The sequence below is a fragment of the Leptolyngbya sp. AS-A5 genome (assembly GCF_039962495.1).
Lineage (GTDB): Bacteria > Cyanobacteriota > Cyanobacteriia > Leptolyngbyales > Leptolyngbyaceae > Leptolyngbya.
This window is the reverse complement of record NZ_JAMPLL010000012.1, coordinates 115,343-157,049: the sequence shown is the minus strand read 5'-3', so window position 1 is coordinate 157,049 and position 41,707 is coordinate 115,343. Positions and strand designations below refer to the sequence as shown.

At 47.5% G+C, this 41,707-nt stretch carries 47 protein-coding genes (1 of these 47 only partly in view); 21 read left to right on the top strand and 26 right to left on the bottom strand.

The features are described 5' to 3' along the window. Positions 1–155: 155 nt before the first annotated feature. Together NC980_RS15520 and NC980_RS15515 are read right to left on the bottom strand one after the other, a co-directional pair. Positions 156–275, bottom strand: a complete 120-nt coding sequence (locus NC980_RS15520; protein ID WP_190379508.1) for a photosystem II protein Y — start codon at positions 273–275, stop codon at positions 156–158. 87 nt (positions 276–362) lie between these two features. Further along, positions 363–917 (bottom strand): gamma carbonic anhydrase family protein, encoded by a 555-nt coding sequence (locus tag NC980_RS15515; RefSeq protein WP_190379523.1) that lies wholly within the window; start codon positions 915–917, stop codon positions 363–365. Between the two features lie 96 nt (positions 918–1,013). Here NC980_RS15515 and NC980_RS15510 point away from each other — a divergent pair, with 96 nt between their 5' ends. The 3 genes from NC980_RS15510 to NC980_RS15500 all read left to right on the top strand — a co-directional run bounded on the left by NC980_RS15510 (position 1,014) and on the right by NC980_RS15500 (position 3,418). Next, entirely contained in the window at positions 1,014–1,523 is a 510-nt protein-coding gene (locus NC980_RS15510; RefSeq protein WP_190379507.1) for a TIGR02652 family protein, read from the top strand. 5 nt (positions 1,524–1,528) lie between these two features. Continuing rightward, positions 1,529–1,942 (top strand): VOC family protein, encoded by a 414-nt coding sequence (locus NC980_RS15505; protein WP_190379506.1) that lies wholly within the window; start codon positions 1,529–1,531, stop codon positions 1,940–1,942. Positions 1,943–2,023: 81 nt separating this feature from the next. Next, on the top strand, positions 2,024–3,418 hold the full coding sequence (locus NC980_RS15500) for an AAA family ATPase (protein ID WP_190379505.1): 1,395 nt from the start codon (positions 2,024–2,026) through the stop codon (positions 3,416–3,418). Here the strand turns inward: NC980_RS15500 and NC980_RS15495 are convergent. Further along, the gene (locus tag NC980_RS15495) at positions 3,390–3,746 is read right to left on the bottom strand and encodes a hypothetical protein (protein ID WP_190379504.1); all 357 of its coding nucleotides are present in this window, start codon (positions 3,744–3,746) and stop codon (positions 3,390–3,392) included. The two genes, NC980_RS15500 and NC980_RS15495, sit on opposite strands and share 29 nt — an antisense overlap. Before the next feature lie 111 nt (positions 3,747–3,857). Between NC980_RS15495 and NC980_RS15490 the strand changes: the two genes are divergently transcribed. The 6 genes from NC980_RS15490 (at position 3,858) to NC980_RS15465 (ending at position 7,882) form a co-directional block, all read left to right on the top strand. Then, complete coding sequence (locus NC980_RS15490) at positions 3,858–5,003, top strand: AI-2E family transporter (RefSeq protein ID WP_242027212.1); 1,146 nt, start codon at positions 3,858–3,860, stop codon at positions 5,001–5,003. A 78-nt stretch (positions 5,004–5,081) separates the two neighbouring features. Next, a complete protein-coding gene (locus tag NC980_RS15485; RefSeq protein WP_190379503.1) occupies positions 5,082–5,333 on the top strand; it encodes a hypothetical protein in 252 nt (83 codons plus the stop codon). A gap of 115 nt (positions 5,334–5,448) precedes the next feature. Continuing rightward, positions 5,449–5,652: an RNA-binding S4 domain-containing protein gene (locus tag NC980_RS15480; protein ID WP_190379502.1), complete on the top strand. Its 204-nt coding sequence runs from the start codon at positions 5,449–5,451 to the stop codon at positions 5,650–5,652. A 42-nt stretch (positions 5,653–5,694) separates the two neighbouring features. Beyond that, on the top strand, positions 5,695–6,474 hold the full coding sequence (locus NC980_RS15475) for an MBL fold metallo-hydrolase (protein ID WP_190379501.1): 780 nt from the start codon (positions 5,695–5,697) through the stop codon (positions 6,472–6,474). 180 nt (positions 6,475–6,654) lie between these two features. Then, positions 6,655–6,933 carry a 4a-hydroxytetrahydrobiopterin dehydratase gene (locus NC980_RS15470; RefSeq protein ID WP_190379500.1) on the top strand — a complete coding sequence of 93 codons (279 nt, stop codon included), beginning with the start codon at positions 6,655–6,657 and terminating at the stop codon, positions 6,931–6,933. Positions 6,934–7,075: 142 nt separating this feature from the next. Then, positions 7,076–7,882 carry a helix-turn-helix domain-containing protein gene (locus tag NC980_RS15465; protein WP_190379499.1) on the top strand — a complete coding sequence of 269 codons (807 nt, stop codon included), beginning with the start codon at positions 7,076–7,078 and terminating at the stop codon, positions 7,880–7,882. Between the two features lie 19 nt (positions 7,883–7,901). Here the strand turns inward: NC980_RS15465 and crtC are convergent, their stop codons facing one another. The 7 genes from crtC to NC980_RS15430 all read right to left on the bottom strand — a co-directional run bounded on the left by crtC (position 7,902) and on the right by NC980_RS15430 (position 14,842). Then, positions 7,902–8,795 (bottom strand): cyanoexosortase C, encoded by an 894-nt coding sequence (crtC, locus tag NC980_RS15460; protein ID WP_190379498.1) that lies wholly within the window; start codon positions 8,793–8,795, stop codon positions 7,902–7,904. Positions 8,796–8,820: 25 nt separating this feature from the next. Then, positions 8,821–9,429, bottom strand: coding sequence for an HpsJ family protein (locus NC980_RS15455; protein ID WP_190379497.1), 609 nt, complete (start codon positions 9,427–9,429; stop codon positions 8,821–8,823). Positions 9,430–9,580: 151 nt separating this feature from the next. Continuing rightward, positions 9,581–12,490, bottom strand: coding sequence for a UPF0182 family protein (locus tag NC980_RS15450; protein WP_190379496.1), 2,910 nt, complete (start codon positions 12,488–12,490; stop codon positions 9,581–9,583). 64 nt (positions 12,491–12,554) lie between these two features. Beyond that, a complete protein-coding gene (locus NC980_RS15445) occupies positions 12,555–13,097 on the bottom strand; it encodes a DciA family protein (protein ID WP_190379495.1) in 543 nt (180 codons plus the stop codon). 3 nt (positions 13,098–13,100) lie between these two features. After that, entirely contained in the window at positions 13,101–14,039 is a 939-nt protein-coding gene (gene cbiB, locus NC980_RS15440) for an adenosylcobinamide-phosphate synthase CbiB (RefSeq protein WP_190379494.1), read from the bottom strand. Between the two features lies 1 nt (position 14,040). Further along, positions 14,041–14,484 (bottom strand): RrF2 family transcriptional regulator, encoded by a 444-nt coding sequence (locus tag NC980_RS15435; RefSeq protein WP_190379522.1) that lies wholly within the window; start codon positions 14,482–14,484, stop codon positions 14,041–14,043. Positions 14,485–14,566: 82 nt separating this feature from the next. After that, positions 14,567–14,842, bottom strand: a complete 276-nt coding sequence (locus NC980_RS15430) for a hypothetical protein (RefSeq protein WP_190379493.1) — start codon at positions 14,840–14,842, stop codon at positions 14,567–14,569. A 227-nt stretch (positions 14,843–15,069) separates the two neighbouring features. On the opposite strand from NC980_RS15430, the gene NC980_RS15425 reads away from it, so the two are divergent. The 3 genes from NC980_RS15425 (at position 15,070) to NC980_RS15415 (ending at position 17,460) form a co-directional block, all read left to right on the top strand. Beyond that, positions 15,070–15,906: a metal-dependent hydrolase gene (locus tag NC980_RS15425; RefSeq protein WP_190379492.1), complete on the top strand. Its 837-nt coding sequence runs from the start codon at positions 15,070–15,072 to the stop codon at positions 15,904–15,906. A 147-nt stretch (positions 15,907–16,053) separates the two neighbouring features. Further along, complete coding sequence (gene crtR / locus NC980_RS15420) at positions 16,054–16,965, top strand: beta-carotene hydroxylase (RefSeq protein ID WP_190379491.1); 912 nt, start codon at positions 16,054–16,056, stop codon at positions 16,963–16,965. Positions 16,966–17,094: 129 nt separating this feature from the next. Next, on the top strand, positions 17,095–17,460 hold the full coding sequence (locus NC980_RS15415) for a phage holin family protein (RefSeq protein WP_190379490.1): 366 nt from the start codon (positions 17,095–17,097) through the stop codon (positions 17,458–17,460). 161 nt (positions 17,461–17,621) lie between these two features. Here NC980_RS15415 and aroH read toward each other — a convergent pair whose 3' ends face one another. After that, entirely contained in the window at positions 17,622–18,017 is a 396-nt protein-coding gene (gene aroH / locus NC980_RS15410; RefSeq protein ID WP_190379489.1) for a chorismate mutase, read from the bottom strand. Between the two features lie 83 nt (positions 18,018–18,100). Further along, the gene (sppA, locus tag NC980_RS15405; RefSeq protein ID WP_190379488.1) at positions 18,101–18,937 is read right to left on the bottom strand and encodes a signal peptide peptidase SppA; all 837 of its coding nucleotides are present in this window, start codon (positions 18,935–18,937) and stop codon (positions 18,101–18,103) included. A gap of 138 nt (positions 18,938–19,075) precedes the next feature. Here sppA and NC980_RS15400 point away from each other — a divergent pair, with 138 nt between their 5' ends. Genes NC980_RS15400 through NC980_RS15385 form a run of 4 tightly spaced genes read left to right on the top strand, consistent with a single transcriptional unit; the run spans position 19,076 to position 23,132 of the window. Beyond that, positions 19,076–20,146: a DMT family transporter gene (locus NC980_RS15400; RefSeq protein ID WP_190379487.1), complete on the top strand. Its 1,071-nt coding sequence runs from the start codon at positions 19,076–19,078 to the stop codon at positions 20,144–20,146. Between the two features lie 53 nt (positions 20,147–20,199). After that, entirely contained in the window at positions 20,200–21,096 is an 897-nt protein-coding gene (locus NC980_RS15395) for a HEAT repeat domain-containing protein (protein ID WP_190379486.1), read from the top strand. A 29-nt stretch (positions 21,097–21,125) separates the two neighbouring features. Further along, on the top strand, positions 21,126–22,211 hold the full coding sequence (locus NC980_RS15390; protein WP_190379485.1) for a glycosyltransferase: 1,086 nt from the start codon (positions 21,126–21,128) through the stop codon (positions 22,209–22,211). 21 nt (positions 22,212–22,232) lie between these two features. Then, the gene (locus NC980_RS15385; protein ID WP_190379484.1) at positions 22,233–23,132 is read left to right on the top strand and encodes an LD-carboxypeptidase; all 900 of its coding nucleotides are present in this window, start codon (positions 22,233–22,235) and stop codon (positions 23,130–23,132) included. On the opposite strand, the gene NC980_RS15380 is transcribed toward NC980_RS15385, so the two are convergent. From NC980_RS15380 to NC980_RS15360, 5 genes are all read right to left on the bottom strand, one after another. Further along, entirely contained in the window at positions 23,117–23,689 is a 573-nt protein-coding gene (locus NC980_RS15380; protein ID WP_190379483.1) for a Uma2 family endonuclease, read from the bottom strand. The genes NC980_RS15385 and NC980_RS15380 overlap by 16 nt on opposite strands. Positions 23,690–23,714: 25 nt before the next feature. Next, positions 23,715–25,517, bottom strand: coding sequence for a M61 family metallopeptidase (locus NC980_RS15375; protein ID WP_190379482.1), 1,803 nt, complete (start codon positions 25,515–25,517; stop codon positions 23,715–23,717). Between the two features lie 62 nt (positions 25,518–25,579). Then, positions 25,580–26,272 (bottom strand): Crp/Fnr family transcriptional regulator, encoded by a 693-nt coding sequence (locus tag NC980_RS15370; protein ID WP_190379481.1) that lies wholly within the window; start codon positions 26,270–26,272, stop codon positions 25,580–25,582. A 62-nt stretch (positions 26,273–26,334) separates the two neighbouring features. Next, complete coding sequence (locus tag NC980_RS15365) at positions 26,335–27,186, bottom strand: inositol monophosphatase family protein (RefSeq protein WP_190379480.1); 852 nt, start codon at positions 27,184–27,186, stop codon at positions 26,335–26,337. A gap of 272 nt (positions 27,187–27,458) precedes the next feature. Next, complete coding sequence (locus NC980_RS15360; protein WP_190379479.1) at positions 27,459–28,538, bottom strand: PIN/TRAM domain-containing protein; 1,080 nt, start codon at positions 28,536–28,538, stop codon at positions 27,459–27,461. Positions 28,539–28,870: 332 nt separating this feature from the next. Between NC980_RS15360 and hemW the strand changes: the two genes are divergently transcribed. Continuing rightward, on the top strand, positions 28,871–30,037 hold the full coding sequence (gene hemW / locus NC980_RS15355; protein ID WP_190379521.1) for a radical SAM family heme chaperone HemW: 1,167 nt from the start codon (positions 28,871–28,873) through the stop codon (positions 30,035–30,037). On the opposite strand, the gene NC980_RS15350 is transcribed toward hemW, so the two are convergent. Further along, complete coding sequence (locus NC980_RS15350) at positions 30,038–30,673, bottom strand: phosphatase PAP2 family protein (protein ID WP_347273248.1); 636 nt, start codon at positions 30,671–30,673, stop codon at positions 30,038–30,040. 322 nt (positions 30,674–30,995) lie between these two features. On the opposite strand from NC980_RS15350, the gene NC980_RS15345 reads away from it, so the two are divergent. Next, positions 30,996–31,508 (top strand): universal stress protein, encoded by a 513-nt coding sequence (locus NC980_RS15345; protein WP_190379477.1) that lies wholly within the window; start codon positions 30,996–30,998, stop codon positions 31,506–31,508. Between the two features lie 72 nt (positions 31,509–31,580). Here the strand turns inward: NC980_RS15345 and NC980_RS15340 are convergent, their stop codons facing one another. Beyond that, complete coding sequence (locus NC980_RS15340; protein ID WP_190379476.1) at positions 31,581–32,417, bottom strand: tetratricopeptide repeat protein; 837 nt, start codon at positions 32,415–32,417, stop codon at positions 31,581–31,583. Positions 32,418–32,535: 118 nt separating this feature from the next. Continuing rightward, positions 32,536–33,276, bottom strand: coding sequence for a DUF2993 domain-containing protein (locus tag NC980_RS15335; protein WP_190379475.1), 741 nt, complete (start codon positions 33,274–33,276; stop codon positions 32,536–32,538). A 157-nt stretch (positions 33,277–33,433) separates the two neighbouring features. Here NC980_RS15335 and NC980_RS15330 point away from each other — a divergent pair, with 157 nt between their 5' ends. Beyond that, positions 33,434–34,078: an acetoacetate decarboxylase family protein gene (locus NC980_RS15330; RefSeq protein WP_190379474.1), complete on the top strand. Its 645-nt coding sequence runs from the start codon at positions 33,434–33,436 to the stop codon at positions 34,076–34,078. Between the two features lie 49 nt (positions 34,079–34,127). On the opposite strand, the gene NC980_RS15325 is transcribed toward NC980_RS15330, so the two are convergent. From NC980_RS15325 to NC980_RS15300, 6 genes are all read right to left on the bottom strand, one after another. Further along, the gene (locus NC980_RS15325) at positions 34,128–34,982 is read right to left on the bottom strand and encodes a Ycf66 family protein (protein ID WP_190379473.1); all 855 of its coding nucleotides are present in this window, start codon (positions 34,980–34,982) and stop codon (positions 34,128–34,130) included. Between the two features lie 82 nt (positions 34,983–35,064). After that, a complete protein-coding gene (locus NC980_RS15320) occupies positions 35,065–35,991 on the bottom strand; it encodes an NAD-dependent epimerase/dehydratase family protein (protein WP_190379472.1) in 927 nt (308 codons plus the stop codon). 74 nt (positions 35,992–36,065) lie between these two features. After that, positions 36,066–36,809, bottom strand: coding sequence for a Uma2 family endonuclease (locus tag NC980_RS15315; protein WP_199298770.1), 744 nt, complete (start codon positions 36,807–36,809; stop codon positions 36,066–36,068). Positions 36,810–36,862: 53 nt separating this feature from the next. Beyond that, positions 36,863–38,221, bottom strand: coding sequence for a tRNA uridine-5-carboxymethylaminomethyl(34) synthesis GTPase MnmE (gene mnmE, locus NC980_RS15310; RefSeq protein ID WP_190379471.1), 1,359 nt, complete (start codon positions 38,219–38,221; stop codon positions 36,863–36,865). Further along, positions 38,218–38,784 (bottom strand): GNAT family N-acetyltransferase, encoded by a 567-nt coding sequence (locus NC980_RS15305; RefSeq protein WP_190379470.1) that lies wholly within the window; start codon positions 38,782–38,784, stop codon positions 38,218–38,220. The genes mnmE and NC980_RS15305 overlap by 4 nt, the downstream gene beginning before the upstream one ends. A 4-nt stretch (positions 38,785–38,788) precedes the next feature. Continuing rightward, positions 38,789–40,210, bottom strand: a complete 1,422-nt coding sequence (locus NC980_RS15300; protein ID WP_190379469.1) for a YdiU family protein — start codon at positions 40,208–40,210, stop codon at positions 38,789–38,791. A 97-nt stretch (positions 40,211–40,307) separates the two neighbouring features. Between NC980_RS15300 and guaD the strand changes: the two genes are divergently transcribed. Both guaD and crtO read left to right on the top strand, forming a co-directional pair. Beyond that, positions 40,308–41,621 (top strand): guanine deaminase, encoded by a 1,314-nt coding sequence (gene guaD / locus NC980_RS15295; RefSeq protein ID WP_190379468.1) that lies wholly within the window; start codon positions 40,308–40,310, stop codon positions 41,619–41,621. An 80-nt stretch (positions 41,622–41,701) separates the two neighbouring features. Further along, on the top strand, positions 41,702–41,707 hold the 5' end (the start) of the coding sequence (gene crtO, locus NC980_RS15290; RefSeq protein WP_190379467.1) for a beta-carotene ketolase CrtO. The gene runs 1,692 nt beyond the window's last position; 6 of the gene's 1,698 nt are visible here — the first part of the coding sequence; the start codon lies at positions 41,702–41,704; its stop codon lies off the right edge, out of view.

Here is a 41,707-nt window from a genome sequence, read left to right as displayed (position 1 = left end):
CACGGTATGAAAAACGGGCAGAGAACTATCTGGCGATGCTGACAATTGCTGCAATTCTAATTTGGCTCAAATAGGGCATTACCTTACATTTAGACTTTGCAGATACGCCCTAGGGTGAGAAAAGTCGGCTCAAGCGTGAAGGCTTAATTTAGCGGTTACTTTGCCAAGAAGCCCTTCACTTGCTGTAATGCGTAAGGAAGAATTCGAGAAACAGCCCAACCCCCTGCCAGAATGATCGGAAATAACACGATTAGGACGCGAAAATCAAAATCCATACCCGCTCTCTCGCTTAATCAGACGTTTCAATAATTTAAATTTGTACCGTATTTCGTGTAGCTTTCAAAGCAGTTTTCTCAGAGGGTTCACATTTGTACACGAAAACCGAGATCCGTTCCTTTGTTCGCGTGAACGAGTGCTAATTTCTCGTAATGTTGAGCGTGTTCGATCAGGTGTTCGACTTCTGAATCTAAAAGTTCACGAATCGGCTTGCCCGGAACGCCAACGACTAACGATCGTGGCGGTACATCCTTAGTCACAACTGATCCCGCTCCAATGATGCTGCCTGCTCCCACTCGTACCCCATCAAGGACGATCGCCCCGATACCAATCAAACAGCCCCGCTCGATATGAGCGCTATGAATCACGGCTCGATGCCCCACCGTGACAAATTTTTCGAGGATCGTCGGATGACCCGGATCACCGTGAAGAATTGCCCCATCTTGAATATTCGTGCTGGCCCCAAGGCAGATTCTTTCTACATCGGCGCGGACGACTGCGTTATACCAAATGCTGACTCCAGCAGCGATTTCGACATTGCCAATTACCGTAGCATTAGGCGCAACGAAGGCAGCGATCGTCAAATCGGGAGGATTCCAATAAGACGGAGAAAAAAGAATTGGGACTTCAGAAGGATTCACGGTGATAATGAGACTAGAAACGCGCAAAGAGAAGACCGTTATAATAATTTCACGATCGCGCTTCACTTTAATGAAATATTCGATTTCCCGCACTTCATGATTAATCCCAGTTTGCAGTACCCGATATTTGGACCCGAAATTCAGTGCCCACACTGTCGGCAAACGATCCCAGCGTTGACTCTGACAGATACCTATTTGTGTCCACGCCACGGCGCGTTTGAGGCGAATCCGAAGACAGGCGAACTCATTCATCTCCAATCAGCGCGACACTGGCGGCTGTGGAATGATGAATGGTATCGCCAACACACCCATCCGGATGGCATTCGATTTGAGATTCATGAGGCGCTCGATCGACTTTATACGCAGGGCTACCGAGCGACTCGCGTGATTATTGCTCAGCGCTATAAGGAACTCATCAGCACGTATTTAGAGCGGAGTACCCCTTGGAGGGGACAATCCGATTCTCCGAAACCGAGACTTTATGGGCTTCCGGTCGAGTTTAGTCCTGATCCAAAAGATGATCCCTGCTGGGATGTAATTAATTTTGATTTAGAGAAGGAACCAGGAGCGCCTGTTCGCTATCCGTATTTTCGATTGTTTGAATAGAGCCAATGCACCACGTTTCGATCCGAACGGCTGATATTTTCAGGGCGATCGCATTCTACGAGCAGCTTGGATTTCAAGTGTGTGAGCGATTCCAAACGGGTTATACCTTAGCATGCTGGATGGAAGGCTTGGGCGGACGGATCGAACTGCTGCAAATTCCTGAACCGAAACCCGTACTCGATGCCTTTCACGATGAGCATTACACCGGATACTATCATCTGTCGTTTGATGTGACGGAATTGACCGATGAATTGCCGCAGTGGATCGAATCGTTGAAAACGAAATTGGGTGAGCAAGATCAAGCGTTAACGGTGTTACTGGAGCCGACACAGCAAATGATCGGCGATCGCGTGTATGAAGTGGCATTCATTGCCGATGCGGACGGATTACCGATCGAATTTCTCAATCGGCTGAAGTAATGAAACTCAGGAAGGCGAATTCAGACTATCTCTAAGAAATTCGATTTGTCTTTCATGCCGAAATTCGGGCAGTAGAGTACCATGCTCTCACCCGGATCGATTTGGTGTGGTATGCGCTCGGAACCCTTTCTCGATAACTGGACATATCTCAAAGTTGAATTTAACTGGCTGGAGCGGTTGTTGTTGACTGCCGTGGCGAAACAGCGCAAGGACGTAAAGACGATCGAGCGGGTATCGCAAACTAAAGCAGATCGCGTTACCAGTCATTGGTGGAAAGGATTGATTAGTTTAGACGAGGCGATCGCGTCGGATTCTCCGGTTGAGCGGCGCAAATCTGCGCCTACTCCAACCTATCAGCAGCAATTAGACGCACGGATTCAGGCAAGTGGGCAGCATGGAATTGGATTGGCGCTGCCGATGTTGTGCGATCGCTTGAATCTGACAACGTTTGAGAAAAATGTAGTTCTAATTGCCCTCGCGCCGGAAGTTCACCGTCGATATGCGCAACTGTATGGCTACTTACAAAGCGGTCATGATGTTGCTGAGCGACCGACGATCGATCTCGTACTCCGCTTGCTTTGTCGAACCGATGCAGAATGGCGGACGGTGAGATCGAGCTTGAGTGATTCCAGCCGATTGATGAGATCGGGCTTGATTGAGGTAGAGGAGAATGATCGATCGTCGTTTTTATCACGATCGATCAAGCTTTCCGATGAAGGCGTTAATTTTTTGCTGAGTGAGCCAGCAGAATTAGCTGAACTAGAAGAGTTAATTGCCGCTCAGATGCCCGCGCTGATCGCAATGACGCGATCAAGAAGATCCGTCAATCTGGTGTTGCCGGAAGCCGTTCAAGCGCAACTGGCGCAAGTGTGCGATCGCATTCGATTTGCACCCCAGCTACAAGCTTGGGGATTTACCGCATCGACAGGCGTGACTGCTTTATTGATCGGTGCTAGTGGAACGGGGAAGACGATCGCGGCTCAATCGATCGCCCAAAAATTAGCCCTGTCACTGACTGAAATTGATCTCGCGATCGTGGATGATTCGATCGAACTGATCGAAGAGTTGATTGATCAGGCACCAGAATTCGTATTGATTAAATCGGCTGAACGGTGGTTAAAGCGATCGGCTCCGATTGCACAGGTGATTCAACTGATTGAGGCTCGTAGCGGTTTAACTTGCTTTAGTGTGCGACATCGACTTGCAATCCCAACCGCACTACGATCGCGCATTCACTTTACGATCGAATTTTCTAAACCCGATGCTGCGGCTCGTGTGCAGCTTTGGAAGCAGGCATTTCCCGAAGTAACGCCGATCTCTGAAATAGACTGGCAAACGTTGGCTAAGAAGCATTCCCTTACTGGGGGAGAAATTCAGAAAATTGCAGAGATTTCGGCGATCGAAGCTCTTTCACAAGATGCCTCAGAAATCGAGCTACATCACGTGCTTAAAGCAATCTCCCGACTTTCCCAATGAGCGGCAGGACGATCGATTTTCGCTGCCACAACCGCACCATCAGAACCAAATTCAGCACAAAGTAACCCGAAGTGAGAAAGCTTGCCGTCAACAATAGCGGCAACTGCGCGGAGTCAGACGTAAAGGCGCTCGCGCCCATCAATCCGTAGAGCAACAGCCAGCCCATCGCAAGCTTCACCACGAATCGACTCAATGCGCGTTCTTGGCGGCTGCTCGATTGTCGATACAGCGTCCAAAGGGCTGGAAAAAATCCAAAAACGGGTAAAAGATAGAAAAATAGCCGCAAATGCCGGACTGCATCGGGTTCTAGGCGATCGAGATCATTCATAAGTCAAAGGGATCACGGCGGAAGGAGGATGAACCGAAACCAAAGCGCGATAATAATAACTAGAGACTGCCCAAAACGATCTCGTGAATTACTGTCGTTAGTTGTTGCATCATGCCTCATCGCAATAAAGTGTGGATTTGGTGGGATTCTTTATCTCCAGTATTAAAAGCGGTTGTGATCGCCTTTTTTGTGCCGCTTGTGGTGTTGAATGCGTGGGCGATCTCGTCTATTTTTGATTATTTTCATTCTTTATTAGTCATTGTCGCTGGCGCATCGTTGCTGACCTTTTTGCTGAATTATCCAGTTAGCTATATGCAGCAGCACGGAGCGACACGAGGACGGTCGGCAATTGTCGTGTTTCTGTTTACGATTTCGGTTTTACTTGCGATCGGGGTGACCCTGGTTCCGTTGGCACTCCAGCAAGCTCAACAGTTGGTGGTTCGATTACCAGATTGGATCGACTCAGGACAAAGACAATTAATCCTGCTCAACGATCAAATCGAAAAAGCTGGATTCCCAGTGAGTCTCGATGTATTGGCAGATCAAATCACGGCTCCATTGAAGAATCAATTGCAGCGATTAGCTGGGGATATTCTTGGGTTAGCGGTAATTACTGTCACCAGTTTGCTCGATGTCGTGTTGACGTTAGTATTGACATTTTATTTGCTGCAACACAGTGATCGTCTGTGGCAAAGTTTAGTTGAATGGTTGCCGCCTCGGATTCGAGATCCATTTAGCGAAACATTGCGCCTGAGCTTCCAGAACTTCTTCTTCAGTCAGTTGATCTCGTCTACCTCGATGGGGTTTGTGCTGACGGTAATCTTTCTGACGTTGCGCGTTCCGTTTGGATTGCTGTTTGGGTTAACGATCGGCACAATGGCGCTGATTCCATTTGGCGGATCGGTCGGAATTGCGTTGGTCTCGCTGCTGGTAGCGTTGCGAGATATTGGGTTGGGCGTTGAGGTGTTGATTGCCTCGTTGATTGTGCAGCAGATCATTGAAAATCTGATCATGCCGCGTGTGCTGGGTAGCTTTACGGGACTGAATCCGGTGTGGGTATTTGTTTCGATTCTGATGGGGGCGCGAGTCGGCGGATTGCTGGGTGTGGTGGTAGCAGTGCCGATCGCGGTTGTGATTAAGAGCATTTTGGTGTCGTTGCGATCGCCTCATCCAACGATTTTAGTGACCACAGATCCGCATCCGCTGACGATCGGACGATCGGACTCGGCGGAACTGACAAAAGCGACCGACAGTTAACGGTGTAATGTGCAATTGCTTGATAGTTCTTTTCGGTGTTCGCCCATACTGAATCTGTCCTGTTTAGGGTGAACTCAGATGCCTAGAACGCCGACCGAATTTTCTGTCCATATCATGATGGAAGGTGGACATCGCGAAGAAGTGCGATTTCCGACAATTCAAGATTTTCAAAAGTGGTACAGTGGCGAACTGATGCCGAAAGCCGCTTCAGAAGATTTTATTAGTGTTCCGATTAAAAACATCCAGGGCGAATACATGGTGGTGCGTCCAGCGCGAGTAGTAAGTTTGCGAGTTGAGCCAGTGTTTGCGGGGAGTGTTGATCGCTATTAAACCTCTAATTTTCAGATCGCGCAGAGTGGCTTAGTCGCTCTGCGCAATTTCGTGATTGCATCCCGATTTTGCAAACCATTCGGTACGATCGAATGACGCAATCAACGATACGAAAATGCAGGACGACACAATTCAAGACGACACAATTAAATTAGATCAATTTCTCAAGTTTCAAGGACTGGCGCAGACGGGTGGACAGGCGAAACTGTTAATTCAGTCGGGAGAAGTGCGGGTAAATGGCAAGATTGAGACCCGACGCGGACGCAAATTAGTCAAAGGAGATCGCGTGACCACGCTGGGAGAAACCATTGAAGTCTAATCTCCCTTAGAATCAAATGGAGTAGCGTTCCGGTCAGCGACAATGTATCTTACTTGGCTTGATAGTAATTCCTGGCTGCTTGAATTAGCCGATCGACGCCTTCTGCTTGATCCGTGGTTGGTCGGCGAATTGACCTTTGGCAATGTTGGATGGTTGTTCAAAGGAACCCGATCGCACGATCGTCCCATTCCCGAAAATCTCGATCTGATTTTGCTGTCTCAAGGCATTGAGGATCACGCCCATCCTGAAACGTTGAAGCGGTTAGATCGATCGATTCCGGTTGTTGCTTCTACAAGTGCGGCAAAAGTTGCACAAGCGATCGGCTTTAAGTCGATTACGACGTTAAAGCCTGGAGAATCGTTTACGCTCAATTCATCGGTGCAAATTCAAGCCACTGTAGGATCGGCATTAGGTCCAGCTACGCAGGAAAACGGCTATTTGCTGACAGAATTACCAACCGGGGTAACAATGTACTATGAGCCGCACGGAAATCATCCTTCAGCATTACCCACTCCGATCGATGTCGTGATCACACCGATGATCGATTTAGCCTTGCCCCTAGTAGGTTCGATTATCAAAGGGACTGAGAGCGCGATCGATCTTGCGAAGCAGGTTAAACCTCAAGTGATGCTCCCGACCGCAGCAGGTGGAGAGATTCAATTTGAAGGCGTTTTGATCTCGCTGCTCAAGGAAATCGGCAATGTTGAGGATTTTCGTGCCAAACTGGCTCAAGCGAATCTCAATACACAGGTGATTGAACCCAAACCGGGCGATCGCATTGAGATTGCTGTCGAGTCGGCGACGATCGCAAATTCGCTCTAAGTATAACGAAATTAACTGCTTCGTTGTGCAATCTGGGAAGCCCCCTAAATCCCTCACGGCTGAGAGACTTCAAACCGAGAAAGGTGCAAGATTCTCAAAGTCTCCCGTTTATGGGGGACTTAGGGGGCAAGAAGCCGCTTAAACTGAAGCGAAAACCCCAAACTTCATAAAGGTGTGACTATGCCCCCACTTTCCAGACAACAACTCGAAACCGAACTCAAACAGCTTGAGGGTTGGACAATTCAAAACGGCAAACTGCATCGCGAATTCAAATTTCCCTCGTTTGTCGAAGCTTTCGGATTCATGTCAAGCTTGGCACTCGTTTCCGAAGCGCTTGGACATCATCCAGAATGGTTCAACGTTTACAATCGCGTCACGATCGACCTCACCACCCACGACGCTGGCGGGATTACCTCGAAAGATATAGAGTGGGCGCGTCGAGCCAATCAATTGGAATAGATTCAGCCGAATGTCCAGATTTTTTACGTTAGTCCGGAAGAGCGAAATAATCGTGCGTAAAGGGTTCCTACGTAACCTAGAGAACATCGTCTGAACCTTGTACAGAGACGATCGCAATTCTTGATTTTGGCGAGGACTGGAAATGTTAGCGCAAGATTTAAAAATCACCAGCATCGTAGGAACAGGTGAGGAGTCCTCCGAAGGATTCCGCGCTTTGCTTTCTCAAATTGAATCCGAACTTTGCCGCAGCGAAGTCTTTCGTCGCGCGGTAGCAAGTTTGGAAGAAAGCCTTCCTGAAGGCGCATCCGCACAATTTTGTCTCAAAGCCGTTGGACGAGAAGCGATTCGATTAGCGCTGCGGGAAATGATGCCCCAAGCCGCCCCAAAACCTGCTGAACCTGTTCACTGCAAGAAGCCCCTATCCGAGTCGGAGCAGCATCGCCAGGCAGGTTTAGCTCGATTAGGCGCACAAATTCGCACTGCCCGCCAAGTCCGAGCAATGTCGATCGCGGAGTTGCACAGCAAAACGCTGGTTCCGGTACATCAACTGCAGGCGATCGAAGCGGGTCACGGAGCGCACTTGCCCGAAGATATCTACCTGCGGGGATTCATACACCGCATTGCCAAAGCGCTCGATCTCAATAGTGATCAGCTTCTCGAATTGCTGCCTGAGATCGATCCTGTCAAAGCTGTCCTGCCGACTTGGTATCATCCCCCGCAAAAGAGCGCGATCGAGATTGGTGGAATGGCGCTAAAACCTGTGCATCTCTATCTCGGTTATGCCGCAATGTTGAGCGGCGGGTTTGTTTGGCTCTCGCACCAATCGACTCCTAGCCCATCAATGAAGAGCTTGAATTCGCCTCAAGTTGAACCTGCTTCCAAAGCTGAAGCTCAACCGACTGCAAAAATAAGTGCAAAGATGCAAGTTGCTGCACCCGAACGGCTCTAGAAAATTCTGAAGGCATTGATTAACCAGTGCCTTCACGCTTCAAATTCAAAATTGGCTGAATTGCATAATAGTAAATCGTAAATAACATTCCAGAAAAAACCTGCCCGCCGATCGACCCATGCCAGAACTCAAACGCAGCTTTGCCCCAGTAAACGGCTGCTAATACCATCACTGCAATTCGCACAATATTAAGTAATAACGCCAGCGTGATTCCGATGACGATCAACCGCACCATCAAGATCGCTCTCACTCGAAACGCTAATCCGATGATCACGGCGGCGATCATAATGACAAACGCCATTTCAAATCCATCACATCCGGGCGCAACTTCCACGCTTCCGGCTGGCAAAATCACGAACTCATTCTGCAAATCAACAGGTTGCCCGATCGCCCGCAATACCCAACTGCCTCCCCACGCCATAAACTCCGCCAAAGCTTTCGGTGGCGCAAAGATACTCCAGAGGTGACGGGCGATGCGCTGCCAATTTGGATGTAGGCTGATCGTGAGCAGCGCGATCGCCAACCATTGATGGCGCAAAAAGCTTAAGCCAAGATAGCTTAGAGTGCCGCCAATCAGCATAATCATGCAGCCAAACGCTTGCGGAGCCGTAGCTGGGTAATAAAAATAAAAAATAGCTAGACCGCCCAGCACAAGGCTACTTCCAAGCCATTGATCTTCAATTAGAGGTTGGCTGAGTGAAGCGTGATGCTGATCGCGTCTTAACTGTCGAACGGCAAGCCCGATAAGCAGCACATTCAGAATCAAATGGGGCATCCCGCTCACCTGAGTCGTTGCAGCAAGCGATAACCAAGTCGGAAAATACACGCCCAGTCCAAGTGCTGCACCGAGCAAAAGAATCCAGTTATGGATTGATCTCAGGCTTGATTTGAAGTCGGCAAAATCTCTAGGCATCCATGTTTAAAGTCAATGTCTAAAATCAATGTCTAAATAAGTACAATCCGTAGCGCCCTAGAACCAAAAGCGAAATTCCAATCACAGCAAAATTGCCAACGGACAGAAAACCAGTTTTGAAAATGCTGTTATTTGCCGTTTGCTTTGCGGTTTCTGTGCGGGTAGTGAGTTGCTGCGTGGCTTGCTCTATCTGCTGCGGTGAGATTTTCCCTGCCGCATTGGGATCAGATTGAATCGCCTCGATGCGTGAGCTAATCTGCGAGGACTGAGCGCTGATGCGATCGAGTGCTTGACGCTGCAACGATAAGCTATCCTGTGCCACTACTGCACAAAACAATAGAAACGAAATGCCGATCGCAAAACAAAATAGCGAGATCGATCGCAGCAGTTTTCGCCGTTCGGCTCCGTAAATTAACAGAGATAGCCCAAACAAGATGACAATACTGCGGTTGCTAATTTGTTGCAGCGTTCCCAAGCGCCAACCTGCTTCTGCAACATTGACGGGAAACACAATGACTAGAAAATCGAGCGCAAAAGCAACCAGACAAGTGCACCCTACGATGCGACAAAGCTTTTTTGCGCGTGACGACTCAATTAGCGGGGAACTCACGATCGGTTTAGAAGTAAAAGTCATACACAAGCGACGCTAAAGTAACCTCTACAAAATTCGGTAGATTGCGTCGGAATTCCGCGAAAGGAATGCCTCAATTGTATCAACGCGATTTTAGTGAACTAGGGAAAATACTTAAACTTCATTAATCCTAGATAGTCGATTCATCCAGAGTTTACTGAGTCTGGGCAGGGGATTCCTCAACAGGTCGAATAATCACAGGGGCAGGAGTCACTTCCGGGCGGAAGATAGCTTTTAGCGACTCTTCCAAAGTTGGAGTCATGACAATGCGATTTTCGTAAGCAACGACGACTCTGACTAAAGTGGGTAAACTGTTTTGCTCGGCTTCCAGATAGATGGGTTCGACGTAGAGCAGCGATTGTTCGATCGGAACGACGAGTAGATTTCCTTGAATTGCTCTCGACCCCTGACGATTCCAGAGTGAAATTTGTTGCGAAATCACGGGGTCTTGATTGATTCGCGCTTCGATTTGTTCAGGGCCATAGACTAAACGCTCTTTGGGAAAGGTATAGAGCAGCAATCGCCCGTAGTTTTCACCGTCCGATCGCGCTGCTAACCAAGCAACCAAGTTTGTGCGAGCCTGCGGAGTGTAAGGCAACAATAGAATAAATTCTTCAAACGGAACGGTCGGAAGGCTGGTAATTAGATAGTAAGGCTCGACCAGTCGTGATTGATTGCCGTAGACTTCATTTGCGATCGTCCATTGATCCTCCCGGTTGTAAAACACTTGGGGATCAGTCATGTGATAAGTTCTGAGACGATCGGATTGAATTTTGAAAAAGTCTACGGGATAGCGAATGTGCTGACGCAGCGTTTCGGGCATGGCGCTGAGTGGCTTAAATAAACTTGGAAATATTTTTGTCCAAGTAGTAATGATGGGATCACTTGGATCAGCAACATAGAAATCGACTGAGCCATTGTAAGCATCAATCACAACTTTAACGGAATTGCGAATGTAATTAATTTGATTTTGTGTTGGCTCAGAGTAAGGATAACGCTCGCTCGCTGCATACGCATCGATCATCCAATAAAGATAATTTTGATTGGGTTCTGAGGCATTTGAATTGCCATTTGCAGCGACAAGGTAAGGATTGCTGTCATATCTGAGAAATGGCGCGATCGCTTGAATCCGCTGCTTTATGGTGCGCCGAAACAGCACTTTCGTTTCTGGCAAAAACTCCCGCGTGACTAGCAGCCGCCAATCTTTCAAATACATTGCAAACAAACTACGTCGCCACCAAGATCCGATCGAGAGACCACCTTTACCGTCGTAGCTGTTGTAGGCATTATCGCTGCCGCTCGGATAGTCTAACTCTTGCTGCCGAGTTCCTGTCATAACGTGCGTATCGGTAAGCTCACCGTAATAGATTCGGGGTCTACCGATCGGGATACTATCGCGAATCGCTTGACTCGATGTTACAAGTGCGCCCCCGTTTGTGTTACCGATATCTTTGACAAAATATTCTGGTAATCCACCTGCCCCCACGACATTCACTGGACTGACCGTAAATCCATACCCGTGTGTATAAACCAAGTGTTGATTTACCCAGGTTTGAGCTTGTTCTGGAACAGCGCGGTAATCTAATTCTCTTGCAGCAATTAGGACTTGTCGGCGTTCAGTCTGACTCGGTGCGGGTTGAGGCGATGATGCTGGAGCGCTGGGTCTTTGGGTCGGGGCTTCGGTGCGTAGCGTGTAGCGATCGAAATCCGCATCGGGAAACCGATAATAGAGCCGAATCTGCTGCAATTCGCGATTGGTGTCTAGCAAAGGGCGCTGATCCCACAGTCGAATATTGCGAACGGTGAGATCGTTGTTTCTCAAATCTGCTTCGCTGAGCTGTCCTTGAGGATTAAAAGTTTGAGTGTCGATCGCATTCAAGCCAAACGCTTGACGAGTGAGGGCGATCGATTTTTCAATATAAGGTTGCTCTCGTACCAATTCATTTGGCTGCACGATGAGGTACTGCACCACTTCGGGCAGAACAATCGCAACGATGGCAACAACACCGTAGACAATTAATCCAAAGCCGACCCAGCGACGACGCTTCGATCTCGGTCGCCAGAAGATCCAGCGCCAGAAGAGATAGAACGCGATCGCAAGTGCCGTGATTCCGAGCGCAACATAGGCGGGTAACTGGACATGGATATCGGTATAGCCTGCGCCATAAACGGCTCCTCGCGTTGAGTAAAGCAGTTCATAACGGCTGAGCCAATAGCTAAATGCCAGCGAGAACATGAACAGACTGCCTACTCCAAATAAGTGGCGCTGTTGTGTAGAGGAGAATCCAAGAAAACGCCCTTCACTCAGGCTATTCCCAGATAACAGATAGCTCAAACTAACAGAGAGCAATCCAAACAGCGACAATCCTACTAACCATAGTGAAAGCAATTCAGCGATGGGAAGTGCAAAAATATAAAAGCTAATCTCGCGATTAAATAGAGGATCTGCTGCATTAAATGCAGTGGGATACAGATACTGCAATAGAGCGATCCAATGCTGAGATAATATGAAGCTCAATAATAGAGTTAATACAATTGCGATCGCAGTTAATAAAAATTGAGGAAAAATCAGAATCGAAATTGCAGCAGCGAACGCGATCGCCGGATACCAGATTTCAGTGCTAAAGTGCTGAACAATTTGCCAAATTGCACTGAGATTAAACAATGAAACTGTTGTGACGAAATTTGATTGCCAATAACGCCAAGCTAACTGTCCATAGTGAGCGAGCATAAACCCGATCGTGAGGCTGAGTACGATCGCCAGTGGTAACAGTGTTCTCAACCGTAGAGATAGGAGTGTATCAAATCGCGCCTCTTTTTCATCGATTAGTGGGTCATGTTTTAATCGATCGACCGTTCTGAGATTGAGCAGAAAATATGCGATCGTCACGCCTGCAACAATCAGTCCTAGCAGTCCCTGAGTAATAGTTTTTATCAGAAAAACGGGCAGATACCCGACCTCCTGAAACCAAAAAATCTCTGCTCCAAAATGAGCAAAGACACTAAGCAAAATCCATCCACCTAAACAGAAGGTGAAAAACTTTAGGAAAGTGTTTTGAAGCACAGCGTTGAAGCGAATCTTTTCATCAAACTCACGTTAGTTTAACGCGAATTAGAAGGCGCATTCTCTAACGTTTTGCAGCGCAAATTGCACAAACTGACCAGCGTTGAAGCTCTCCCGGCGGCGTTGGACTGCCGCACTCCGGACAAAGCGGCAAATGTTGAGCGCGACTCTGTACGATCGATGACCAGCGATCAAATGCAGTTTTGGCATTGCTAAATAGCGCAAGCTGCGTTTCAATCTCTGAAGTTTGCCTTGGTAAAAGACTCGGATGACTTTGCCAAGGATCAGACTCAACTGGAGTTTCAGTCTGAGGCGATCGCCATTGAGCGGTCGAAAATCGAATGTCGCTGAGATCGATCGATAACCGCTCTCGAATCTTTCTCAAAATCATGGAACGTTCAAACACAAGCGTCTGTGTCCAAACTGGACTCGCAGTCGTTACTTCCAGAACGTTGCGCTGAATAGCGATCGGTTGAGCATAATTCGCAATCTTCTCGCTAACCAGTTCTGCCCAGATCTCTAGAATGCGCTGTAGCTGTTGACGCTCTAGAGACTGATAATGCGGCTCGATCGCCCCCAAAATCGACTGTAATTCTTGAAACGACATAATTTATTGAAGAAATACGAGTGCGATCGCTAACCAAATCAAGAAGCACGATCGCGTTAAGTTCGTCGCTTGGTGAATGGTGTCGATCGTAATCGGTCGTAGCGGTTCACCGAGTAATGGTTTCTGTTTCTTAACGCCGCGATAATAATTCACTCCACCAACTTGAACGCCTAAAACCGCCGCATACACACACTCACTCCAACCCGAATTTGGACTCGAATCCTTTGGCGCATCTCGTTGGCAAAGGCTCCAAACCTCAAGCGGCTTGCCTGAAATCAGACCTAAAGTAAACACCGTCAACCGACAAGGGAGCCAAGTCAGAACATCATCGGTTTTAGCGCTAAACCACCCAAAATCCGTAAATGGCGCTTCTCGATAGCCAATCATTGAATCGAGCGTACTCGCTGCCTTATACGCGATCGCCAACGGAACACTCCCCACAGGCGTAAATGCTCCAATCAACGCATAAAACAATGGAGCCATCACACCATCAACAGCATTCTCGGTCACAGTTTCTAGAATAGCTCTAAGAATCTCTGGTTCCGGCAAATTCTCTGTGTCCCGACCGACATACAAGCGTAATCGCGATCGCGCCTCCTCCAAATTCGGCAGCAAGCCTAAAACATCTTCCGCAGCCATTCTCAAACTTCGTCCTGCAAAACAACTCGCAAGCAAAACGATCGCAATTGCAGTCCCAAACGCTGGATGAATTGATTTTGCAACTTCAATTGCGCCCCAAGCGATCGTAGCGCTTCCTAGAATGAGCGCGATCGTCAAGACAATTCCTGCACCCTTGAGGAGAATCGGATTTTTGGTGAATCGAAACGCGATCGTTTTGAATTGCTCGATCGTCCATCCCATCACCTGCACCGGATGAATCCAATTCCACGGATCGCCGATGCAAAGATCCAGCAATGCTGCCCCGATTAAAACCCCGCTCATCTCAAACCACAAAGCTCGCCCCTTCTCCCTGAGATGCCCGCCAACTCCGCGCATCGTAGTATAAATCTTCCAGTGAAATGCTGTACAGCGCGTTTTGCAGCTTTTTGTACAGTCGATTCCACACGCTAAACGCCACCCAGTCTTCTGCCTGAGCATCATCCGGCGTATGGTGCGCCAAAGGTTCCACACTTTCCCCAACTGCCGCAAGAATCTGTCCTAGTGAAATTTCTGCGGGATGTCGCGCCAGTTGATACCCGCCCTGCGCCCCTCGAATCGAGTGAACCAATTTTGCTCGGCGCATTTCGATTAGCAACTTTTCCAGATAAGGAGCCGGAAGATCTTGCCGAAGCGAGATCGCCTTGACCGAAGCTGGTCCATATTCTGGCTGAAAGCACAAATCTAGCAACGCCTTCACGCTGTAATGCCCGCGTGTCGTTAGCTTCATCATCAGAGAAATTGTCTCATCCTACTCTGAATAGCCTAACAGGGAAGGCGGATTCTATTGAGGTCATGCACTCAACCCAGTTCTACCGCTCTTTTAGAGATTTCACCCAGTAGTCTTTAGAAGTGCTCGTTGGAATTCCTGTACTTGCAAGCTCTTGCTGAATCTTGAGTCTTTCCGAGACTGAGGGATTGGACAGAAACTTGGAACGGGTTACTAACTGTAAGCTTGAAGGCTGAACCGGACGAGACGCGATCGCAGGAGGAGTAGGCCGAAGCGCCAGTCCAACTAAACTTACGATCGATGCAGTCCAGCCCGTAAGCGCAGCAATGGTTAACCACTTTTCAACTGTCTGATTCATCCTCGACTCCACCATACTCAGGAACTTGCTTGCAGACCGGCTCTAACCGGACTAACAGAGATATCTTGCTCTCAATGATTATAACTTGATTAACAAAAGCAGGAATAGATCTCGCTCTGTTGTCAACCGTAAAGATTGGCAAATTTTGCGATATATAGGCAAAACTTCGGAGGAATTTCCACTAGAATCCGATGTCCCTTGCTCAAAAGACAGTGTTTTGAATGGTTATGAATCTCAAGCGCCTGCTTCAAGTGGCGCTGCTTGTTTCAGTCGCAATCGTAATTTTGATGGTGAGTGTCGTACCGCAGGGATCAAGCGCTACGGCTGGAAAAACGCAATTGCAATGGTACGGACAGTCCGCATTTAAGCTCACCACTCCATCGGGTAAAGTCCTGTTAATCGATCCCTGGCTGACTAATCCTGTAAATCCAAACGGCAAAACCGATCTCGCCAATCTCAACCGAGCAGATTTGATTCTGATTACACATGGTCACTTTGATCATGTCGGCGATGCCGTGACGATCGCCAAAAAAACAAACGCCCCCTTAGTCAGCACCGCCGACTTAGGACAGGCATTAGTAGGCATCGGCTATCCCAAAAACCTAGCTACCACGCAAACTCTAGGGAATTTCGGGGGTGAACTGACGCTGTTAAACAATGAAGTGAAAGTTGCTTTCATTCCAGCTGTTCACAGTTCGGCTGTTGCATCAGATGGGAATCCAGCCCAGTATGCAGGCAATCCGGGAGGATTTTTAATCACAGTGCAGAATGGGCCTGTCATCTATCACACAGGCGATACTGACGTTTTCTTGGATATGCGGTTGATCCCAGAATTTCGTAAAGTTTCGGTGATGCTGGCTTGCATCGGCGATCGCTTCACCATGGGGCCTAAGCGGGCAGCCACTGCGGTGAGTTATGTCAAGCCAAATGTTGTGATCCCGATGCACTTTGGCACTTTCCCTTTATTAACCGGAACACCTCAAGCGTTTCAAGCCGAACTCGATCGCCAAAGAGTCGCAACAAAGCTTCAAGTCATGAAAGTGGGTCAAACGATTCAGCTTTAAGTTGCTTGTAATGCCTCTGGTTAAGAACCAGGGCAATTCTAAATCTGAAAAGAGTAGGGTCACAATATCTCTCTGGTTGCTTTACTTAACTTAACCACAGCACGTATCGTACAATACGCAAAGTATTCATGTATGAGAGGTGGTGTGATGTCGGAGGCGGCAACGAAGCCCCTGACGATTCCGAGGGAGTTGCTGGGAGCGCCCGGTGATTTTAATCCAACGTTATTAATATTTCTGATCTCAAACGCGATCGCCATTATCACCACACTCGGCTACTGGTGTTGGGGATGGGTGGATTGGGTTTGTTTTTGTCTAAATACGATCGGGCTGCATCTGCTGGGAACGGTGATCCACGATGCTTGTCATGGCGTGGCGCACCGCAATAAGGTGATGAATGCACTCCTTGGACATGGAAGCGCTTTTTTCCTGTGCTTTTCTTATCCAGTCTTTACGCGGGTACACATCCAACATCACGGCAACGTCAATGATCCTGAAAACGACCCAGATCACGTCGTTTCGACGTTCGGGCCACTCTGGATCATTAATGCGCGATTTATGTATCACGAGTTCTTTTTCTTTCAGAGAAAGCTGTGGCGCAAAAATGAGCTGTTTGAGTGGTTTTTAGCGCGCCTGTCATTAGCGATGATCGTCTTTGTCGCAGTAAAGTACCACTTTTTGGGCTATGTGTTTAACTTCTGGTTTATTCCTTTGGCGATCGTGGGCTTGGTGTTAGGGCTGTTCTTTGACTACCTGCCGCATCGTCCATTTAAGGAACGTGATCGCTGGAAAAATGCCAGAGTCTATCCAAGTCGAATTCTGAACGGCTTGATTTTGGGACAGAACTATCACTTGGTGCATCATCTTTGGCCCGCTGTACCCTGGTACAAATATCAAGCTGCATACTATGCAGCAAAGCCGATTTTGGATGAAAAAGGAGCGCCGCAATCAATCGGACTGCTTAAAGAAGACTTTTTTGGCTTCCTCTACGACGTTTTCTTAGGCATTCGGATTCATCCCAAGCCGATTAAAGAAATCCCAGAAGCGCCGATCGCTGAATAGCCGGAAAGCCCCAACTCTGAAGTGAGAGCTGGGGCTTTTTAAGATCTGCCTGGATGGAGAGGATGCTTTTACGATCGCTGCGCCAGAATTAGCTATAGAAAAATTGTTATTAATGCGGAGAAAACAAACATGGGATATTTCCTAACCATCCTGGTAACAGCACTTAGCTTGCTTGTCGTGGATATTGTATTACCCGGTGTCAATATTGAAAGCTTTGCGGTCGCGCTGATTGCAGGTGTGGCGATCGGTTTGGTGAATACTTTTATCAAACCAATTTTGTCGCTGTTGACGCTACCGATTAACCTGCTGACGTTGGGATTGTTCTCGATCGTCATTAACGGAATTTGCTTTACCTTGGCGGCTGCTTTGGTTCCAGGATTCCAAGCTCACGGTTTAGTGTCCTTCTTGGTCGCACCGTTTATTCTGTCGCTGGCAAGCACATTCTTGAACAAGTATTTTGCTGAGCGCAATGTTGATCTCAAGCCGAATGCGTAACTAAACATAAGTTTGACAAAGGTTTTCGCTGCGGTTTGAGCGGTTGGCTGCCCCCTAGATCCCTCACAAGTTGGGGGACTTTAATAATTGTTTGATAACTGATCGATGCCCATAGAATTCTGAAATAAAAAAGGGCGGTCGAGATACCGCCCTTTTTTTCGCTAATTTTGAGGACTTGCGATCGAACTCAATGCCCAATCCGGTCGTAAATTCTTCGCCTGCCGCAAATAAGGATGATGAATTTTCACATCTGGATCAGGCGTATTGAAATGAATCAGAAACCGAATACAGCGCTCTAAGCTACCCTGGACGTGCATTTGCTGAACATCAATCAGGGGCACATTCGCCCAGTGGGAGCGCTCACGAGCGATTGCCGCTGGAAAAATCGCATCAAGATCCTTAGTGACTGTAAACGTAGCGCTGACGATTTCCTCCGGGTCGAGTTGGTTATAAGTTTCTAACTCATCCAATAACTCTATTACCGCTTCCCGAATTGCCTCGATCGTATTCTCTGAAGCGGTGGTCGCTCCCCGGATTGCTCGTACTCGCCAATGCACGTTCCCGTCCTCCTAAGTCTTGCTCGTTCGTACCTAGATTATCAACGAAAGGGCAAGGGTGAAATCCGGATAAATGCTTTGATCTAAGGACGATACAACCACAGCGGCAATCCGCAAGTCTCAAGTTCAAATTCCAACCAGTCCATACCTACCACAAGCGGCGGTAAAGCTCCGATTAAACCGTCTAGACGATCGTTCGAGGCAAAGCGACCGACTAAGGATTTCTTTTCTTCAAAGTTATAAGTCTTCGTCTTCTCTGGATCGAGATTCACCAGTTCACATGCCCAGCGTCGCGCATCTTCTTCGGTTCCTAAACGATCGACCACACCCAATTCAACCGCCTGCTGTCCGGTAAAAATTCGTCCGTCTGCAAACGATCGCACCGTTTCTTCTGAAAGATGTCGCGACTCTGCAACCGTTTGCACAAATTGAGAATAGCTGATATCGATCAGGTCTTGCAGAATTTTTTGTTCTGGCTCTGTGAGTTCGCGATCGAACGACAAAATATCTTTGTAGGGCCCTGATTTAATCACCTTGAACGATACGCCAACTTTCTCTAGCAATCGCTCAATATTGTTACCGCGCAGGATTACACCAATGCTACCTGTAATCGTTCCAGGATTCGCCACGATGTGCTGTGCGCCCATGCCGATATATACCCCGCCCGATGCGGAAATATTGCCGTAGCTCGCAACAATCTTAGTTTTTTGCCCCAACCGCTTCAGCGCTTCATAAATCTCCTGCGAATCGCCTACCGTTCCGCCAGGACTGTCAATTCTCAGCAATAACGCCGGAAACTCCCACTCCTCCACCGTTTTCAAATTTTCTAACACTCGTTTTCGAGTTGCGCCCGCGATCGCACCTTTAACTTCAATTCGAGCAATCTGCTTCCGCAACCCACGCTTAAACAACCGCACCATAATGCCTTAACCATCACAAGTTAAGACAATTTTAACGTTTCCGCTTGAGATCCATTCGATCGACATCGCTATCCAGACTACTTAACACTTCTACATAATTTATTAAGATGAGAAGAACACCATTTCCAAATCGCACTCATGCAGACTAAATCTCGCTCTTTGATCCTCCTGATTGCACCGTTTTTCCTGTGGGGAACCGCAATGGTAGCGATGAAAGGCGTAATTCCAAATACGACTCCGTTTTTCTTAGCGGGGGTGCGCTTACTACCTGCGGGACTTTTGGTGCTGCTAACGGCGGCATTTATGGGTCGATCGCAGCCTAAAGGGTGGGCAGCATGGCTCTGGATTAGTTTGTTTGCGATCGTAGATGGGGCGATGTTTCAGGGCTTTCTCGCTCAGGGATTAGTTAGAACCGGAGCGGGATTGGGATCGGTAATGATCGATTCGCAGCCGCTAGCGGTGGCACTCATGGCGCTGTGGTTGTTCGGTGAAAAGATTGGGGTTTGGGGCTGGTTGGGACTTGCGATCGGCGTTTGCGGCATTAGCTTACTGGGATTACCGGAAGAATGGATTCTTTCTGCTGGATCGCGGTTAGGCGATGCCCTATTAGATATTCATTCGTTTACCGATTTATTAGCAGGATTGTTCGATAACGGACAGTGGCTGATGCTGTTAGCGGCATTATCAATGGCGGTCGGAACAATTATTTCGCGCTATGTCTGCCGGTATACTGATCCAATTGTGGCGACGGGATGGCACATGATTTTAGGCGGATTGCCGCTGTTTGGATTATCAAACCAGCTAGAAAGTGGACAATGGACGAATTTAACGGCAGCGAACTGGGTGTCGCTCTCGTATTCGACGATTTTTGGTAGCGCGATCGCCTACGGCTTGTTTTTCTACTTTGCTGCCAGTGGAAGTCTTACGAGTTTAAGTTCGCTGACCTTTTTGACCCCTGTATTTGCGCTGTTGTTTGGAAATCTTTTCCTCGCAGAAGTCTTGAGCCCGGTTCAGTGGGTGGGCGTGGGCTTCACGCTAATTAGCATTTACTTAATTAATCAGCGGGATGTGTTGGGCGAGAAACTCAGTGGTTCGATTTCTGAGTCGATCGAGGAAGTTCAGGGTAACATAGCCGAGAAAAGGCAATTGCTACCGCAAGCCGAATCAACTCTCAGTGAAATTACGACTCTGTCCGATTCCGACTCTTAGCTTTTAGCAATCCGAGTCGGATGGCGATATGACCTTCCGTTTTGGATTCCGCTATGACTCGTTCTCTCCTCCTGATTGTCACTTGCGCGGCTTGTCTCAGTTTGTCTACGCGCTCAGTTCAAGCTGTTCCCTCTCAATTAGCTACACCGCTTTTAGCCAAAACTGGAGAGCCAGCAAAAACGCCGTTTTGGGCATCACCTTTGTTTCTGGGTGGGCTTGGGGCAACGAGCATTGCTGGAGCGGTTACGGTTTGGGTACTCAAGCGCAAATTGATCGCTGAGAATTTAAGTGAGCAGAGCCGCGCGATCGAGAATCTGGAGCGATCGCAGTCAGTGGTATCTAGCAGCAATGGAACTCCTGATATAAGACCGGAGCTTCTGCCGCTCACCGGGAATTCTCAATCAGAAACCGCCACCCAGGCAGGATCTGGTGGAATACTGCAGGTCGTTGAATTACCCAAAGCAGTTTCTTCACTTGCGATCGAAGAAACCACTCGTCTTGCAAAAATCAACATTGTTGATGAACTGATTCAAGACTTACGATCGCTTGACCCTGCAAAGCGCCGCAAAGTCATTTGGGAGCTAGGACAGCGCGGAGATACTCGTGCTGTGCAACCGTTGGTTGATCTGCTCGTCGAGTCGGATTCTAAGCAGCGAAGTTTAGTTCTATCTGCACTTTCAGAAATTGGCACTCGAACCCTGAAACCCATGACAAGAGTGTTAGCTGTTTCGCTCCAAGATGAGAATGCAGAGGTGCGAAAAAATGCCATTCGGGATTTGACCCGCGTGTTTGACATGGTTTCGCAGATGAGTCATTTGCTGCATCAAGCGACCGAAGATTCAGATCAAGAGGTGCAAGACACAGCAAAATGGGCATTGGGACAATTGAATCGAATTCGATCGGCTCCCTCAGAAGCGCCCACGCTGAAAAATCCAGAGAGTTTGCCGTAGAGTAGGAAAACACTCCACGTTAGAATCCTGTGTCTCGCTCGAATCCGCTTAAATTACTGCTGCTGTCTACTCCGGTTGGCGCGATCGGCTCCGGTTTAGGCGGCGGCGTTGAACTGACGCTCACAAATATTGCCCGATCGCTGATCCTTCTCAATCATTCAGTGACAGTGGTCGCGCCTGAAGGCTCTGTTCTGGATGGCATTCCGCTAGTGCCGATCGCGGGAAATCTCCAAATTACGGCGCAATCTCAGGGGCGCGATGCCCTGATTACGCTACCTGCGAATTCAGTGTTGGGGAATGCTTGGAACTATGCGCGGCAAGTTCAGCATGAGTATGATGTGCTGATTAATTTTGCCTATGATTGGCTGCCGTTCTATCTCACTCCATTTTTTGAGCGCCCGATCGCTCATTTGGTCAGCATGGGATCGCTGACCGATGCAATGGATCAAATCATTGCTCAAGTTGCTGAACAGTTTCCCGCGACGATCGCGGTTCACAGTTTGGCGCAAGCAGAGACATTTTCGTTTCGCGATCGCTGTTTTAATCTCAAAAATGGCTTTGATTTATCGCAGTACCAATTCAATCCAACCCCAAAAAATCACCTCGCTTGGGTCGGTCGAATTGCCCCCGAAAAAGGGTTAGAAGATGCGGTTGCTGCCGTTGACCAAATTGGAATTCCGCTGAAAATCTGGGGCGTGATTCAAGATGAAGCGTACTGGAATCACATTCAAGCAAGCTATCCAAATGCGCCGATCAACTATTGTGGCTTTCTCTCTACTCAGGATTTACAAAAAGCGCTGGGAGAATCGAGGGCGTTGTTGATGACTCCGCATTGGGTCGAAGCGTTTGGCAATGTAGCGATCGAAGCACTAGCCTGCGGTGTTCCGGTGATCGCGTATCGTCGCGGTGGGCCGGCTGAGATTGTGCAGGCGGGTAAAACGGGGTGGCTGGTTGAACCGGATAGCGTCGCTGGATTAGTTGAGGCGATTTCTAAACTAGAGCAAATCGATCGCGCCGAATGTCGTCAGCAGGCAGAGCGCGAGTATTCTTTAGAAGCGATCGGAGAGCGGTTAGAAATTTGGCTCGATCGCATTGTACAATTCCAAGATTTATAGATCGCGAAATTTGTAGATTTTATGAAACGCTGTCAGCCTCCTGCACCGCTTAAACCTGGCGATCGTCTCTGTGTGATTGCGCCAAGTGGCACCTTACGCGAACTAACTGCCTTCAAACAAGGCATTGAGGTGTGGAGGCAGCGCGGCTATCAGGTCGAGCTAATGGCTGGATTTGACGACCAGCATGGTTATCTGGCGGGAACCGATGAACAGCGTCGCGCTCAATTTGCAGCCGCACTGAATGATCCGGCTTGTCGCGGAATTTTGTGTGCCCGTGGAGGATGGGGCGGTGCAAGGGTGCTGGAAAAATGGCGCTTTCCCGCCGTTGAACCGAAATGGCTGATCGGGTTTTCGGATATTACCAGTTTGTTATGGGCTTATGCAGAACAAGGTGTTTCTGGGGTTCACGCGCCGTTGCTGACGACGATCGCCGCTGAGCCAGAGTGGTCAAAAAAGCGTTTGTTTGATTGGATTGAAGGGCGTTCTCTGCCTGCGCTTCAAGGGTCAGGCTGGGTAAGAGGTCAAGCGTCTGGATTGTTATTGCCTGCAAATCTTACGGTCGCGACGCATCTTCTAGGGACACCGTGGCAACCGGATTTTTCGGGGGTGATTTTGGCGATCGAAGATGTCACTGAAGCCCCGTATCGCATCGATCGAATGCTGACGCAATGGCGCTTGTGTGGAGAGTTTCGCCATATTCGTGGAATTGCGATCGGGCGATTTAGTAAGTGTGATCCGCCTGCGGGAATGCCGAGTTTTAGCATTGAAGAAGTGCTACGCGATCGACTCTCTGATCTAGGAATTCCGATCGTATCTGGCTTACCGTTTGGTCACGATGGCGAGAATGCCGCGCTGCCTGTGGGAATTCCAACCGAAATTGATGGCGATCGAGGCATTCTCAGTTTTCAAGCGAATACTTGATCAACCGCAATCTCGAAGCCGTTGAGAACTTTTTGAGTCGCGATCGTCTGTCCAGGGCTAAAAATTTGCCAGGATTGGTCGATCGTTCTCACCATGATTAGTTTTGCTTCAGGAAAGACAAGCCAAACTTCCTCGCAACCGGATTCTAGGTATTCGATCGCTTTCGCAAACAGTTCCTCGGCGAAATCGGTCGGAGAAGCAACCTCCGCAATTAGAGGATAACTTCGTGGAACCGTAGCACTTTGATTAAACTGAGCAAACAGAGGTGCGGGAAGATAAGCACAATCCGGTCGTCGTCCTTGCTTTTGAGTCCGACAAGGGGCTTCCGGTAACGCTTTGCCCCCTGGCTCATGTGCTGTCGCATGGTTGTTCCACGCGGTCACAATATTGCCTTGAGCGATTGAGTGCTTAACCGTCATTCCTGTTTTTTCAACTAATTCACCATTTACCCATTCCATGTCTTGTGGAGGATTGGCAACGAAATCCTCCAAGGTGAATGGTTTAGAAATTTCTTCTTGTACTGGTGCAAGAATTTCTTGCGAAACAGTTGCAATCATTATTTTTTCTCCGTGTATTTTACTTCTAGCGGGAAAGTGAAGCGATCGAGACTCCTAGCCATTGCTCGAAGTTCTGCTGCTGAAGCTCGGATGGATTTTCGATCGTCTCAATTCCGTAACTGGTTGCACGCGGTTTTGCAAGCGTCAGCGATCGCTGCTTCAATTCATCGCCATGGAATACCGTCAACGTAATCGTATCTCCGGGCTGATAATCCTTCAGTCGCTCCTCAAACTGCCCGGAATTGACGCGGAAGCCATCGATCGCCAGAAGTTCATCACCAGGGTCGATCGCCGCTTTCTGAGCAGGCGAACCCGCTTCGACGAACTTGATCATTTCCCGACCGCCTTCTGTCTTCACGGTCATTCCAGAAAGCGGTGGTAGATTCGACGCGTCGGCGTTCGATCGCAGACGCAATCCAAATGCGGCTAAATATTCGTCAAATGGAAGTTCTTCAGTTCCGTAAAGATAGCGATCGCAGAAATTCGTTAAATCAAAGCCAGCAATGGATTCGATCGTTGTTTTCAATTGTTCGGGAGTGAAGCCGATTTCGTCTTTACCAAATTGCTGCCACATCACGCGCATGACATCATCAAACGATCGTTGATTCTGATGCTTAATCCGAATCGCTAAATCTAATAACAGCGTCATCATCTCGCCTTTGAGATAATAAGAAATCTGAGAATTAGCGCTATTCACATCGGGGCGATAAAGCTTAATCCAAGCATCAAAACTCGATTCGCTTAAGGGTTGCACTAAACGTCCGGGTGTTGTCAAATAGCGAGAGACTTCTTGACCCAAAGCATTAAGGTAAGCCTTTGCATCATAAATTCCTGCACGATACGGAAAGATTAAATCATAGAAGCTGGTTGTTCCTTCACTAAACCAAAGTGACGGCGTGTAATTTTCACCGTCGTAATCAAATACTTCAAGCGCTTTTGGTCGAATTCGTTTCACATTCCAAAGATGAAAGAATTCATGAGCAACGAGCTGCATAAAGCGATCGTACTTCTCTTTCGCCCGAAATCCTAAACGTGAATAAATCAAAGAACAGCAATCTTTATGCTCTAATCCACCGAAGGAATTTGCAGTTAAATGTAAGAGAAAGAAATAGCGATCGTAAGGCAATCCGCCAAACATTTCGGCCTCAACCTGAATGATTTTTTGTGTGTCTTGAACAATGCGATCAACATCTAGTTTTCCTTCTCCCCAAACCACAAATTGATGCGGTTTTCCTAATACTTCAAACGAATAAACTTGGTGCTGTCCAATCTCAAAGGGACTATCGACCAATGTATCGAAATCTTTGGCTTCAAAGGTGTTAGGTGCGATCGCAGGCAGAGCCGTCACAACTTGCCAATCTGAACGAGGGGGAACGATCGTGACGCGAAAGGGTTGCTTCTCATACCCCGGCATATAAAAGAACAGTGCTGCTCCGTTGAAATACCCGTGATTTTCATCGAGATGATTCGTCCGTACCGTCAATTCATTGGCAAAAATCTGGTAGTGAACCTCGATCGCCTCTTTACCCTGAGTTTGAATCTGATAGTGATTTTTAGCTAACTTTTGCCAGGGCAATGCAGATTTGAAACCTTGCAAATGGCGTGAATACTCGCGCACTAAATACGATCCGGGTGTCCAAACGGGCATCTTGAGGTCGATCGTTGGCAATGTCCAACCCTGAATTCGCAGCGTCACCTCGAATAAATGCGACTCCGGCTCAGGCATCGCAACGACATACTCAAACGACAAAGCACTCTGTGGAGAAGAGTTTGAAATTTCCGCTTCTGGACGTAGCGATCGGATAGCTCCAAACTCTTCGTGATTCATAGCGCTCAACTCCAGCAACAAAGGATTTCTCTATCCATCATGCCGCAATTCCACAACCCAACTCACCCCTTTTTAGAGGCTAACGCAGTAAGCTGCTGCAAATTTATCAGATGAATGACCTGCTGCTTCGGATCAATCCGAATCCAGCCCTTGCTATCCAGCTTTTCGAGAATTTTGCTCGTTTCCTCAACGGTGATATCGGTTACATCAGCTAGATCTTTGGCAGGAATATTGAAAATATAAACCCCTGAGCCAGAAGATTGACCGTAGCTTTCAGCCAGTCCGACTAGCGTGTTGACAAGCTTAATAGCTGCGGGTTGATGGCGCAACTGAAATCTAAGATTCGTTTGGCGCAATCGTCGTACCATCAATTGCAGCATTCGATGGTGGAGTTGCGGGTCTTTAAACAGGGTTTGGATAAAGCGCTGTGCCGAAATGCTCATCAGCCGCACATTAGAGAGCGCAATTACATCGGTTGATCGGGGAGATTCATCCAAAATCGCCATTTCACCGAAAAAGTCGCCGCGACCGAGGAGCGCCAGCGTTGAAACCTCTTCGCCTGTACCAGAGTGTCGTCGGACTTTGACCCAGCCAGAAACCACAAAATACACAGCATTTCCCCAGGCATCTTCCATCAAAACGGCTCTGCCGCTGGGGTACTCATGTTCAGTCGCAACGGAGAGCAACCAATCTAGCGTCTCTGGATTTGCCGCCGCGAGTAATGGAAATAGCTCACTGAAAACTTCAGTCTGCATCGGATGATCCACTGGGGAAAGAGGTCGTTTTTATCTTTCCCCAATTCTTCACGTGATATTCATCACACCGAAAGTTGGGGATCAAGAACGGCTCTTAATCGGGGTAAAAGCGCCTCTACCGCCTCTCTTTGCCCAATGACGATCGCTTGCTGATGCGCCAAACTTTCTAAATTTAAGACCTCTGGAGTGAACTCGATCGTGTTGCCGTCTAAGTCACAGCACGCCAAGCCCGCAGTTTGTGCAATCGCGATCGGGGCGACCGTGTCCCAAACTTTCACGCGGCGATTTAGGTATAGATAGACCTCAGCTTTTCCTAACACCACGTTCATTACTTTTAAGCCGAAGCTTCCAGGCGATCGCAAAAATTCAATTTCAGGGATTGATGCAGAGATCTGGCGGGCAGTATTGCGGAAATCTTTATCGCCAATAATGATGCGGTAGGAATCGACTCGCGCTTGCGGAATCTTACAAAGCTCCGGCTCATCGTCTCCGATCGCCTGCCACACGCCTAATGATTTTCCACCGTAATAAAGGGCATCTTGTTCCGGTGCATAAATCCAACCCGCGATCGGCGATTGGTGTTCCAGAAGTCCGACTAACACTGCATAATCCGGATCGCCGTGAATAAAATCCTGGGTGCCATCGAGCGGATCAATACACCAGAGTCGATCGTACTCTTCCTGATACTGTTTGCGAGAGGCAGCGTTTTCTTCAGTAATGATGCCGTCGTTGGGAAAAAGCGTAGTGAAGAATTCAGAAAGCTGTCGATCAAGCGCTTGATCGACTGTGGTGACAAAATCACCGGGTTCCTTCTGAAAGACTTCGTAGTTTTGGGTGGAAAGGGTTTTGGCTTGTTGTCCACACGATCGAACAATGCGCCGGATTTCGGTCAACTGGGCGGGAGTGAAAATCATGGACAGAGGGTGAAGGATGACAGGAGCGATCGTAGAAGACAGATTCTGAAAGCACAACCGGATACACAAAGATTTTATCGTTGAGATTTTATCGTTTGTGCGCTTTCCAGGTTCCACCGTAAATATAGAAGGGATTATTTTGGCTCACTTGCTCCCAACAGCTTCGACAAACAAAAATCCACTCACCAGACTCATCGCATTGAATACGGTAGAGAACAGGAGCGGATTTTTCACAAAGAGAACAGGTTTTTTCTCGATCTCGACTCATGGATTTACGCTAAAGCTGAAGCTTTTGGTTTAGCAAAGATCATGCGACCTGCGGAAGTCTGCAAAGAGCTGGTGACAATCACTTGAAGCTCTCCGCCAACATAACTGCGCCCATCTTCAACCACAACCATCGTACCGTCATCAAGATAGCCAATCCCTTGAGCGGGTTCTTTCCCTTCTCGCAGAATTTTTAGATCAATGCTATCTCCTGGTAAGTAGGACGGGCGGATCGCTTGAGTCAAATCATTGACGTTCAGAACGGGAACTTTCTGAACGGTTGCGACTTTATTCAGGTTGTAATCCGTGGTCAGTAGGGTTCCGTTGATTTCTTGAACGAGACGCACCAGCTTCGCATCTACAGTTGGAATATCGTCGTAGTCTGCGGGATGAATGACCACACGATCGGGATAGGTTTCTCGAATCCGATTGAGAATGTCGAGTCCTCGCCGTCCCCGGACTCGTTTTTGGTCGTTCGAGGCATCTGCAACCTGCTGGAGTTCTTGCAGAATGAACTGCGGCACGAGTAACTGACCTTCGAGAAAGCCTGTATCCAACAGATCAGCAATTCGACCATCGATAATGCAGCTTGTATCGAGGACTTTTGTGGTTGCAGCTTTGATCGTGCCTTCAGAGAGCAGGAGCGTTTCAGCGCTGCTGGGATTGATCAGGCGTAAAAGCGATCGACCATGCACATCCGCAAGCGACATGCCTGAAACTGCAAACATGATGCTACCAAGCACGGCCGTGAGCGGTTTGAGAAACGAGAATTCCGATGGAATCGGCAGCAGGAAAATTGGTGCAAGCAGCAAATTCGCGACCAAAAGCCCAATCACGAGACCGACTGAGCGACTGAGTAGGGTATAAGCTGGAAGTTGCCGGACATCACGTTCGATTCGGCGAAAGGTTGTCTGGGCGACAAGCCCGATCGCTAAACCAAAAATTGCACCAAACCCGCCACAAACCCAGCGGAGTGCTTCTGGATTTGAGACTTGTTGCAGTACACTTCCAGGCAGTGCTTCAATGCCGTGAAAGCCAGTTCCCGCCCCTGCTAGGATAAATGAGATAATGATAATTGCGTCGAGCATAATGGCACTGGAGACGCATTGGAGCGTCTGTACGGGAAAATTGCGAGTCAAGCAAAACGATGAAGCACTGCACCCAGTCACGCGAAGTTACCGGATCGATGGGAATTTGATGCAAATCAAATTCGCTAAATACTGTCAGGCCTACGAACCGCTTGACTTGGCATCATTATATCCTGCTTGTTCGTGGATTCCTGCCCCCAAATGCTTATCTGATGGGGGGTTTACCTCACTCTGCCGTATTTTGTGATACAAAATTTAGCGATTTCTGAGAAGCGGTCGCCTCTTTTGCTCTACATTTCCCGAAATTGAGTTTGAAAAATAAGTTACAAGTCATGGAATTTAACATTCCAAGTTCGGCGTATGTTCATATTCCGTTTTGCCGCAGACGGTGTTTCTACTGCGACTTTCCGATTTCTGTAGTTGGGGATCAACGCAACGGCAGCAATTTTAGAACGATCGTCAATTACGTCGATAAATTGTGTCAGGAAATTGATCAGACCGCAAATTTAGGTGAACCGTTAAGAACTGTGTTTTTTGGTGGGGGAACTCCTTCGCTTTTATCGGTTTCACAATTGCAGCAGATTTTAGAGCGGCTCGATCGTCAGTTTGGAATTCTTCCTGATGCGGAGATTTCGATGGAGATTGATCCGGGTACGTTCGACCTCGAGCAAGTTCAGGGATTCAAATCAGCCGGAGTCAATCGCTTCAGTTTAGGGGTGCAGGCGTTTCAATCTGATATTCTCAAAGCTTGTGGAAGAACTCACACGGTTGAAGATATTTATCATTCGATCGATCTACTTCATCAAGCAGAAATCAAAAATTACAGCTTAGATTTAATCTCAGGTCTTCCCCATCAAACGATCGAGATTTGGCAGGATTCTCTCGATCGCGCAATTGCACTTTCACCCGCACATTTATCGATCTACGATCTAACGATCGAACCGCAAACGCCCTTTGGCAAACAATTAAAGCCGGGTGAAAAACCTTTACCCTCAGATGAATTAACCGCAGATTTCTATCGATTTGCTCAACAGAAATTGACGAATGCTGGTTTTGAGCATTATGAAATCTCAAACTATGCGAAACCCGGCTATCAATGTCAACACAATCGCGTGTATTGGGAGAACCGATCGTTCTACGGTTTTGGGATGGGTGCGACGAGTTTTCTTAACGGCGATCGTGTTTCTCGACCGCGTAAGCTGCTTGAGTATTACGCTTGGTCTGAAGCACCACAATTAGACTCTGAGACAACCCAAGTTGAGCACTTATTAGATAGTTTAATGGTGGGATTGCGATTGCAAGAAGGAATTGATTTGAAGCAGCTAAGGGAGCGATTTGGAGAGGGTGCGATCGCTCAAATTCTAGACTGCTTACAGCCCTACGAAAAAGTGTCCTGGGTCGAAATCACGCCAGGAAGAATTAAGCTCACTGATCCCGAAGGCTTTCTTTTCTCAAATGTGATTTTAACGAAGCTATTTGCACGATTCGACGAAGATTAATTAAGGTTCTGATTTTAATAGCTCTCTTCGATGTTGCCAAACTTCTAAACTTAGAGTGCAGGTCATTAGCCACACAAATCCTGCTCCATAGCCCGCAATAATATCTGTCAGCCAATGCACACCAAAATACATCCGACTAAAACCAATGAGCGCAATCAGAAGTGACATTAACAACACAATTAAACTACGATATTTCCCATAACGTTTTGCTAACAAATATCCGAACAATCCATACATGACGATCGATAACATCGCGTGTCCGCTCGGAAAGCTATAGAAATTTACCTCAACGACTCTTGACCACAATTCCGGTCGTGCTCGTTCAAATAGTCGCTTCAGTAGCAAATTCAGCACCAACGCCCCGACCCCGCCGATCGCGATCGTCATTGCCTGCGATCTCTGATGACGCAGCAAAACAAGACTCATAATTACAGCAACGATAACCAGCACCATTGGATCGCCAATCGCAGTCACAAACAGCATAATTGGAGTCAGCCACGGAGCCTGAAGCCGATGAATTGCAAACAGCACACTAATATCAAATGCCTGCGTCTGGTCGTGCATCACCGTCTCTGCGAGTTCTGCAAATCCCCAAAGCGCGATCGCGGCTGTGACAAGCCCAACCAAACGTACCACAGTCAATAGCGGCGTGATTCGATGCCCGACCCTTCGCCGCCAAAACGTTAAAATTCTTTCGCTTAATCGTCGAATGATTTCGACCAACATCTATTTAAGACAACGCAATCTTGATACTTTGACAAGACTAGAAGGTGAAATTCGTCTAGCCACAGTTTGAGATTTTTGAAGTGTTAAGAAGCGAGAAAATTAAGCCATGGTAACGAATTCTAGTCCTATACTGCACTTATAGGGTGAGGTAAATTGGGATGAGGTAAATCTCACTTCAAATAATCAATAAGCATTCGATTAAGTCTTCAATTAAACTATTGGGAGAATCGGTATGTTTCGGAAGATTTTAGTTGCGCTCGATCATGCTGAAACAGGTCAGGGCGTGTTTGAAAAGGCGATCGAGTTTGCAAAAGTCAATCAATCACAATTAATGCTGCTGCATGTGATTAGCCCGATTGACGAAGGGATACCGACTCCAATGTATCCCATGCCAGATAGCCTTTACCCCATGCAGCATGAAGCGTTGATTCGGTCTTCAGCACAGTTGCTTTCTCAGGCTGAAGCCGCAGGATTAGATATGCTGAGAGCACGAGATGCGGCAGCCACAGCAGCGGGAGTTCGATGCGAATTTACACAGCACGTCGGCGATGCGGGTGACACAATTTGCACGATCGCTCGAACCTGGAATGCAGATTTAGTCATGATGGGGCGCAGGGGGCGATCAGGCATCAGTGAATTTCTCCTCGGCAGCGTCAGCAATTACGTACTACACCATGCACCCTGCTCTGTTTTAGTGGTTCAAGAAGCATTGGTTCCGACTAAAACTTGGGTTAGGACACGTTGATTTCAGTGAAGAATTAAAAAGCGCGATCACATTTGAATCGCGCCTTTTGCATGTCATAAAAATCACAGCGAATTAAGCTTCGCGAGGTGGGCGGACACTTAGAATCGATAGGAATCGATTATCTCGCCGGAGTGCCGCAAAATCCGAATTGGTCTGCGCCATCTCACGATACTCCTCTGGACTTAGCTCGATCGCTCGTTGCAAATGCTCAAACGCGAGATCCGCTTTGCCCTGGATCGCATAACAGCAGGCTTTGTTATACCAAACCGTTGCGGCATCCGGTCGAAGCGCCAGTGCTCGATCGTAGCTCTCGATCGCTGCATTAATGTTGCCCATGTGATAGAGCGCATTGCCGCGATTTGTCCAGGATTCTTCAAAATCTGGTTTGAGTTCGAGTGCGCGATCGTAGCTGGCGACGACTCGTTCTAGCTGTCCGAGTTTTCGCAATGCTAAGCCGCGACTGTACCAAGCCCAGTAGTAATCTGGCTTGAATTCGATGGCGCGATCGTAGCTATTGACCGCATCGTCGTAACGCTCTAGGTTCCGTAGCGAAATGCCCCGGTTGTACCAAGCCCAGTAATAGTCAGCGCGATATTTAATCGCTTGGTCGTAGCTTTTAATTGCTTGTTCGTAGCGTCCCATTTCATCGAGTGCGTTGCCGCGATTGTTCCAGGCTTCGGGGAAACCAGGTTGATACTCGATCGCTTGGTTGTAGCTGTCGATCGCTTGTTCGTAGCGTCCGAGATGGTAAAGCGAGTTACCTCGGTTGTACCAGGCATCGGGATAATCGGGCTTGAGATTCAGCGCAGCTTCGTAGCTAGAAACGGCTGCTTCGTAAGCTTTCGTCTTATTCAGGTACAGCCCCTTCTGGAAAAAAAGCGTTATTTCAACGTCTTGAGCGTGGCTCATTACCGGAGTCCGTCTTACACATCACTGTCCTTGTTAAGGTTCCCAGATGTTGTGCGACAAATCACAGATGAAATGAAAATTTATAAGCGTGAGCAGAAAAAAGTCGGACTAAGTTAGACTAAAGAGTTGGCATTTGAGACGCGTGAATTTCGATTTCTGTCGCTAATTCTTTATTCTGAATTGAGAGCAATTTAACCTGAAACGCAATTCCGGCAAATTCAAGATAGGGCTGACTAATCAAGGCTTGCATCCATTGCATTAAAGCAATCATGAGTGGAATCGATTGACCATCATTCGGGGTGCAATAAAATGATTCCATTTTGATGGGTTCGATTTCAGTCCGCGGACAAACAACAGCGCTAAAACCGATCGTTTGTGTATTTCTCGCGCTCCTAATGATCGCATCTCCGGTAAAGCGCATTCTGTTATTACTTAGTAACCGAATGCTGAACGGAGGCTTCAATTCTAGAAACACAGTTTCGCCTTCAAGATTTAATTCAATCGGTTGAAGAAAGTCTTTAACATAATCTGAATTCATGTTTTGATTCAGATTATCTTCAGAAAGAACGAGTCGAATATGGCTATCGATCGGTTCGCTTAGCCGAATTTTTCCTAGTAGAATGCTGAGCGGATCAATAGAAATCTGGTCAGTTTGAACTTCTACTTCTTGAACCTGAATTTGATCCTTAACAATGTTGCGTCCCGCAAAAGAGACATCTTCTACTTCGCCTCGAAATAATTTAACTAGATTAGTGCTTGCAGAGACAGCGACCTTCCTAAACTCGTCAAGCTGAGTTCCTAAAACAAGTTTGGCAAATTCAGAGAAGATATTTTCTTCAGAACGAGGCGAATCAGACATGGGTTTCAAGCTGAGAATACTCGTAATTTAAGGCAATTCTCGTAAAACCATATCTACTAAATTGAAGTAAGTTTTTATTGATATTCTGCGTCCAAGGGTAGAGGTAAAGCAGATCGGAGTTTTTTAGGGTACGATCGCACTCCTTCACTCAACTATCATGAATCATCCACCCGCACCTTGGATACTTAAAGGTCACGGTTTTCTCACGCTGCATTTGATTGACTTTAACGTTGCCGCAAAAGTCATTCCTAAAAATCTCGAAATTGTTCAAGTCCTGCCCGGAAAAACGATCGGCGGCTTAGTGCTTGGCAAATATGAACCGAGTTCAACGTTAACCTATGGAGAATTAATCGCTGTTGCAGGTTTAGTTCGCTACGGTGGCAAGATTGGAAGCTGGATCTCCCATATTTATGTCGATGATCAAAGCTCGATCTCAGGGGGCCGAAATATTTGGGGCTTACCGAAGGAAGAAGCGCAATTTCTTTGGCAACCTGGCGGGGGTGCGATCGTTAAGCAAGGTGATCGGACGCTCTGCAATTTGACTCAAGCTTGGCAATTCAATCTACCGCGACTGAACGGACAGTTTGACACTTATACCCAGCTTGCAGAAGAATTAATGCGGTTTGAAGCTTCAGCGGTTGGTAATCTTTCGATCGTGAGTTCTCGGCTTGAAGTTCCATACTCTAGCCCCTTTGCCAACCTTATTGATTCGCAACCGTGGATGGCATTCAAAGCCGAATCGCTTGAGATTACGATCGCGGCTCCGGTTTCAGTGGGTGCCAAGGTTCCCATGCCTGTGTAAATTCGAGACGAAAAAGGGCTTGAGATCATCAAGCCCTTTTTGTACTACCTTATTCAGCTTCGGGTGGATCGGCGGGAAGATTCTTTTCCTCGGCATCCGCAAGAGCCGTTTCAACCTGCTCCGGAGTCGGTGGATGCGGTGGAACAGCCTGCGGATGATTCGCTTCAAATGCGATCTCTTCTTCGATAATTTCATCAGCCGTCGAAGCCGATTCTGATGCACCGTCTTTATCAATCGACACAGATTTCGATTCTACCGCTTGCTCAGATTTCACGATGTCTTCTTCAAAGCTGAAGGCTTCATCATCGGTTTCGGTTGCGTCCTCACGGAAGTCTTTACGCACATAAGTTGTCGTATTCTTTTCGGGCTTTCTGAACAGTCCTCCGAACACTCCGGGAAGCGAAGCTACTGCACTGCCCATTGCACCGATCGTTCCCATCACATCCGGTTTAGACGCTTCGGGCGTGGGATTGCCAAAATCTTCCCGCTTTAACGGCTGATACGGTTCGGCTGGAGTTTCCGGCGTTTTGTTCAGCACTGATTGAACACGCTCCCGTACTGTTGTCACCGCTCGCTTGCCTTGCTCTAGGACTTTTGAAGTATTTTCCGAGTTGACGACCTCGTTTAATTTCGATTGTAATTCAGCCGTTGAAGGCGTGTAGCCCAGTCGAGCAGTCAGGGCTTGATAGCCGAACCAACCGATCAACGACACACTCGCGATTTGTCCCAACAGAACCGCACCGGTAATGCGATCGGCGCAAATCCAAAGCACTAACGCATAAAACAATCCCACACCCGCAAGTGTGAGATCACCTTTGCGATAAATATCTGGGTAAAAGAAAGCGGACATATACAGCCCGAAACTACCCAACGCGACGACTAGCGCTAAAAGATATGTCAGCATGTTGCTGCCCTCAACTCGGAAAAACTACTCTCAATGTACTGCGAAGCGTCGATCGGCGAAGGTAGGGTTTACAGAACAGTACCTAAGCCAAGATTTGCTCATCAAGCGAAAAATCGATTTCGGATTTGTCGCGCCCTGTCTTGAGATAGTCGTTCTGATAGGAATCTTTTAGCCCGGAAACGAGGTCAAATTCGGGTTTCCAATCGAGTTCGGTTATCGCCTTGTGAATATCTGCAAAAAAGTGCTGTGTCCGCATCGGAAACGCTTTCTTTTTGCCGAAATCGAATTTTTTCGGGTCGTAATGCACGATTTTGATCGCGCTCGGATCTTTGCCTGCTGCTTCTGCACAAGCGCGTGCTAAACCATCAAAGGTTACAGCTCGATCGCCAGACACATTGTAAATCTGCCCGATCGCGCTCTGATTGCCCAACACTTTCGCCATTGCTGCCGCTAGGTCTTTGACGTGCCCAAACTGAGTAAAGTGCTGTCCGTGGCCGGGAATGGGAACCGGACGATCGCGAACGATGCGATCGAAAAACCACGCTTCTAGATCGTTGTAGTTCTGTGCCCCATAAATGTAAGTCGGGCGAATCGAGGTAAACGGAATTCCCACTTCAGCCAGATAAGATTCTGTGTCATGCTTGCCTTTGTGCCGGCTTTTCGGATCAACCGCATCGCCTTCGACGTGCGGCATTTGGTCTGACTTGAGATAAACCCCTGCCGAACTCATATAAACAAAATGCTGAATCCGACCTTTGAACAGTTCAGCTAGGGGTTGAGTATCGCTGAGTTCACGCCCGTTGTTGTCGAAAATCGCGTCAAAATCGAGATCGGCTAACTGTTTCAAGTCGGTGGCATTGGTACGATCGCCCTTAATTTGTTTCACGCCTTCTGCCGGAGCAGGCTTATTGCCTCGGTTGAACAATGTAACCTCATGCCCTTGAGACACCAAAAGCTGAGTGAGATAGACTCCAATAAACCGAGTCCCGCCCATAATCAGAATTCGCATAACGATCGATTTACACGCAACAATTTTTTATCTTAAGGCGATTACGCTCACAGAATTTCTTAGTTTTTGTGGCTTTAGAGTTGTTCGGGATCGATGCCGAGTTCTCGGAGTTTTGCGGCTAAGCGATCGGCTCTTTGTGCTTCTTGCTCGGCTCTTTGTGCTTCTTGCTCGGCTCTAAGTTCTGCCGCCCGTCGAGCGGATTCCGTTTCTTCGAGACCCAGCAGTTGAATTCCAGAACCCGCTTCAAAGAACTTGAGATCCTGATTTTTTAGACATAAATCGATTTCTAAAACTTCGCTTCGGAGTGAGAAGTCATTGGGTTGATCGAGTGGAACTTGAGGAATTGGAAAGTAGTTTCCTTCAATCAGGCGGAAGCCTTTAAGTTGTGGTTTGAGATAGTCGGCTGTGGGATCGTACTGAAAATATTCCTCGACACCCCAGAAAGCGTAGAGTCCTTTCTTCGAGCCTTGGTCTTCGTTAACGGTGGATTTTGAAGTAATTTCTAGAACGAAATTAGGATATTTCTCACCTTCCTCCCACACTTTGTACGATCGACGTTTGCGCTTTTCCTGATTTTTAACTACGAAGACATCCGGAGAGAGGCAAGCTTTTGAATTGCCTTCTTCGTAGTAAATCAAAATATTGCCAGAGACATAGACATTAGGCTGATTCTGAAAGTAGAGATCCAATACGCTAACCGAGTAAATCAGGTACTCTCGCTGAAAATCGGTTTCTGCCATCGGTTTACCATCAGAATCTGGATATTCAATTTCTGCGAGCAGTTTTGCTAGTTCGTAGGCATCTTGAGTGGCTGCCATTGCTCTACCTCGCGTTCAGCTAAATTAGATTTATTACAATTAAAACATTTGTCCTACTTGCCGATACAAAATCGACTGAAGATGCGATCGAGTACCGACTCCGTGACATCTTCGCCCAGAATTTCACCTAAAGCTTGAATTGCACTTCGCAAATCGATCGTCCAAAAATCTAGCGGCAGTTGATTGGCGATCGTCATTTGCACTTGTTCTAACGCTGTTTTCGCTTTGGTTAATGCAGCCGCTTGACGTTGATTGATCGCTAAATCTAAATTTGCGGCTTGAATTTTTCCGGTTTGAACTGTGTTTAGAATTGCTGTTTCTAGGGCATCAATTCCTTGATTTAGCGATGCCACAGTTTTCACAATTTGTAGTGCTGAAGGAAGATCACCGTTCACTTCAGCAAGATCAATTTTGTTGACAATTAAAATTAAGGGGCGATCACTTACTTGTTCATAAATTTCGCGATCGCTCTTGGTAAATCCAGTTTGAGCGTCAATCGTAAATAACACTAAATCCGCAGATTGAGCGGCTAAGCGCGATCGTTCGACTCCGATTTTTTCGACTTGATCTTCGGTTTCACGAATGCCTGCGGTGTCGAGAACTTGAATCGGAATTCCACCCACGACAAGCTGAGATTCAACCACATCGCGAGTGGTGCCAGGAAGATCCGTCACAATCGCACGATCGCTGCGGCTCCAAGCATTCAGCAAACTGGATTTTCCAACGTTGGGACGACCGACGATCGCGACTTTCAATCCGGCTCTGAGCAATTCACCACGATCGGCAGTCGCTAAAATGCGCGTGACTTCGGCGAGAACATGACGAAATTGCGCTTGAATCTCGGCTTCATCGAGCGGGGGTAAGTCGTCTTCAAAATCGATGCGGGCTTCGACTTCTGCCAAAATATCGAGACAAGTTGCACGAAGCTGGCGGATTGGGTGTGCCAATTTGCCTTGCAATCCGGCGAGAGCAGTTTGGGCGGCTTGGGGCGATCGTGCTCCAACGAGATCCGAAATGCTCTCGGCTTGTGTCAAATCTAATCGCCCATTCAAAAATGCTCTTAAGGTAAATTCTCCGGGTTGCGCCAATCTTGCACCTTGTTCGATGCAAAGTTGTAGCACTTGTTGAACCGCAATAATGCCGCCATGACAGTGAAATTCGACTACATCTTCGCGGGTGTAGGATCGTGGAGCCAGCATCAAAAGCAATAAGGCTTCATCGACCGTTTGCTGAGTTTCAGGATGGCGAATGAAGCCGTATAAAATGCGATGACTTTTCCAAATTTGGCGACCGGGAGAATGAAAGAGTTTTTGAGCGATCGCAACCGATTCAGAGCCGGACAATCTAACAATTCCGACGCTTCCTTGTTCGGGGACAATTGCTGTTGCGATCGCCGCGATCGTATCGCTCATGACGGTCTCCAATTTTCGTTAATTAGACTTGATCGAATGTGATCTTCCCACTTGCCATTAATCAGAAGGTAATCTCTAGCATAGCCTTCGATCACAAATCCTAGCTTCTTCAAAACATTCGCGCTGCGTCGATTGTGCGGCATATAATTTGCGCTAATTCGGTGCAAATTCAGATCAGTAAATACATATTGAATGGCAGCTTGTAGCGCTTCATTCATATAGCCATGTCCTTGTTCTTTTTCTGCAAGGCTATAGCCTAAATTGCAAGAATATAAAACTCCTTGACTCATATTGGTGAAATTTACTGCACCAATCACAGTTCGTGGATCATCTTTCTTAAATAGAAATAAGCGCAGCGATCGATCATAGCCAAACTCGATCAAGCTTTTCTCAATCTGCTGCGACCAAAACTCACGACTGTGAAAATTAGCCGGACGCAATGGCTCGAACGGTTCGAGAAATGCACGATTCTCGGTATAGTATTTCACGATCGCTGCTGTATCGTTTTGCTGAAGCAATCGAACAATTAACCGCGAAGTTAATAGAACAGGAGTTTGCAGCATTGTCTTACTTACGAATTCGAGTTAATAAATCATAGAAGGGTTGCCAATTGTCGTCATCTGCGATCGGATTCCAAACGTCTTCGATTTCTGGGCGAACTAATCCGACTTCGGAGTTATATTCGTTCAACCTTGCAGGAATTTGATCAATCTCAAAGCGGCTTAACGTTTGCAAAGCCTGACAGTAACTTTGCCGCCAGTTCTCAAACAATTGCGCTAATTCCGTGTTTGATGTTTCATGTTGAGAAAAAATGCTACTCGCGTTCTGGCTCCAGCTTGGATCAAATTGTTTAGTAATCTGCCAAAAAAAGTCGTGATAATCGATTTGAGCGGATTGAAGAAATTGAACGGTTCGGTAGACTAAATCTGATGCGATCGAGTCTTCTAATTGATCAAATCCCAATCGATAAAGCATCCTTTGTTGATACGCTTTTTCGTAGTGTGATGCAAATTGAGATAAGCCAGATTTAAGATCATCCTCAGAAATTACGCGCCTTAATGGAATTTGTAACATCTCCAAATTCCAGTAGCAAATTTCCGCTTGATTTGCATAAGCATACCGACCGTAATAATCAAAATAAGCGGCAGTAAAGCTGGGTTGATAGGTGGGAATGAACGCATACGGGCCATAATCGAAACTTTCGCCCGTAATCGACATATTATCGGTATTCAATACGGCATGGCAAAATCCTGCTGCCATCCACTGCGCGACTAATTGAGCAACTTTGGCGACTAATTCTGCATAAAACAACGCATACCGATCGCGCTCACTCATCAAATGTGGATAGTAAGTTTCAATTACATGATCGAGCAAGATCGCAATCAAATCTTTGCGGTTAATGGCATCTAATCGCTCAAATGTACCGAAGCGAATATGCGATCGATTAAACCGAATCATCACCGACGATCGTGTGGGAGACGGTTCATCGCCGCGCCACAGTCCTTCCCCAGTTTCAATCAAACTGAGACAGCGTGAAGTTCTCACCTTCAAGCGGTGCAACATCTCTGCCGCTAACACCTCTCGAACGCCACCTTTGAGCGTCAATCGACCATCGCCACCCCGCGAATAAGGCGTTCTTCCTGATCCTTTTGTGCCGAAGTCATAGAGTTCTCCATCCTTTGCGCGGACTTGCCCGTATAGAAAGCCACGCCCATCCCCTAATGCCGGATTGTAGGTTCCGAATTGATACCCGTGATACCGCATCGCCAAGAACGGCTCTCGTCCCTGGAACTTGCCAAAGGCTTCGATAAAATGCTCATCGGTTACATTCTCTAGACCCAACTGCGCCAGAATGTCATCGTTGCGAAATCGGAGAATATGTTGGGGAAATTGAGCGGCAGAAACACGATCGGAGAACTCGTCTCCTAAGCGCTCAAACGCAGGCTCGTAGTTCAGAGCAAGTAGCGGGTTCGGGGAAAATTCAGTCATTCATCTTAACGGCGGCTTCTTATCAATCCTAGCGATATTCAAGCACAGTGACAGAGAGCGATTAAAATCAAGCAGGAGTCTAGTTCCTCGATTCTTCATGACTGTCAAAGCATTCCGCAGCGCCATTCTAGATTTTATTGCTGATCCGTTCTTTGTGTCGGAGTCTGAAAGTGTGCGATACCTTCCAGACGGTTTACTCGTAGTTGACAACGGAAGAATCAAAGAACTGGGCGCGTATGAGCAATTAAAAGAGAAATATGCGGGAGTGGCGATCGTCACCTATCCTAACCACCTGATTCTCCCTGGATTTATTGATCTGCACGTTCATTTCCCGCAGACGGAGATGATGGCAGCCTATGGTGAGCAGTTATTGGAATGGCTGGAGAAGTTTACCTTTCCGGTTGAGCGCAAGTTCCAAGACAAAGCCTATTGCGATCGAATTGCACCGATTTTTATTGATCACCTGCTGCGAAATGGAACAACTACAGCGCTGGTACTTGCGGCTGTGTTTCCAGAGTCGGTCGAAGCTTTGTTTGAAGAAAGTGAGCGCAGAAATATGCGCCTGATTGCAGGCAAAGTGATGATGGATCGCAATGCTCCAGAGTTTCTGAGAGATACCGCAGAATCGTCTTACGACGAAAGCAAAGCCTTGATTGAGAAATGGCACAAAAAAGGTCGATCGCTTTATGCGGTCACTCCCCGATTTGCACCGACTTCCACACCGGAACAATTAATGTATGCTGGCAAGCTTCTAGAAGAGTTTCCAGACACTTATCTACACACCCATCTCTCTGAGAATGTGAATGAGGTGGCTTGGGTGCAAGAACTATTCCCAGACAGTAAAGGGTATGTAGATGCTTACGATCGATTTGGATTGGTGGGAGAGCGATCGATCTTTGCTCATTGTGTGCAACTGACCGAAGCAGAATTCGATCGACTCGCGGAAGCAAAATCGACGATCGCCTTTTGTCCGACATCTAATACATTCCTTGGTAGCGGATTGTTCGATCTTGAACGTGCCACCTCTGCCCAAATCAAAGTTGGACTCGCAACCGATGTTGGAGGTGGAACCAGCTTTTCAATGTTCCAAACCGCAAGCGAAGCTTACAAAATCACACAACTGCGACGACAGAAGCTCACTCCATTTCAGGCAATGTACTTAGCAACATTGGGAGGAGCAAAAGCGCTTCATCTGGAAGATAAGCTGGGAAACTTTGAGGTAGGCAAAGAAGCAGATTTTATTGTGGTTGATCCGCGATCGACCCCGATCATGGCATTGCGTAACCAAGCCGAAACACCGATTACTTTAGAAGCCCTGAGCGATCGATTATTCACCTTGATCATTATGGGTGATGATCGCTCGATTCAAGCCACCTATCTTTTGGGCGAACTTGCGTATGACAAGCAATAAAGCCTGACTTAAGGGTGAATTCAATCGATCGAGGTTTTGTCTATCGTAAGCCGTAGAGCGATTTCTAAGAGCGATGCGATATGAAC

What these genes read in the sequence shown, in the direction of transcription:
- NC980_RS15445 (WP_190379495.1), bottom strand. Translation starts at nt 13,097, where the DNA reads ATGTCGTTTCAAGAATTACAGTCGATTTTGGGGGCGATCGAGCCGCAT.
- mnmE (WP_190379471.1), bottom strand. Translation starts at nt 38,221, where the DNA reads ATGAGCGATACGATCGCGGCGATCGCAACAGCAATTGTCCCCGAACAA.
- NC980_RS15425 (WP_190379492.1), top strand. Translation starts at nt 15,070, where the DNA reads ATGAATCTCAAGCGCCTGCTTCAAGTGGCGCTGCTTGTTTCAGTCGCA.
- NC980_RS15330 (WP_190379474.1), top strand. Translation starts at nt 33,434, where the DNA reads ATGAATCATCCACCCGCACCTTGGATACTTAAAGGTCACGGTTTTCTC.
- guaD (WP_190379468.1), top strand. Translation starts at nt 40,308, where the DNA reads ATGACTGTCAAAGCATTCCGCAGCGCCATTCTAGATTTTATTGCTGAT.
- NC980_RS15345 (WP_190379477.1), top strand. Translation starts at nt 30,996, where the DNA reads ATGTTTCGGAAGATTTTAGTTGCGCTCGATCATGCTGAAACAGGTCAG.
- NC980_RS15455 (WP_190379497.1), bottom strand. Translation starts at nt 9,429, where the DNA reads ATGACTTTTACTTCTAAACCGATCGTGAGTTCCCCGCTAATTGAGTCG.
- NC980_RS15475 (WP_190379501.1), top strand. Translation starts at nt 5,695, where the DNA reads ATGTATCTTACTTGGCTTGATAGTAATTCCTGGCTGCTTGAATTAGCC.
- NC980_RS15430 (WP_190379493.1), bottom strand. Translation starts at nt 14,842, where the DNA reads ATGAATCAGACAGTTGAAAAGTGGTTAACCATTGCTGCGCTTACGGGC.
- NC980_RS15380 (WP_190379483.1), bottom strand. Translation starts at nt 23,689, where the DNA reads ATGATTGCAACTGTTTCGCAAGAAATTCTTGCACCAGTACAAGAAGAA.
- NC980_RS15375 (WP_190379482.1), bottom strand. Translation starts at nt 25,517, where the DNA reads ATGAATCACGAAGAGTTTGGAGCTATCCGATCGCTACGTCCAGAAGCG.
- NC980_RS15335 (WP_190379475.1), bottom strand. Translation starts at nt 33,276, where the DNA reads ATGTCTGATTCGCCTCGTTCTGAAGAAAATATCTTCTCTGAATTTGCC.
- NC980_RS15340 (WP_190379476.1), bottom strand. Translation starts at nt 32,417, where the DNA reads ATGAGCCACGCTCAAGACGTTGAAATAACGCTTTTTTTCCAGAAGGGG.
- NC980_RS15510 (WP_190379507.1), top strand. Translation starts at nt 1,014, where the DNA reads ATGATTAATCCCAGTTTGCAGTACCCGATATTTGGACCCGAAATTCAG.
- NC980_RS15435 (WP_190379522.1), bottom strand. Translation starts at nt 14,484, where the DNA reads ATGAAGCTAACGACACGCGGGCATTACAGCGTGAAGGCGTTGCTAGAT.
- NC980_RS15495 (WP_190379504.1), bottom strand. Translation starts at nt 3,746, where the DNA reads ATGAATGATCTCGATCGCCTAGAACCCGATGCAGTCCGGCATTTGCGG.
- NC980_RS15480 (WP_190379502.1), top strand. Translation starts at nt 5,449, where the DNA reads ATGCAGGACGACACAATTCAAGACGACACAATTAAATTAGATCAATTT.
- crtR (WP_190379491.1), top strand. Translation starts at nt 16,054, where the DNA reads ATGTCGGAGGCGGCAACGAAGCCCCTGACGATTCCGAGGGAGTTGCTG.
- NC980_RS15360 (WP_190379479.1), bottom strand. Translation starts at nt 28,538, where the DNA reads ATGCTCGACGCAATTATCATTATCTCATTTATCCTAGCAGGGGCGGGA.
- NC980_RS15520 (WP_190379508.1), bottom strand. Translation starts at nt 275, where the DNA reads ATGGATTTTGATTTTCGCGTCCTAATCGTGTTATTTCCGATCATTCTG.
- sppA (WP_190379488.1), bottom strand. Translation starts at nt 18,937, where the DNA reads ATGGTGCGGTTGTTTAAGCGTGGGTTGCGGAAGCAGATTGCTCGAATT.
- NC980_RS15415 (WP_190379490.1), top strand. Translation starts at nt 17,095, where the DNA reads ATGGGATATTTCCTAACCATCCTGGTAACAGCACTTAGCTTGCTTGTC.
- crtC (WP_190379498.1), bottom strand. Translation starts at nt 8,795, where the DNA reads ATGCCTAGAGATTTTGCCGACTTCAAATCAAGCCTGAGATCAATCCAT.
- NC980_RS15370 (WP_190379481.1), bottom strand. Translation starts at nt 26,272, where the DNA reads ATGCAGACTGAAGTTTTCAGTGAGCTATTTCCATTACTCGCGGCGGCA.
- NC980_RS15395 (WP_190379486.1), top strand. Translation starts at nt 20,200, where the DNA reads ATGACTCGTTCTCTCCTCCTGATTGTCACTTGCGCGGCTTGTCTCAGT.
- NC980_RS15500 (WP_190379505.1), top strand. Translation starts at nt 2,024, where the DNA reads ATGCTCTCACCCGGATCGATTTGGTGTGGTATGCGCTCGGAACCCTTT.
- NC980_RS15490 (WP_242027212.1), top strand. Translation starts at nt 3,858, where the DNA reads ATGCCTCATCGCAATAAAGTGTGGATTTGGTGGGATTCTTTATCTCCA.
- NC980_RS15320 (WP_190379472.1), bottom strand. Translation starts at nt 35,991, where the DNA reads ATGCGAATTCTGATTATGGGCGGGACTCGGTTTATTGGAGTCTATCTC.
- NC980_RS15470 (WP_190379500.1), top strand. Translation starts at nt 6,655, where the DNA reads ATGCCCCCACTTTCCAGACAACAACTCGAAACCGAACTCAAACAGCTT.
- NC980_RS15505 (WP_190379506.1), top strand. Translation starts at nt 1,529, where the DNA reads ATGCACCACGTTTCGATCCGAACGGCTGATATTTTCAGGGCGATCGCA.
- NC980_RS15305 (WP_190379470.1), bottom strand. Translation starts at nt 38,784, where the DNA reads ATGCTGCAAACTCCTGTTCTATTAACTTCGCGGTTAATTGTTCGATTG.
- NC980_RS15325 (WP_190379473.1), bottom strand. Translation starts at nt 34,982, where the DNA reads ATGCTGACATATCTTTTAGCGCTAGTCGTCGCGTTGGGTAGTTTCGGG.
- NC980_RS15315 (WP_199298770.1), bottom strand. Translation starts at nt 36,809, where the DNA reads ATGGCAGCCACTCAAGATGCCTACGAACTAGCAAAACTGCTCGCAGAA.
- NC980_RS15400 (WP_190379487.1), top strand. Translation starts at nt 19,076, where the DNA reads ATGCAGACTAAATCTCGCTCTTTGATCCTCCTGATTGCACCGTTTTTC.
- NC980_RS15385 (WP_190379484.1), top strand. Translation starts at nt 22,233, where the DNA reads ATGAAACGCTGTCAGCCTCCTGCACCGCTTAAACCTGGCGATCGTCTC.
- NC980_RS15465 (WP_190379499.1), top strand. Translation starts at nt 7,076, where the DNA reads ATGTTAGCGCAAGATTTAAAAATCACCAGCATCGTAGGAACAGGTGAG.
- NC980_RS15300 (WP_190379469.1), bottom strand. Translation starts at nt 40,210, where the DNA reads ATGACTGAATTTTCCCCGAACCCGCTACTTGCTCTGAACTACGAGCCT.
- hemW (WP_190379521.1), top strand. Translation starts at nt 28,871, where the DNA reads ATGGAATTTAACATTCCAAGTTCGGCGTATGTTCATATTCCGTTTTGC.
- NC980_RS15365 (WP_190379480.1), bottom strand. Translation starts at nt 27,186, where the DNA reads ATGATTTTCACTCCCGCCCAGTTGACCGAAATCCGGCGCATTGTTCGA.
- cbiB (WP_190379494.1), bottom strand. Translation starts at nt 14,039, where the DNA reads ATGAGCGGGGTTTTAATCGGGGCAGCATTGCTGGATCTTTGCATCGGC.
- NC980_RS15485 (WP_190379503.1), top strand. Translation starts at nt 5,082, where the DNA reads ATGCCTAGAACGCCGACCGAATTTTCTGTCCATATCATGATGGAAGGT.